Annotated in this window: 53 protein-coding genes and 1 riboswitch (1 of these 54 running past the window's edge); of the genes, 17 read left to right on the forward strand and 36 right to left on the reverse strand. The window is 35.8% G+C overall.

Annotation, left to right across the window (positions count from 1 at the left end; genetic code table 11):
• Window positions 1-418 precede the first annotated feature (418 nt).
• The gene (locus tag BM098_RS02970) at window positions 419-1,054 is read left to right on the forward strand and encodes a DUF4352 domain-containing protein (RefSeq protein ID WP_089830254.1); all 636 of its coding nucleotides are present in this window, start codon (window positions 419-421) and stop codon (window positions 1,052-1,054) included.
• A gap of 276 nt (window positions 1,055-1,330) precedes the next feature.
• On the opposite strand, the gene BM098_RS02975 is transcribed toward BM098_RS02970, so the two are convergent.
• The 3 genes from BM098_RS02975 to BM098_RS02985 are packed head-to-tail and all read right to left on the reverse strand — an operon-like array spanning window position 1,331 to window position 3,623.
• Window positions 1,331-2,011, reverse strand: a complete 681-nt coding sequence (locus BM098_RS02975; RefSeq protein WP_234987393.1) for a CPBP family intramembrane glutamic endopeptidase — start codon at window positions 2,009-2,011, stop codon at window positions 1,331-1,333.
• Window positions 2,011-2,280 (reverse strand): DUF3006 domain-containing protein, encoded by a 270-nt coding sequence (locus tag BM098_RS02980; RefSeq protein ID WP_159430095.1) that lies wholly within the window; start codon window positions 2,278-2,280, stop codon window positions 2,011-2,013. The genes BM098_RS02975 and BM098_RS02980 overlap by 1 nt, the downstream gene beginning before the upstream one ends.
• A gap of 5 nt (window positions 2,281-2,285) precedes the next feature.
• Complete coding sequence (locus BM098_RS02985; RefSeq protein WP_159430096.1) at window positions 2,286-3,623, reverse strand: MBL fold metallo-hydrolase; 1,338 nt, start codon at window positions 3,621-3,623, stop codon at window positions 2,286-2,288.
• A 160-nt stretch (window positions 3,624-3,783) separates the two neighbouring features.
• On the opposite strand from BM098_RS02985, the gene BM098_RS02990 reads away from it, so the two are divergent.
• The 3 genes from BM098_RS02990 to BM098_RS03000 all read left to right on the forward strand — a co-directional run bounded on the left by BM098_RS02990 (window position 3,784) and on the right by BM098_RS03000 (window position 7,234).
• Window positions 3,784-5,070, forward strand: a complete 1,287-nt coding sequence (locus BM098_RS02990) for a methyl-accepting chemotaxis protein (protein WP_089830259.1) — start codon at window positions 3,784-3,786, stop codon at window positions 5,068-5,070.
• A gap of 171 nt (window positions 5,071-5,241) precedes the next feature.
• Complete coding sequence (locus BM098_RS02995) at window positions 5,242-5,931, forward strand: potassium channel family protein (RefSeq protein ID WP_089830262.1); 690 nt, start codon at window positions 5,242-5,244, stop codon at window positions 5,929-5,931.
• On the forward strand, window positions 5,903-7,234 hold the full coding sequence (locus BM098_RS03000) for a TrkH family potassium uptake protein (RefSeq protein WP_089830264.1): 1,332 nt from the start codon (window positions 5,903-5,905) through the stop codon (window positions 7,232-7,234). The genes BM098_RS02995 and BM098_RS03000 overlap by 29 nt, the downstream gene beginning before the upstream one ends.
• 100 nt (window positions 7,235-7,334) lie before the next feature.
• On the opposite strand, the gene BM098_RS03005 is transcribed toward BM098_RS03000, so the two are convergent.
• Window positions 7,335-8,066: a YkgJ family cysteine cluster protein gene (locus tag BM098_RS03005; RefSeq protein ID WP_234987394.1), complete on the reverse strand. Its 732-nt coding sequence runs from the start codon at window positions 8,064-8,066 to the stop codon at window positions 7,335-7,337.
• Window positions 8,067-8,242: 176 nt separating this feature from the next.
• Here BM098_RS03005 and BM098_RS03010 point away from each other — a divergent pair, with 176 nt between their 5' ends.
• On the forward strand, window positions 8,243-8,962 hold the full coding sequence (locus BM098_RS03010; RefSeq protein WP_159430097.1) for a MerR family transcriptional regulator: 720 nt from the start codon (window positions 8,243-8,245) through the stop codon (window positions 8,960-8,962).
• A 102-nt stretch (window positions 8,963-9,064) separates the two neighbouring features.
• Here the strand turns inward: BM098_RS03010 and BM098_RS03015 are convergent, their stop codons facing one another.
• The 8 genes from BM098_RS03015 to BM098_RS03050 all read right to left on the reverse strand — a co-directional run bounded on the left by BM098_RS03015 (window position 9,065) and on the right by BM098_RS03050 (window position 16,350).
• Complete coding sequence (locus BM098_RS03015; protein WP_089830268.1) at window positions 9,065-9,805, reverse strand: amino acid ABC transporter ATP-binding protein; 741 nt, start codon at window positions 9,803-9,805, stop codon at window positions 9,065-9,067.
• A gap of 13 nt (window positions 9,806-9,818) precedes the next feature.
• Window positions 9,819-10,427 carry an amino acid ABC transporter permease gene (locus BM098_RS03020; RefSeq protein ID WP_089830405.1) on the reverse strand — a complete coding sequence of 203 codons (609 nt, stop codon included), beginning with the start codon at window positions 10,425-10,427 and terminating at the stop codon, window positions 9,819-9,821.
• 145 nt (window positions 10,428-10,572) lie between these two features.
• Entirely contained in the window at window positions 10,573-11,388 is an 816-nt protein-coding gene (locus BM098_RS03025) for a transporter substrate-binding domain-containing protein (RefSeq protein ID WP_089830270.1), read from the reverse strand.
• A gap of 513 nt (window positions 11,389-11,901) precedes the next feature.
• Window positions 11,902-13,218, reverse strand: coding sequence for a GTPase family protein (locus BM098_RS03030; RefSeq protein WP_089830272.1), 1,317 nt, complete (start codon window positions 13,216-13,218; stop codon window positions 11,902-11,904).
• A 28-nt stretch (window positions 13,219-13,246) separates the two neighbouring features.
• Window positions 13,247-13,828, reverse strand: coding sequence for a hypothetical protein (locus tag BM098_RS03035; protein WP_089830274.1), 582 nt, complete (start codon window positions 13,826-13,828; stop codon window positions 13,247-13,249).
• A gap of 55 nt (window positions 13,829-13,883) precedes the next feature.
• Window positions 13,884-14,786, reverse strand: coding sequence for a diacylglycerol/lipid kinase family protein (locus tag BM098_RS03040; protein ID WP_089830275.1), 903 nt, complete (start codon window positions 14,784-14,786; stop codon window positions 13,884-13,886).
• 225 nt (window positions 14,787-15,011) lie between these two features.
• On the reverse strand, window positions 15,012-16,052 hold the full coding sequence (locus tag BM098_RS03045) for a M42 family metallopeptidase (RefSeq protein WP_089830277.1): 1,041 nt from the start codon (window positions 16,050-16,052) through the stop codon (window positions 15,012-15,014).
• A gap of 91 nt (window positions 16,053-16,143) precedes the next feature.
• Complete coding sequence (locus BM098_RS03050) at window positions 16,144-16,350, reverse strand: PspC domain-containing protein (protein ID WP_089830280.1); 207 nt, start codon at window positions 16,348-16,350, stop codon at window positions 16,144-16,146.
• A gap of 62 nt (window positions 16,351-16,412) precedes the next feature.
• On the opposite strand from BM098_RS03050, the gene BM098_RS03055 reads away from it, so the two are divergent.
• A complete protein-coding gene (locus BM098_RS03055; protein ID WP_089830282.1) occupies window positions 16,413-16,793 on the forward strand; it encodes a hypothetical protein in 381 nt (126 codons plus the stop codon).
• Between the two features lie 21 nt (window positions 16,794-16,814).
• Here the strand turns inward: BM098_RS03055 and BM098_RS03060 are convergent, their stop codons facing one another.
• From BM098_RS03060 to BM098_RS03075, 4 genes are all read right to left on the reverse strand, one after another.
• Window positions 16,815-17,045 (reverse strand): excisionase family DNA-binding protein, encoded by a 231-nt coding sequence (locus tag BM098_RS03060; protein ID WP_089830284.1) that lies wholly within the window; start codon window positions 17,043-17,045, stop codon window positions 16,815-16,817.
• A 40-nt stretch (window positions 17,046-17,085) separates the two neighbouring features.
• Window positions 17,086-17,946, reverse strand: coding sequence for an RluA family pseudouridine synthase (locus BM098_RS03065; RefSeq protein WP_234987395.1), 861 nt, complete (start codon window positions 17,944-17,946; stop codon window positions 17,086-17,088).
• Window positions 17,943-18,503, reverse strand: a complete 561-nt coding sequence (locus BM098_RS03070; protein ID WP_089830286.1) for a GNAT family N-acetyltransferase — start codon at window positions 18,501-18,503, stop codon at window positions 17,943-17,945. The genes BM098_RS03065 and BM098_RS03070 overlap by 4 nt, the downstream gene beginning before the upstream one ends.
• A gap of 132 nt (window positions 18,504-18,635) precedes the next feature.
• Window positions 18,636-19,811: a cation:proton antiporter gene (locus tag BM098_RS03075; RefSeq protein ID WP_089830288.1), complete on the reverse strand. Its 1,176-nt coding sequence runs from the start codon at window positions 19,809-19,811 to the stop codon at window positions 18,636-18,638.
• 94 nt (window positions 19,812-19,905) lie between these two features.
• A riboswitch (Fluoride riboswitch) is annotated at window positions 19,906-19,984 on the reverse strand.
• Between the two features lie 227 nt (window positions 19,985-20,211).
• Here BM098_RS03075 and BM098_RS03080 point away from each other — a divergent pair.
• The gene (locus tag BM098_RS03080; protein ID WP_089830290.1) at window positions 20,212-20,709 is read left to right on the forward strand and encodes a DUF5412 family protein; all 498 of its coding nucleotides are present in this window, start codon (window positions 20,212-20,214) and stop codon (window positions 20,707-20,709) included.
• Window positions 20,710-20,771: 62 nt separating this feature from the next.
• On the opposite strand, the gene BM098_RS03085 is transcribed toward BM098_RS03080, so the two are convergent.
• From BM098_RS03085 to BM098_RS03105, 5 genes are all read right to left on the reverse strand, one after another.
• Window positions 20,772-21,017, reverse strand: coding sequence for a hypothetical protein (locus BM098_RS03085; RefSeq protein ID WP_089830292.1), 246 nt, complete (start codon window positions 21,015-21,017; stop codon window positions 20,772-20,774).
• A complete protein-coding gene (locus BM098_RS03090) occupies window positions 21,010-21,543 on the reverse strand; it encodes a TetR/AcrR family transcriptional regulator (RefSeq protein WP_089830294.1) in 534 nt (177 codons plus the stop codon). Before BM098_RS03090 ends, BM098_RS03085 begins: the two co-directional genes overlap by 8 nt.
• A 27-nt stretch (window positions 21,544-21,570) precedes the next feature.
• Window positions 21,571-22,914, reverse strand: a complete 1,344-nt coding sequence (locus tag BM098_RS13850) for an efflux RND transporter permease subunit (RefSeq protein WP_089830296.1) — start codon at window positions 22,912-22,914, stop codon at window positions 21,571-21,573.
• Window positions 22,911-24,317, reverse strand: coding sequence for an MMPL family transporter (locus BM098_RS03100; protein ID WP_089830298.1), 1,407 nt, complete (start codon window positions 24,315-24,317; stop codon window positions 22,911-22,913). Before BM098_RS03100 ends, BM098_RS13850 begins: the two co-directional genes overlap by 4 nt.
• 80 nt (window positions 24,318-24,397) lie before the next feature.
• The gene (locus BM098_RS03105) at window positions 24,398-24,892 is read right to left on the reverse strand and encodes a sigma-70 family RNA polymerase sigma factor (RefSeq protein ID WP_089830300.1); all 495 of its coding nucleotides are present in this window, start codon (window positions 24,890-24,892) and stop codon (window positions 24,398-24,400) included.
• A 323-nt stretch (window positions 24,893-25,215) separates the two neighbouring features.
• Here BM098_RS03105 and BM098_RS03110 point away from each other — a divergent pair, with 323 nt between their 5' ends.
• From BM098_RS03110 to BM098_RS03120, 3 genes are read left to right on the forward strand one after another with little or no spacing between them, the layout of a single operon-like run.
• Window positions 25,216-25,404 carry a hypothetical protein gene (locus BM098_RS03110; RefSeq protein ID WP_089830302.1) on the forward strand — a complete coding sequence of 63 codons (189 nt, stop codon included), beginning with the start codon at window positions 25,216-25,218 and terminating at the stop codon, window positions 25,402-25,404.
• A gap of 4 nt (window positions 25,405-25,408) precedes the next feature.
• A complete protein-coding gene (gene dndD / locus BM098_RS03115) occupies window positions 25,409-27,406 on the forward strand; it encodes a DNA sulfur modification protein DndD (protein ID WP_089830305.1) in 1,998 nt (665 codons plus the stop codon).
• Window positions 27,407-27,416: 10 nt separating this feature from the next.
• Entirely contained in the window at window positions 27,417-27,791 is a 375-nt protein-coding gene (locus tag BM098_RS03120; protein ID WP_089830308.1) for a hypothetical protein, read from the forward strand.
• A 393-nt stretch (window positions 27,792-28,184) separates the two neighbouring features.
• On the opposite strand, the gene dptH is transcribed toward BM098_RS03120, so the two are convergent.
• From dptH to dptF, 3 genes are read right to left on the reverse strand one after another with little or no spacing between them, the layout of a single operon-like run.
• Window positions 28,185-33,431, reverse strand: coding sequence for a DNA phosphorothioation-dependent restriction protein DptH (dptH, locus tag BM098_RS03125; protein WP_159430099.1), 5,247 nt, complete (start codon window positions 33,429-33,431; stop codon window positions 28,185-28,187).
• Window positions 33,412-34,842 (reverse strand): DNA phosphorothioation-dependent restriction protein DptG, encoded by a 1,431-nt coding sequence (gene dptG / locus BM098_RS03130; protein ID WP_089830312.1) that lies wholly within the window; start codon window positions 34,840-34,842, stop codon window positions 33,412-33,414. Before dptG ends, dptH begins: the two co-directional genes overlap by 20 nt.
• Before the next feature lie 2 nt (window positions 34,843-34,844).
• Window positions 34,845-37,076, reverse strand: a complete 2,232-nt coding sequence (gene dptF / locus BM098_RS03135) for a DNA phosphorothioation-dependent restriction protein DptF (RefSeq protein ID WP_089830314.1) — start codon at window positions 37,074-37,076, stop codon at window positions 34,845-34,847.
• 301 nt (window positions 37,077-37,377) lie between these two features.
• Between dptF and dndB the strand changes: the two genes are divergently transcribed.
• Genes dndB through BM098_RS03160 form a run of 5 tightly spaced genes read left to right on the forward strand, consistent with a single transcriptional unit; the run spans window position 37,378 to window position 43,540 of the window.
• A complete protein-coding gene (gene dndB / locus BM098_RS03140) occupies window positions 37,378-38,475 on the forward strand; it encodes a DNA sulfur modification protein DndB (protein ID WP_089830409.1) in 1,098 nt (365 codons plus the stop codon).
• Window positions 38,475-40,040, forward strand: a complete 1,566-nt coding sequence (dndC, locus tag BM098_RS03145) for a DNA phosphorothioation system sulfurtransferase DndC (protein WP_234987396.1) — start codon at window positions 38,475-38,477, stop codon at window positions 40,038-40,040. Before dndB ends, dndC begins: the two co-directional genes overlap by 1 nt.
• A gap of 19 nt (window positions 40,041-40,059) precedes the next feature.
• Complete coding sequence (gene dndD / locus BM098_RS03150; RefSeq protein ID WP_089830318.1) at window positions 40,060-42,036, forward strand: DNA sulfur modification protein DndD; 1,977 nt, start codon at window positions 40,060-40,062, stop codon at window positions 42,034-42,036.
• Window positions 42,026-42,418: a DndE family protein gene (locus BM098_RS03155; protein ID WP_089830320.1), complete on the forward strand. Its 393-nt coding sequence runs from the start codon at window positions 42,026-42,028 to the stop codon at window positions 42,416-42,418. Before dndD (BM098_RS03150) ends, BM098_RS03155 begins: the two co-directional genes overlap by 11 nt.
• Before the next feature lie 3 nt (window positions 42,419-42,421).
• Window positions 42,422-43,540, forward strand: coding sequence for a cysteine desulfurase family protein (locus tag BM098_RS03160; RefSeq protein WP_089830322.1), 1,119 nt, complete (start codon window positions 42,422-42,424; stop codon window positions 43,538-43,540).
• A 93-nt stretch (window positions 43,541-43,633) separates the two neighbouring features.
• Here BM098_RS03160 and BM098_RS03165 read toward each other — a convergent pair whose 3' ends face one another.
• From BM098_RS03165 to BM098_RS03180, 4 genes are all read right to left on the reverse strand, one after another.
• Window positions 43,634-44,002, reverse strand: a complete 369-nt coding sequence (locus BM098_RS03165) for an SHOCT domain-containing protein (RefSeq protein ID WP_089830324.1) — start codon at window positions 44,000-44,002, stop codon at window positions 43,634-43,636.
• A 257-nt stretch (window positions 44,003-44,259) separates the two neighbouring features.
• Window positions 44,260-45,192, reverse strand: coding sequence for a hypothetical protein (locus BM098_RS03170; protein ID WP_143423368.1), 933 nt, complete (start codon window positions 45,190-45,192; stop codon window positions 44,260-44,262).
• 77 nt (window positions 45,193-45,269) lie between these two features.
• The gene (locus tag BM098_RS03175) at window positions 45,270-46,460 is read right to left on the reverse strand and encodes a glycosyltransferase family 2 protein (RefSeq protein WP_234987397.1); all 1,191 of its coding nucleotides are present in this window, start codon (window positions 46,458-46,460) and stop codon (window positions 45,270-45,272) included.
• 41 nt (window positions 46,461-46,501) lie between these two features.
• The gene (locus BM098_RS03180) at window positions 46,502-47,266 is read right to left on the reverse strand and encodes a hypothetical protein (RefSeq protein WP_089830328.1); all 765 of its coding nucleotides are present in this window, start codon (window positions 47,264-47,266) and stop codon (window positions 46,502-46,504) included.
• A gap of 170 nt (window positions 47,267-47,436) precedes the next feature.
• Between BM098_RS03180 and BM098_RS03185 the strand changes: the two genes are divergently transcribed.
• Complete coding sequence (locus tag BM098_RS03185) at window positions 47,437-47,988, forward strand: Maf family protein (RefSeq protein ID WP_089830330.1); 552 nt, start codon at window positions 47,437-47,439, stop codon at window positions 47,986-47,988.
• Window positions 47,989-48,045: 57 nt separating this feature from the next.
• Window positions 48,046-48,453, forward strand: coding sequence for a (deoxy)nucleoside triphosphate pyrophosphohydrolase (locus tag BM098_RS03190; RefSeq protein WP_089830332.1), 408 nt, complete (start codon window positions 48,046-48,048; stop codon window positions 48,451-48,453).
• Between the two features lie 76 nt (window positions 48,454-48,529).
• On the opposite strand, the gene BM098_RS03195 is transcribed toward BM098_RS03190, so the two are convergent.
• The 8 genes from BM098_RS03195 to BM098_RS03230 all read right to left on the reverse strand — a co-directional run.
• Window positions 48,530-51,463, reverse strand: coding sequence for a DEAD/DEAH box helicase (locus tag BM098_RS03195; protein WP_089830334.1), 2,934 nt, complete (start codon window positions 51,461-51,463; stop codon window positions 48,530-48,532).
• Between the two features lie 330 nt (window positions 51,464-51,793).
• Window positions 51,794-53,209, reverse strand: a complete 1,416-nt coding sequence (locus BM098_RS03200; RefSeq protein WP_089830336.1) for a DEAD/DEAH box helicase — start codon at window positions 53,207-53,209, stop codon at window positions 51,794-51,796.
• A 143-nt stretch (window positions 53,210-53,352) separates the two neighbouring features.
• A complete protein-coding gene (locus tag BM098_RS03205) occupies window positions 53,353-53,715 on the reverse strand; it encodes a GntR family transcriptional regulator (RefSeq protein ID WP_089830337.1) in 363 nt (120 codons plus the stop codon).
• Window positions 53,712-55,130 (reverse strand): hypothetical protein, encoded by a 1,419-nt coding sequence (locus BM098_RS03210; RefSeq protein WP_089830339.1) that lies wholly within the window; start codon window positions 55,128-55,130, stop codon window positions 53,712-53,714. The genes BM098_RS03205 and BM098_RS03210 overlap by 4 nt, the downstream gene beginning before the upstream one ends.
• 1 nt (window position 55,131) lies before the next feature.
• Complete coding sequence (locus BM098_RS03215; protein WP_089830341.1) at window positions 55,132-55,941, reverse strand: ATP-binding cassette domain-containing protein; 810 nt, start codon at window positions 55,939-55,941, stop codon at window positions 55,132-55,134.
• Between the two features lie 141 nt (window positions 55,942-56,082).
• Entirely contained in the window at window positions 56,083-57,105 is a 1,023-nt protein-coding gene (locus BM098_RS03220; protein WP_200795827.1) for an Rpn family recombination-promoting nuclease/putative transposase, read from the reverse strand.
• A 238-nt stretch (window positions 57,106-57,343) separates the two neighbouring features.
• Window positions 57,344-57,547 (reverse strand): hypothetical protein, encoded by a 204-nt coding sequence (locus BM098_RS03225; protein WP_089830343.1) that lies wholly within the window; start codon window positions 57,545-57,547, stop codon window positions 57,344-57,346.
• On the reverse strand, window positions 57,548-57,671 hold the 3' end of the coding sequence (locus tag BM098_RS03230; protein WP_089830344.1) for a reverse transcriptase-like protein. Its footprint extends 536 nt past the window's final position; the window shows 124 of its 660 coding nt (coding positions 537-660); the start codon falls outside the window, past its right edge — the gene reads right to left on this strand; the stop codon is at window positions 57,548-57,550.

Genomic DNA, 57,671 nt, shown 5'->3' on the forward strand with positions numbered 1-57,671 from the left:
ATGTTTGGCTTGATTAAACACCCGAAGGGTGTGATCCATGGACATCACAAAATCAGGGTCGATTTTATGCTTATATAAGCGATTTGAAAAAATGGTCTTCATGCCCATGATACACACCCTCTCTTTTTTTGTGACGGTTATTGTTAGTGCTTTAATTATACCATACGGAATATATGTTTGTCACTTCAAAAATATTCAAAACAAACGATTCATCACCCACCTAGTGCTGACGCACTTGAGGAAGGTGTCTTCTCGCCTTAATGCGATAAAAACACTTTGCTTATTCGCGTTCTTTCTCTTGATTAATTAGTATATGTAAAAAGATAACAGGTTTCTCAATTAAAATATGGAAACAAAATAGTAAGTAGGTTATACTATAATTAGACCAAATAATTCAATTTTAAAGGAGGATTTTATCATGAAAAAAATAATAACAGCTGTTCTCTTCTCAACATTACTTTTATTAATCGGTTGTAGTGAAGACAATTCGACTACAGATGTAGAACCTAATGATCAAAAAAACGAGGCGAACAATGAAGAGGTTACCGAAAGTGAGTCAGATAAAAATGATGAAGAATACGAAACCCAAGAAGGCGAGGTCTCAGAAAACGAAGGAGGAACATTTACGCTTCACTCTAGACAAGATCAAATAGACACAATAAATACAGGTCCAATCGTAATGGAAATTGAACAATTAAACACGGCTTCTGGAGAATTATCAGGAGATTTAGCTGATTTTTTAGAATCTGATCATATAGAGTATATTCAAATGGATTTAGTTGTTGAAAATACATCTGATGAAGACATTACATTTTATTCATCTCAAGCTGAAATTGCTACCAGCACAGGCGAACAATTAGAATCAGACATGTGGATGTCTGATCACATCGAAGGCGATTTAATGAGCGGTACCAAACATAGTGGTAGTCTTTTCTTTATTTTAGAAAATTCAAAAGCTGAAGATGTAGAAAGTATACGCATTAAATGGAGCGCTCCTTATAATGAGGATTGGGAGGATGTTGGAGAAGCTGTCGATATCGAAATTAGTCTGTGACTATTATAAAGATTAATTTTTCAAGTAAATGCATTGTATTTTTTATTGTCTTTAAATTAACTAAGTTAACATTAAGTTGACTGTTTGTATGTGGTTTGAGGTTTATTATTTATTAAAGAGCCTTTGACAGATTCAATTGCAAATTGCTATTGATCTTCTAAAGGCTCTTTGTATTGCACGACACTTTAAGAAAGTCGAATCGATATATTTATTAAAGGTTATGATTTAGCCTTAATTTAGCTTTATTTAAATCCTCTTAATTTTTTTACTATCACATTAAATAATCCCAAATAAACTTAATCCAATCGTATTAATCGCTAAATTTGCACCTGCATGGATCACATACGACGTTAGTATTGACCCAGTTTTCTCATTGATATAATTAAAGAATAGTCCCGCGATCACTAAGCTGACTATTAACAATAAAAAAAGTAGTGGTGAAAACCAGCTCGCCATAATAGCCACGTGATACAGACTAAACACGACTGCACTTAACGTATAAGAAAGCCACCGTGGCCAGAAATGATTGAGTGTTAAAAAACCAAAGCCTCTAAAAAAACCTTCTTCAATCATCGCATTAACAAGTGGAATATAGAAAAAGACCAACAGGAAATTGTTTTTATTAATGGCCATTGATGTTGCCAATTGACTAGTGACCATTGAAAAGTCAAACATATCCTTCAGTAACAAATAGGCGCCAATAATCACTCCGTATGTACCTAGTGCTAATATAATAATGCCTTTAATCTGTTTACGACGTAAAAGAAACAAATCCTTTACTTTCACCCATTTAAAATACCGATTTAAACTGAGCGGGACAAGAATAAATAAGATAATTTTAACGATGGATTTCACCCAATAGTTCGGTGCAAGAAAAAGGTCAACGGGTGCCATTAGAACAGGCAGTGTGATAAAGAGCAACAAGGCGACGCTTCGTTTTATTTTCGCCACGCTCATCATCGTCTTCTCCGACTGACACCACTATTTTTCGCACGTAACTTTGCCATCTTATCTTGAATACTAGTCTTTCTCGACGATGTTTCCTCATGATTTATACCAATAATTCGAAGCGTTTGACCAATGATTTCAACATCTAAATAATCGTTTGGCTTTGCTTCTTGTGGTAATTCAGCTTGTTTTACGACAAATTCCTTTTGGACTGATTCTACTAATATAACCGCCGTGTCTTGATCACTGAAACGGTCAATAACAGCTACTGTTTTCATCCTTCTCACCTCACACATGCTATATTTTCAGCTTTTATATCTTTTAATCGTCCAGCGGCAATTCCATTAATTCGTGTTAATTGATCAACAGAATCGAACGGTCTCAATTGAATCAGTTGATCGGCCCGCTCATCACCTATATGGATAATCGTCATCAGTTGTTCTTTTGAGGCGGTATTAACATCCACACACGTACTATTTTCTGACGATGGGTTTGTTTCCTCTTTTGACACATCAGGTGCTGGAGTTATGACAGGTGGCGTCGTTGTTTCATCTTGTTGGTCATTCGTCGTTGTTGACTCATTTGTTGGGACAACCGGTGTGGTTGGATAGTCTTTGGCATCGATTAGCTCGATTGTAGCGCCATCAGACAGAAACACGATATCACCATGTTGACTCGTTTGATACACATCAACTTCCGCGTTCACTAACCGCTCAACCACCTCTTCATGTGGATGACCGTAACTGTTATTTTCACTTGCTGAAATAATGACAGCTTCCGGATTTACCGCATCTAAAAAAGCTTGTGAGGTTGAAGTATTCGAACCGTGATGACCTAATTTTAAAATATCACTCATAAGGCGATTACCAAATCGGTTAATTAATGACGCTTCTTCTTTAACCCCAGCATCCCCTGTTAACATAACTTCAACAGCCCCATGTGTCACTTGCGTGACAATGGAGTCCCTATTCGCATCACCTGTCTTTGAAATGGGACCTAACACATCGATTGCAACATCACCAAAATCAACGCCATCCCCTACTTCAGGTTCATAATAGACAATGTCTTTTTCTAAGATAAGCTTGATTGTATTTTCAAATGTCTTCGATGTTGACTCAATACCGTTCATCCATACCTCATCGACCGTTAAAGCTTCTAATATAAGTGGCATTTGACCGATATGATCAGCATCTGGATGAGTGGCGATCATTAAATCTATATGATTGATTCCTTGAATATTTAAATAATCAATCACCTCACGCCCATTCCAGTTTCCAGCATCAACTAAGACATTTCCTGATGTTGCTTCAATCAAGATGCTATCCCCTTGACCGACATCAATAAAATGGACGATCATGTTAGTTGGTGTTTGGACGGAATCTTTCACTTTATCTGTCTCAGTATTTCCTGTACCCGCTGTTCCTTTTTCGGCGTCAGTTTCCGGGTCATTGTCACTGGGCTCATCTCGATCTGTATTATTTGTTGATTCATCGATATCAGTCCCAATATCTTCTGTTCTGTCCTCAGCTTCTTTTTCACTATCTGTTGAATCCATTGTTGTTCCACATGCAGATATAAAAAGTAATACCATGACAAGCGGAAGTAACCATCTTTTTAACACCATAATCCCCTCACTCTCTTTATCTCCCTATAGTTTACCATAGATACCTTCGTGTCTACAGTTGAAAATATTTAACAAAAATCTATTAATAATACTTAATATTAACTAATTTTCATCCGATATTACCCATAGAGTATATTTGATTGAGGAGTGAATAATCGTGTTTAAGAAAAAAACAAAACAGCCCCTTGTAGCAGAAACAAATGATGTCAATCATGTTGTTGATGATTTGTCAGCCGAATTATCAGAAAAACGCCATGATTTAGAAACAACGCTCACATCAATTAATGCCTTATTAATTGATATGACAAGCTTAGATTACATAAAGAAAATGATTCTAAGTGTCCGTGAACAGGCAGATTTGATTGAAAATGTCGCAAGTGGCAGTGAAGAACTAGCTTCAACCACTGAAGAAATTGCGAAACAAACGCAAACCTCAGCGGAAAAAGCAGGAACAGCTAAGGTAACAACCGAACAAAGTCTAACCGAAGCTCAAGCAGCATTCAATCAAATGAATAAAGACGTCCATCGCGTCGGAGAAATTAAAACAGATATGGCCGAAGTTATCACAGAAGCCGCCCGTATTACTGAAATGGTCGATGTCATTAAAGGTGTTGCTGAGCAAACGAATTTACTCGCACTAAACTCTTCAATTGAAGCCGCGCGAGCGGGTGAGCACGGTAAAGGGTTCTCGGTCGTCGCCAATGAAATTAAAAAGTTAGCGGATTCAACAAAAGTCCAAGTGGAACATATTGAATCCATCGTGGCCGAGTTAACAAAGAAAATTGATAAAACTAATGATAAAGTCGATGATATCGTTGAACAACTGACAAAAGCAAATGAAAAAATGCGTGTTGCTTTCAAGGAACTAGATGGGATCAAAGAGGCATTTGATTACTTAAATCAATCTTTCACGGAGGTAAGCGCAAATGTCGAAGAACAATCAGCCACCACAGAACAAATGGCAGCACATCTTGAACAGATCAATGATATCAGTCGTGAGGTTGAATCTAATACAGAGCGAACAGGTGAGATACTCTACACCATCTCCGCAAAACTTAACACCATTCGTCTAGCAATGTATCAGAACCTTTATGATTTAAATGATCAGTCCAAAGCAGACGTCTCGATTGCTGACCACTTAATCTGGAAATGGGATGTCTACAACATGATCTTAGGTTATGTTACCTTAGATGAAGCACAAGTCGGCACTGAGAAAGACTGTCGTCTCGGTCAGTGGTTAAATACACTGCCTCAAACCGAGCGTTTTGAGCAATTAAAACAAGCAATTCATGCACCACATAAGCGGATTCATGACCAAGCTCAGGCAGCGATTAACAGCTACAAAAATAATCGCATCCATGATGCTGAAGAAAGTTTAAAACAAATTGATCAAGACTCACGTGCTGTTGTTGATTACATTAAGGACATAAAGGCTAGTCTCTAGGTGTTTCATGTACACATTTTTTAAATCTAGTTTGATATGTCATTATTGCTTTTGTGCCGGTCATTTTTGACCGGTTTTCTTATTGACTTTCATGTATAATTGACGTATGGTAACTTAAGTAAACATTGCTTAAAACTTTAGCTTTGATATTGAAATAAAGGAGGTCATCCTATGGCTAAGCGCCAGCTAGCAGTCATTGGTTTAGGCCAGTTTGGTCGTGGCGTTACCGATACACTAATCAAACAAGGTCACGATGTACTTGTCATTGATAAAAAAGAACGTCTTGTGAGCGATTATCAAGCCATCGCAACAGAAGCAATCGTGGCAGATACGACAGAAGAAAACCGATTAAAAAGTTTGGGATTAACCAACTTTGATTACGTCATTGTCGCGATAGGTGAAGATATTCAAGCGAGTATTTTAACCACCCTGATTTTAAAAGATATGGGCGTTAAGAATATTTGGGTGAAAGCAATTAATAGAAACCATTCAAAAATTTTAAGTCGTATTGGGGCAGATCATATCATTCAACCTGAAAAAGACATCGCCAAACGACTCGTGAACCAATTACTGCATAACCATATCATGGACTTTGTTGAGCTTTCAAATGATCACAGTATCGTTGAAATAAAAGTCTCGCAGCGACTTGTGAATCGATCGATTGAAGACATTGATTTAAGAGGGCTATATGGTTTGTCCTTAATTAGCATTCGTCATAACGGAAAAGTTGACATAAATCCAAATCCTTATTATTTAATACAACCAAAAGATGTCCTTATTATTTTAGGACATAACCGTGAGATTCAAAAATTTAAAAAGGTGGAAGTCTACGATGAAGCTACGCTTAAAGCTAAGAGATAATCCGTTAACACCGCCTCAAGTACTAGCGATTGGTTTTTTTACTATTATAACGTTAGGGACACTCTTTCTTAAATTACCTGTCAGCCGGACGATACCTCTTTCGTGGCTGGATGCTTTCTTTACCGCCACCTCAGCTGTAACAGTCACAGGTTTAATTGTCGTTGATACAGGAACCGCTTTTACTACCTTTGGGCAAACCGTGTTAATGATTCTAATTCAAATTGGTGGTCTAGGGTTTTTAACCTTTGCGGTGATGAGTATTCTATTCCTTGGGAAAAAAATCCGCTTAAAAGAACGCTTATTAATGCAAGAAGCTTTAAATCAAAATTCAATGGGCGGCATTATCCGTCTCATTCGTACTTTGTTCTATTTTGCAATCATAATGGAGCTCATTGCAACAGCTTTGTTAAGTGTACGTTGGATTCCAGAGTTGGGGATTGGTCGGGGGCTATTTGTTAGCTTATTTCATGCGATTTCATCATTTAATAACGCAGGATTTAGTCTGTTTACCGACAGCTTATCGCAATATGTTGCCGACCCACTGATTAATATCGTGATCACCCTTTTATTTGTCTCAGGTGGGATTGGGTTCACCGTTATTTTCGAACTAATGCATAAAAGAAAGTGGCGCACCTGGACCTTACATACGAAAGTTATGTTAACCGGGACTTTTCTTATTAATGCCTTTGCGGTCTTTGGCTTCTTTATTTTAGAAATGAATAACCCAAATACGATTGGTTCAATGCCACTTGATGATCAGTTATGGGGAAGCTTCTTTCAAGGCTTAACCCCTCGTACGGCTGGGTTTAACTCATTAGATTATGGTCAAATGAATCCTAGTACACTTATGTTGACAATCTTTTTAATGTTTATCGGTGGAGGAAGCGCTTCTACTGCTTCCGGGATTAAAGTCACAACACTTATAATTATTATTCTTGCGGTCGTTGCTTATCTTCGGGGTAACAGTGAAGTATTCGCTTTTAGACAACGGATTGACACAGAAGTTATTATCCGTTCGCTATCGATCATTGTTATTAGTTTCTTCATCGTGTTTATTGCCATCTTTATTTTAGCAGTAACAGAAGATTTACCGATGATGAGTGTTGTGTTTGAGGCCTTTTCAGCCTTTGGTACCGTCGGATTATCAACAGGCATAACAGATCAATTATCTGTCATTGGTAAGCCGGTGATTATGTTGTTGATGTTTGTTGGCCGAGTTGGACCACTAACGATTGCTTTCTCCCTTGCGCGCTCTCAGACACCTCGTATTTCTTATCCTAAGGGTGAGATCTTTACAGGTTGATTTACTCACAAGACAGATATAATCACTTGTTTTCATAGCGTTAGAATGATTGATTAAAATGCTAAAAGCGCCTAAGGCACTTGCCTTGGACGCTTTTTCATCATACGTTTCTTTCTAAGTTTAGCCAGTTGATTAAGTAATCCTCGCTAAATAAGTCATCCGGATAGTCCACAACACCTGTGTCACCATCTTCATATTGCCACTGGACGAATTCATTTAATGCTTCAAAATAAGGGCCATATAGAAATTCAAAGCTCACCGTTTCTTTTGGCATTCGGTTCTCTTCACAGAGCAATGGATCTAAATAGTTCACATACGTCCGGCACGGAATTGGGCGAACTTCATAGCTCATACAGCTGTTTGTCTCTAAATCTAATAACGGACATGGTAAATCAAGGGTCCGATATTTTCGTTTAAAGTCTGGATCATCCTTAAAATCAATCGCGCGTGCTTCTGTTAACTTCGCTTTATGATCCACTTGATATTGAGCTAAATGTTTTAAAATCGCTTCTTTTCGCTCTTTAGGATAGCGGTGAATAGCTTGTTTAATTAACTTTGCTTCTAACCTCGTCACAATAATCGGGAAGTAGCAACAAAAGGCACAGCCCATAAAACACGTCGGCCGTTCGTCTAAGATCTCATCCATTTTATCCATTTCAACACTCACTTGCTGTAATAACTCTTTGAAGGATTCATCTAGCTTTTTATCTACCGATAAATCTTGCTGGTCCCAATGTTCAATAATCTGGTAAAACACTTCTTCATCAATCGCATAGCGTTCACTTAATTGATTGATTTTTATCATTAAACGATCATATGTTAATTCGGTCACTATCGACACCTCAGTTTTCTATTTATTATTTTCGTCATGTTCAACTGATTAAATTTTAACATAAGCCATTCTTTTCGGCTATCACACTAGAGACATCAAAAATGAGATATTAGTTAGTTTTTACTTGACTATCACGTTACGTTATTCTTTATAGTGGACATATGGAGGTGATGATTTTGAAAATTCAAGACGTAATCGATTTAACAGGTGTAACGAAACGTACCTTGCATCATTATGATACGATTGGGCTACTGTCCCCTGCAAAAGACACATCGTCCGGTTACCGGGACTATTCCGATGATGATTTAAATCGACTACAAGCGATTCTGTTTTACAAAACCCTTGGGCTAACACTCGATGAAATTAGGGCTGTTTTAAATGAAGATTCTAACCGGCTATCGACATTAGAAAAGCAAAAACAAGCGCTCATAAAAAAACGGGCCCAACTAAACCAAATGATTAACACCATTGATCAAACCATTCAACATGAGAAAGAAGGAAAAACAATGTCTAACGAAGAGAAGTTTAAAGGATTCGATTTTAACAACACCGCATATGATGAAGAAGCCACCCAGCTATACGGTGAACACGCGGTGAAAACGGCTAAACAAAACTTAAAAAATGGACATGTCAGTCAAGAGGAGATGCATGACACGTTTGAACAACTCGCCACACTTCGTCACCACGCGCCAACAAGCGAGAAAGCTCAAACCGGGATTAAAGTATGGATCGATCAGTTAAATCGTGTCTATCCATACACAAAAGAGATGTTGATCGGTGTTGCCGAACTTTATACGATTGATGAACGTTTCACTGAAAACATCGACCGATACGGTGACGGCTTAGCAGAATTTATGCAAGCGGCAATGATTCATTACGCCAAACATCAACTTTAAGTAACAAAGATATAAAAAAGCGTAAGGACAATAGATACGTCCTTACGCTTTTCATATTTTTCATCCAAAATAACCTGTTAATTAATCTTTTATAACGACCTTCTAAAGAATTGAATCTAAGAAAGCTTTAGTACGTTCTTCTTTAGGGTGATCAAAGATTTGATCAGGCTTACCTTCTTCAACAATGCGGCCTTCGTTCATATAAACGACCCAGTCTCCGACTTCACGAGCAAAGCCCATCTCGTGGGTGACGACCACCATCGTCATACCCTCGTTACCTAACTCCTTCATTGTTTCAAGTACTTCCCCGACAAGCTCAGGGTCAAGGGCTGACGTTGGTTCATCAAATAACATAATATCTGGCTGCATCGCAAGCGCCCGTGCGATAGCTACCCGCTGCTTTTGCCCGCCTGAAAGTCGAGAAGGATAAACATCATATTTATCGCCCAGCCCAACTTTATCAAGGAGTCGCTTTCCTTCTTTCGTCGCTTCTTTTTTTGACATACCTTTGACTTGAATCGGAGCTTCAATCACATTTCCTAGCACCGTTTTGTGCGGAAACAGATTAAAGTGTTGAAACACCATCCCGACTTTTTGTCTCACTTTATTTAAGTCATGCGTATCAGCTTCGACTTGTTCACCTTCAATTATAATGTTGCCATCATCTTTAAACTCTAAAAAATTCAAACAACGGAGTAACGTACTTTTACCAGACCCACTCGCACCGATTAGCACAACGACATCACTTTCATTTACTTTTAAATCAATATCAAATAAGACATGTAAATCTCCAAATGATTTATTTAATTTTTCTACTCGAATCATTTCTCTTGGTTCTGTCATCTGTTATTCCTCCTTAATCACTCACTGCTAATTTTTTCTCTAACTGATTAACCGCAATCGTTAAAATCAAGACAATGAGTAAGTAATAAATCGCGACGGTAAAGAAATAGGGTAAGTAATCAAATGAATTTGAACCCATCGTATTGGATACACCAAATAACTCTTGTAAACCAATAAATGATGCCAGTGATGAATCTTTAATTCCAATTATAAATTGATTACCTAATGAGGGTACCGCGCGCCGAAAGGCTTGTGGTAACACTACCCGGCGCATCGTGAGTGAACGACTCATCCCAAGCGAACGGGCTGCTTCTGTTTGACCTTTTGTGATTGATTGAATCGCCCCACGAATAATCTCGGCAATATAGGCACCAGAGTGAAACGCTAAACCAATACTCGCTGCCCAGAACTCAGGGATTAACCAAATCTCAGCTAAACCGTAAAACAGAATAAAGATTTGAACAATGAGCGGGGTCCCGCGCACAATCCAAATGTATAAATCCGCAATAATTTCTAAAACTTTCACACGTGAAATCTTCAGCATGGCAAAGAATAACCCAATCACAATCGCAATCAGTAATGACACAACCGATAATCTAAGCGTCAGCCACATTCCTTCCATAAATACATCAAAACTATCTATGAATATAGAAAAAAACTCTCCCAACTTGACCACTCCTTCTCTTTATTGAAAGCTTTATTCAGCACTATGTAACGTATGTGTACCGTGAAGAGATGAGGTCACGCCAAAAGCGTGACCTACTCATTTATTCAGCCGCACCTTCTGGTTCAACGGTAATATCGACGCCAATCCACTCTTCAGCTAATTCTTTTAATTCACCCGATTCCTTCATTTCTTGTAGAATCGCATTAATTTCTGCTGTTAACTCTGGATTGTCTTTATTCACGGCAACCCCTTGTTCGCTGACACCTAAATAAAAACCTTCTTCAATTTCAAGACCATTATCGATCGCCGCGTTACCGGTCACGTCGTCGGTAATAACTGCATCATAATTGCCATTTGAAAGTGTTTGTAACGCAACAACATCACTATCTAGTTGCGGGATATCATCAGTATACTGTTCAGCAATGCTAATATAGGTCGTCCCACGTGCAACCGCAATCTTTTTACCTTCTAAGTCTGCTTCTGTTTCAATATCACTACCGGGTTGTAACCAAACAACTGGACCTGAGTAGTAATAAGGTTCACTAAAGTCGACTTGTTCTAACCGTTCTTCTGTGATCGTATGACTGGCGACGGCAATATCATAACGGCCTTCACTAACACCTGTCACAATACCTGAGAATTTCGCGCGTTTTGGATTAGGTTCTAAACCTAACTTATCCGCAATCGCCTTCCCAACCGCAACATCGTATCCGACCATGTCTGTTCCTTCCATATAACTGAAAGGTTTAAACTCCCCTGATGCTGCGAAAGTTAACTTCCCTGATTCAACTAAATCAAAACTTGTTTCACTATCACCTGCACCGTCAGCCCCCGAATCAGATGCTGTATCATCTTCTCCACAAGCAACGAGCGTAAGCATTAGACCTAACAATAAAAACCCTATTAATTTTTTCATGAATAATCTTCTCCCTTGTACTTTTTTTATCTCGTTTAATCCGAAATAAGTATAGGTGATTCCTTTAATCATGGCTAAAAAGCTAAAATCTGCTTAACCTGTGCACGCATCCTCCTCTCTATCTATTACTTATTACTGCTCCGATCGACCCGCAGCAGTTCACCCTATCTTACCCTTACCCGCTATAAATTAACCTCAAACATTGTTTAATGCTTTTTCGGTATGAATCAATCTAGTTTCATATCACAAACACTTACAAACAAACTATGAAGGCGGTTACATTTTCTGACTAAAAAAATAAAAGTTTTTTTCACATATTAAAAAACCTCCGACTCAATAAAGAATCGGAGGTTTTATGGTTAATAAATTAACCAAAGATTATTTGCGGCGCAACACACGTTGCCACATACAACGTTATAAACGTGTGCGTCTTATGCAAATCAGCTCATCGCTCTACTACTATAGCATGGTTAACGTTAAAATGCTAGCTTTTTATTTTTAAATATATAACGATCATTCAGCTGCTTTTTTATCCTTCTTCGCCTCTTCTTTTCCTTCTTGCTCTGCTTGTTTCAAAATGGTTTGGACAGTTTTTTTACTGACATGATCGATAAAGTAAGCTTCAGCCGCTTTTCCCATCGCGTATGTCCCAGAATAGGCAATGGTACTTGAAATAACACTTCCTGAACCAGGTAGGACGACATTTAAGAATTTACTTCCTTGTTGAGCGATGAGTTTAAAACTATAGCCAAGTGATCCAACACCACCTAAACTCACTAAGAAGTCCCTTAGCATTTTCTTATCGACCATACGTCCACTGACATAGCCAATAAAGCTGACCATGAGTAGCTGCAGTGGGACAAGTACTGACATATCACTCACTGGGATTGGTGTTAAGGCAACTGTTGACGCTGCACCTGAGAAGACTTTTATAATTTTTTGGGTCAGTTGCTTCACCGCTCGGTCAATGCGTGTCGATAGCATGAGGTGAATCGCCGATTGAAAGGCCATATTAGATTCTAAATAATCAAGTAATGTATCAATCTGGAAACGCCCATCAAATGTGATGCTTAGTTCTGATCGTTCTTGTTCTGATAAGAATTCTGGTGCCTCATGACTCCACTCAATATAACTTGAGACGGGTATCACTGTTTGAATGGTGATATCCAGTTGATCAATCAACCTTAACACTTGTTGTTTTTTCTCTTTGATTCTTGTTTCTTTTACTTCAGGGTAGTGATGAGGCTCTTTCATTCGAGCAGGTTCAACATGATCGGCATGAGTTAGGACACAAATAACCGGCACATGCTCTGAGACGTAAGGGGTCAATTTTTTAATCTGTGCAAGCTCCTCGTCCATTCCAGCCCGGTCTGTCGCATTCATAACCAAGAGGACGGCGTCTGGCTCAAATTGTTGAACTGCTTCGAGTAAACTTTTCTCAGCACTTTCTCCTGCTGAAAATGATTCATTTAACCCGCGGGTATCAATGACGTCAAACAACACACGATCATTGTCACGATATTGATAGCTACTAACCGCATGCGTACCAATTTCAACAGCCGATGTCTTAGCTAAGTACCGGCCAAACATGGCGTTAATGAGACTGCTTTTACCTACACCTGTCTTACCCACAACAATCAAACGTGGTGGACGGCGCTCTTTTAAGTCTTCAAGTAACTGATTCAGTTCATCATTTTTCAACAAGATATCTTTAATATGGGTTCTAGCTTGTTTAGGTACTTTCATTGGTAGCGTATCGATGACTTGGTCGAGACTGGACCGAATATTGACTAAACGGTCTAGTCGTTCATCTATCTTGGGTCGTTCCATTAGCCTCACGCCTTTCTTTCTATCATGACTAACTTGTCAAAAACCATGCATCGAATGTTTGTTCAACTTTATCGATATCCGCAAACAACAATTGTTTTAGCCTACGTTTATCTTTTCGCCATAGCTTCTGTAATGACGTATCTAAATGCTCTTTTCCTTTAATGAGCTGAGCATATAACTTAAGACGTAATAATTCTACGGACTTTTTATCAATCGACCCTTCAGGTAAATCTTCAGCAATGGGATACAGACAGTATTCCTTATAGTTGGTAACCGATCGTGCAACACCTAGCCCCACTTGAATAGCATAATCAATTCGAAGCGGTAAGTTTAATTTATAAAAATGGGTGTCATGTAAGTCCTGTTCAATCGGTGTCGAGGTAATATAGATGTCCTCATCTTTTGGGATAAGTTTAATAAGTTCATTTAGTATTTCCGTTGCGGTTTTATAAGTAATTATATCATGTAGATTGATATCAAGTAACCGACCGACGGTGTAGAACCAACCATTATGAATCCCAATAAAAGAAATGACCTCAAAATCTCTATATATTTTTAATTCACGTCCGGAATGCCAATCGATTAAATAATCATCGACCCAGTTTTTCATGATGTCACGTCCTTTCTCGGTGTTTTAGTGTCATGTTCTTACTCCTGGTAACTATTCATTTCTTTAGTAATCGAATGTGTTTTGGTAAGACGGTTAAATGAAGCGGCAAATCATCTCCTTCATCGCCATCAATATTTGTGTGTAACGATTGTGTTGACTCAATGGTTAACTCATTTGTTTTAATATAGTGCACTTTTTCATGATCCTTAAACTCACCAGCTAAGACAGATGGCAGAACCGTCATTATATCAAAACCTGCTAACTTTTTAACGATAAAGACGTGCATATGACCATCATCTAATTTTGCATCAGTGGCAATTCTTTCAAAACCAGCAATGGAATTTGTCATGCCAATGATAACAAGGAAAGCTTCTTCCTCGATCGTCTCCCCCCCCACTTTAAAGGTCAGAGGATAAATTTTATTCTCAGCTAGTGTCTTCGCTCCCTCAATATAATAAGCCAGTGGACCTAGTCGGGTTTTTTGTTCCACCCCGACGTCATATGTTGCTTCCGCTACCGCACCTAAAGCCACGACATTAACAAAATAACGATCATTCACTTTCCCTATATCCACCCGTTGTTCGGTATCCGCTTCTTTTAACCAGGCGATTGCCGCTTTTGGTTTTAAGGGAATTCCAATTGCCCGCGCAAAATCATTCACCGTACCAAAAGGGACAAAACTAAATAACGGTTGGTTATCATATTTCGCCAGCCCGGTAATCACTTCATTAATCGTACCATCGCCACCAGCACCAACCACATAATCATATCCTTCATTGACAGCTTCTTCGGCAAATGCTGTCGCATCATCTTGTTTTTTTGTTTCTTTCACTGTCACGTTATAACCTTTGTCACTAACTACTTCAACAATTTCTGCTTTATAGTCGTTTGCCGCTTCATTACCTGAAGACGGGTTTAAGATCACCATCGCTTGTTTCATCTCATTCACTCTTTTCATTCGTTAATTAATTTCACATACAAGCAGTATACTAAAGTATACCCAAATGTTAGGGCGTTCTAACATATGAGATGAAAACACCTTTGACTATGATCATAGTCAAAGGCGCTGACATAATCTTAAGACTATCACCACAAGCATAAAAATACCCGCAACAGCTAGTATCTACTCTAACTGTTGCGGGTAAGTCTCTTCATATAATTAATGATTCATTGGCTGATCATACTAATGCGAAACAATGGCTGACTGTAAGTAATGATAAATCAACTGTTCCGTCGCTTTAATCGAATCAATATGGGTACGTTCAAACGCATGCGAGCTATCAATACCCGCCCCAATCAGGCCATGAATAATATCATATCCTGCTCGAATAGCAGCTGAAGCATCAGAGCCATAATACGGATAAATATCAACTTTATAGCCAATGTTATGATCGTTTGCTAACTGAACTAAATGTTGACGTAAACCATGGTGATACGGACCACTAGAATCTTTCGCGCAGATTGAGACAGTGAATTCATCAGTCGTTTGACCATCACCAATCGCGCCCATATCAACGGCTAAATATTCGATGACCGATGTTGGTATATTTGAATTCCCGCCGTAACCAATCTCTTCGTTATTAGAGATTAAGATATAGGTCGTGTAAGGTAACTCAATTGCTTCTGTCACGATCTGTTCTGATAGTGACATTAACATGGCCACACTCGCCTTATCATCTAAGTGACGTGACTTAATAAAGCCGGTCGCTGTTTCTTCAACCCGCGGGTCAAATGACACAAAGTCACCGACACCAATACCTAAATCATTGACATCAGCTTCATTTTTAACAACAGCATCAATTCTCACTTCCATATTGTCTTGGTTGCGTTCTTTTGTACCAGCATCTTTATAGACGTGGACAGAAGTTTGGTGCATCAAGATCGTGCCAGTATACGTGTTACCACTTGCGGTATGAATCGTACAATATTCCCCTTCAATCGAGTTGAATTTAAAACCGCCAATTAAATCAAGCTTCAGCCTACCACTCGGCTTTACTTCTTTTACCATCGCACCAAGGGTATCGACATGAGCGGTTAACATCCGGGTTTCTGTTGCTGATTTCCCAGGTAAGGTAACAATCAATCCACCTTTATTATTGCGCATTGTTTCTAACTTTAAGTGTTGAAAGAAGTCTTCCACATAAGTGATTACTTCATCCGTATAGCCCGACGGGCTAGGAATGTTCACTAAGTTCTTTAAATAAGTCATCGTATTACTTGTCATATAATCCCTACTTTCGTGTCGTTGTTCATTTTTAAAGTTCTATTAATATCTTTTATCTCGTTTGTATTACTTAAGTCTGACACCTTCTGCTTTACCGCTTGTTCAGTTCAATATAACCATCTGATAAGTCTTCTGGCAACGTATTGGCAAGGATGATGTAGAAAAAGAAACTACCTGGCAAGGTAAAGATAAACAATAATCGCACCAAAAATGGTGGAACATCAAAATGTTTAGCCAACCCACCGCATACACCGTGAATTGACTTTTCTGTTCTTGAGCGTTTAAGTTGCTTCGACATTGAGCCACCTCTTTTATGTTATGATAGACAAATACTAAAATGGCGAAAGGATATCATCCGACATGACACTGATCTTACAAGACAAATGGCAAAAACAATTGGCAGCTATTGATTATCATCACTATAAAAAACTCTACTGGGCGTATCTTAATAATCAATTAACTGACTTAGAAGATATCGGTCTCATCGCCACAACAGGTAAACTGACCGCGTTAAGACAAGCTAAAAATCACGCAGGTCACCGGCTGATCATCTGTTTCTATCACAATACCACATTAGAAATACTCATTCCTTCGTTTACTGCGACATTACCAACATCCGAATCTGTCACTATCACGATTCCAAACTTGACATTAGCACCAGGTGAGGCGACACTTTGGACGGTGATTTTCACTGCCCCAATGACCGATTTTACAGATGGTTGGTTAGTGTCCAGCGATTAATACCCCAAAAATATTAACAGATTAGTCTTCATCTTTCACGTATGAACTCTCTGGAACAGGTTCGGCTAAATAGGCTTGAATCTCGGCGCGAATTCGTTCCATTTCTTTTAAATGCGTATCAAATTGGGCGGTGTTAACTAGATACTGTTCCCCGTCATGAAAGGCTTTGATCTTCTTCTCGAAAATCAATTTACGTAAATCCGTCTCGCTGATTTCTAAATAGTCCGCCGCTTCTTTAATTGACACAAACATACCCTCTCCCCTTTCACTCTTATCCACACACTATTCATAATTACATCACCATAAATGACTTGGGCACAGGTGCTTGAAATGATAAAACTTTTTCTGTCGTTGGATGCAAAAATGTAATTGTCTCAGCATGTAACCCTAACCGTTTGATTGGATTTGTTTTAGCCCCGTATTTTTTATCTCCGACAATCGGATGACCTGCCGCACTCAGTTGAACTCTGATTTGGTTCTTTCGGCCTGTCTCTAATTGTACGTGTAAAATACTCATATTTTTTCCGCGCTGTTTCACTTGATAATGAAGCGTGGCATAAATGCCTTCGGCTTTATTTTTAGTTGTAAACATCCGGTGTGTTTTTGACTCGCCGAGATAGTTCTCTAGCCGAGCCTCGTCTTGTTTAACGACGCCTTCGACAAGTGCGACATAGCGACGTTCTGATACGCGTTCTTTCCAATTTGATTGTAAGATTTTTTTTGCTCGTTCATGTTTTGCAAACACCAATACACCTGATGTGTCACGGTCCAGCCGGTGGACGATAAAAATTCTTGCCCGTGGATCTTTCTGTTGGAGATACTCACTTAATTGCCGGTGAGCGGTTAGTTCTTTTAACTGTTTATTCGTTTGAATAGTCAGTAAGCCACTGGCTTTATTAACGACAAGGCAGTCATCATCTTCATAAAGAATCGTTAAACCTTTTAACTTAGCTAGTTTGATTTGTTCTTTTGAGATAGCGACAACTTGACCAGCTGTTAGTGGGTGATTAAATTGCGAGATTGACTGTCCGTCGACATAGACTTGCCCCCGCTTTAATAAACCTTTTATTTTACTACGACTATAATCAAATGCCTCAAGTAAAAAATCCATTAAGATGGTATTGGCTTTCACCGTATGTTCAATCTTTTTCACGAGACACCCCACTCACTTTTTTCATAGTCACGCTTTATTAAACCACAGTGGACATGATCGAGATAGCGGTCATGCATCCACTCGGCTTCTTTTATAATGCCTTCTTCAGTGAAGCCTAACCGTTTAGCAATATTGCGCGACTTATGATTTGTCGTGGCCGCTTTTAAATCAATCCGATTAAGTCCTAATGCTTCAAAGCCATATGTTACGATGGCTTTTGCGGCTTTTGTCATCACGCCTTGGCCAGTATACGCTTCACCAAGCCAGTAGCCTATTTCTGCGCGTTTATTTTGGTGGTCAATTGAATTAAAACCGACGAGCCCCGCGACAGATTCATTCACATAGATGACCGAAACAAAAGATTCAAGCTTAGCATTAGTCACCACGGTTTCTTCGACAAACTTTCTCGTATGGTCCTCTTTCGTCGTGTATTCAACAAAAATCAAAAAATCACGCAAGTGATGGCGTGAGTCTTGAATTAATCGGTACAATGGTTCCGTGTGGAATACGGTCAGTGGTCTTAATTCAATCTGATCATCTAAAACATGCGTATACATGTAGTTCCCCCTTTAAACATCATCATTTATGACATCAGTATTTGTCCCTATCTGTTATAAGTTGGTTAAGGGACAACTCAGCGATATGTTTATCGCTATTATAACGCTGAATGCTTCAAAAAGCGAGACACCCTAGCCTTTATTTAACAATTTTGGTGCGCTCCACTTAATTAAGATTGCGCCGATTGGGGCCGTTAATAGAATCGACAACACCGCAATGGCTAAAATTTCCGGACCCTTATCTGCCCCACTTGCGAGCGGCAGTGCGCCGATTGCTGCTTGTACGGTGGCTTTCGGTAGGTAACTAAGCACGCAGAATAATCGTTCTTTCATATTTAGGTTACTACCGATGGTAGCGATAAATACACCGATGGTTCGAAACAAAAGACCAATCACTATAATGACCAGTCCCATAAGGCCGGCCTTGAGTGCGACTGTGATATTGACCTCCGCGCCAACTAAACTAAACAATAGAATCTGGGCAAAGAACCAGATTGATAGAAGCGTATCAGACAAGGCTGCCCCCATCTGTTCACGTTGGTCGGTAATAAGAAAACCAATCGCCATAATGCCAAGTAGACTCGCAATCCCAACAACTTCACCAAACGCATAAAATCCTATCGCGCCGGTCAGAAGTAATAATAGCCGTTCATTATTTGATTGGAATAACCGCTTAAAGTCAAACAACTTAATAAACAAGTATCCTATAATCAGTCCTCCCAAGACCCCGAGGATAATACTCACAGGAATCTTTAAGACGGATTCAACAATCGAAACGTCACCTGTTGTACCAAGACTTAAGAAAAAGCTAAAGATGGTAATTGCAAACACATCATCGATCGATGTCCCAGCCAGTAACAGTGTCGGAATTTGCTTATCTTCTCCGTAGCATTCACTTTTTAATTCAAGCATACTTGGGACAACGACAGCTGGTGAGACCGCCGCGATAATAAATCCAAGCATTCCAGCTTCTGCGAAGCTAAAGTCAAACAAATAATAGCTCACTAACAGAATACTGAACCCTTCTAATAAACCTGGTAAACTACTCATTTTAACGGCAAGACTGCCAACGGCTTGTATTTCATGACGCTTAATTCCGAGCCCAGCACGAATTAAAATGATCATCAAACTAAAGGTTCGGATCTCACTCGAAATATGGAGTAAATCAATATGAAGCCAGTCGAGCACATACGGACCAAAAATAATACCAACAAACAACATACCTAGTAATGGCGGTAATCGAAAACCCTTCATCACCATGCCTAAAATAAAACCACTGACTAATAATAATGCAATACTTTCTAACATTGTTTTCTCCTCCTGCGGTGACCCCTTACCGTTTTTTAATGAGTGCTTTTTACCATATAAAAATAGCCACTACAAAGAACAGGTCACCTGCCTGTTTTTTGTAGAAGCTATTGGTCTTTGTAGACAGTTTCTCGAGTTGTCTCGAAGAGGCGAGCTTCACCGCCTAATACTATTTTTAGTTTAGCATACCTTAAGCAATCAAACAATTTGATTTCACCTCTTTTTTGTTTATCACACTTTTAGTTTGTAACTTGTGAGAACTTTCATTCGTCATATCAAGCATAGCAGTTAGACGTACCTAGATGACTTATCACTAAAATATACCAAAAGTCATCTTGTAAATGGTATGTAAATTCTATATGATGGAAATGAATCATTTCATAGATTGTGAGGGTTAATAATGAATAAACGCACACGCATTGTCTCTTGGTCATTAAGCGCTATAGTATTAATCTGGATTATTGAGTTTTATTTCGCCTCTTTATTTGCTTATTGGCGCGTGCTTCCCTCTGTTTTATTTGCTTGGCCAATTATAATTTTTAATATTTATTGCGCTTTAAAAATACCCGTAGATAAATCGAAATTTTACCGTTGGTTGTCACTCACTACTCCTATTTTACTGGCAGTCATTTTAATTATTCCAACGATTCAAGTCTTATTAGCAAAAGAAGAAAAGGTAATGACAACCTCTTCACCCGATGCGTCTTATACAGTTGATATTTATGAAAAATCTAATCCTAAAGTGCTCGTTGCCGAGCGCAAAGGGCCTTTATGGTTTAAGCAACATTTATATGTTGAACGAAATTTTGATCATGTGACTGTAGAATGGGTGACCAGTCACCAGCTTCAAATTAACCAACATATTATCGATTTAAGAAAAGCCGGCCACATCCAGTGACCGGCTTTTAAAGTATTCGCTTTTATCTTTTTATTTCCAGTAAACTTTCACAGCATTTTCTCTTACTCATCATCAGCGGATGAAGGCTCTTCATCAGGCACTGATACATTTTCTTTAGCCTTATTTGGTTTCACGTAATGGATGTAATAGCGCATCGATTCGCGAACAATCAATAAGATAAAAAGACCTAAAATGACTTTATTCATCGTTGTCGTTAAATCACCTACAATCAAAAAGGCAATTAGACCTAATAGATAAAATCCTAACATTAGCTGTTGAACGATTTTCATGCCATCTGTCTTACGCATCAGCTTCCCCCCTTACAAATGGTGTGATAAAGATACGTGCGATATCGATATCTTTAGTTGGTGTGCCTAATACAACTGTCGAAATAAAATACCCTACCCAACTACGGGCCATATTTTCAATGTCAACCTGGCGTTCAAACGGTTTTAATTGTTCTAACAGTTGTTGATAAAAGATGACGGGGAAGTTAATATGTTCCGGCAAATTCCCCATTAAACTCTCGCTTAACAACATCTTTACAAGCGCTCTTTTCTTGATTAACATCTGTGATCGTTCTGTAAACCATAACGTTAATGTTTTTTCAAGTGGTTCATCCGTCTGTTGTTGGCGTTCTTTCATGCTGAAGTGTTCATCAATCGTAGATTGAATGGCTGTTAAAAACAAGTTCTGTTTGTTGGTAAACTTTCTAAACAACGTAACTTCAGCTACTTGTGCTTTTGACGCAATGTCTTGAGTGGTCGCATTGTAACCTTTTTCGATAAAGACATCAACGGCGGCTTTAATAATCTGGTTCGTTTTGTCTGCCATAACTAAACTCCTCGTGTGGATTGTTGTTTAGCTTTGCTTTTTAATGAACAACGGATCAAACAGTAACAATATTACTGGCATCACAATAACGGTACTTAAAAAGGCAAAACTAATATTCACTACTGTCATCATACCAAAATTATTTAAAATGACAAAGTCTGAAAAAAGTAACGCACTAAATCCAGCTAACGTTGTCACTACAGAAACAAAAATCGCTCGTCCGATCTTTTCATTGGCGATAATAATTGCTACTTCGGGAAGATGGTCTTTTTTTCGTTCTTCCACGTAGCGTTCCATTATTAAAATTGTAAATTCGGTACCGATCCCGATAACTAGTGCGCCGAGGGTTGCGGTAATCGGGGTATAGCTCATATCAAACAAATACATCACAAGCCCAGACCAACCGACAATTAATACAATCGGAATCAGTGGAATTAAGGCTTTAATCACGTGACGATAAAGGATCAGTAACGCTAAGAATACTAACACCATACCCACTAATGTCATCATAAAACGGCCACTCGTTAAACCGTCAACCATTTCATTATCAAGGACGGAACGTCCGGTAATCGTTGTGTCGATACCTTCGGTATCTAATGCTGATAGTGTCTCCGCTAATTCCGCCAGAAAAACTTCCTTTTCTTCTGATTCCATATAGCGAATTCCTAAGGTCATCGTGCCAATATTATTTTCTTCGTCAATAAACATATTAATTTGACTCACTGGTAACAAACTGGCGTTTGTCGCTATGTCTGACTCATTATTCATCTCGCTCATCATCCCTAACATACTGGCAAGATGATTCACTTTAACAATATCTTCACTAAATTCCGTCATTAAAACCTGTTCAGTTTCATTTAACCATGCCATAGTGTCATCAGACCATACATCAGCTGTTTCATAAAGTATCGAAATTTGATCGGTCGTACCAACGACATCTCTTAAGGTGCGCAAATCTTCTAGTGCAGGTAAGTCCTGTGGCATAAAGGTTTCAATATCTGTTTCAGCTGGAGCATCTAAGTCATAGTAAAGACCAAGCGCACTTAAAACTAGAGCGACAGCTAAAATGATAAACCGCGATTTAATGATCCACCGTGTTAAGACGCGAAACGGTGACCGTTTATTTTGTTTTGGTTTTTCTTTCTTTTCATAGGGGACAATCTTATCTCTAATGTACAGTGCGGGAATTAAAATGAGCACGGCGACAATAAAACTAATCACCACACCAATCGAAAGCATTGTCCCAAAATCTTTGATCATTGGTACAGGTGATGTATATAAACTAAAGAATCCAAGTGCCGTCGCAATCATCGCAACGGCTACCGCGGGGATCATCTTTTTTACGGTTGTTTTTAATGCTTTTTTGTTCATTCTTCTTCCTCCAAACTTTCGTGGTAACGGTTTTGGAACTGAATGGCATAATCAATCCCTAACCCAATAAGGATTGGGAAGACAGCCATTGATACCATTGTGATTGGGACATTAACCCATCCCATAAAGCCAATAGTCGCAACTGTCGCAAGTAAGACAACGAGTAAGGGAAAGACGCGCCATTTCACTTTAAAAATCAGCAACAAGACGACAACCATTAGACCAACAGCCATTATAATCATCAGCTGCATGCTTTCTTGCATCGACTCGCGCATGCTTAAATCAAGTACGGGTTTTCCCGTTACCGTGACATCAAATTGATCTGTTTCATAGTCATCAACATAAGTTGTTACCCGGTCGATAACAGTACTTTTTTCTTCATTTGTCGTTTGACCATTAAACACTATTTGCATCATCATCGTGTTATTATCAATCACGACACTGTCAAAAACAGGTTTAATCAAGCCATCTTCAAATGTTAGATAGTCTAACGTTTCTGCTTCTGTTGGTAGACCTGGATGAAGGGTATTGTTGTGTTCTTGCATGTTTTTCATGTTGTCGCTGATGTTAATAAGTTCTGAACCGAGCCCTTGAATTTTTTCCATTTGAATAGATAAATCAGTTGTCGGTGATTGGTTCATCATTTCTACAAGTTGATCAAGTTGTTGACTAAACTGGGAAAATCCTGTTTCTGTTTCTGATAACCCTTCACTTAATGGGGTTAATTGATCAAGTACTTGACTTAACTTTGTTAATCCTTGATTGAGCTGTTCCAATGACAGTTGATTCTCGTTTGATTCCGGGAATTGATCTTTGATACTGTTTAACTCCGTAAGGAGTTGTTCTGTTGTCGTATCAACACCATCGACACCTGATTGGAGCTTTCCAACCCCGTCAATGATTTGATTAAACTGCGTTGTTAATTGACTTGGGTCCATTTGAGCGGTCGGTGTCAATGTTTGTTCACCAGACATACCGTTTGATAGCTCGGTTCCCATTTTGTTTAATCCAGCTGCAATCTGCATAAAACCAGCTTGTGCTTTTACTTGTTGCATCGTAGTCATTTGTTCGACGATTGTTACCGGACTCATTGTATGACTGACAACCGGGTCATGTTCAACAATCTGTGCAACATCTTTCATATGATTCAATGTTTCGATAGTAAAGACTTGTTCATCACTTTGATATAACAGAATCATCGGATCGGTGCCAAAAGTATTCTCAAGTAAGGTGTAGTCTTTATAAACATCAGAGTCTGTCGAAACAAGTGTGTCATTTCCTGTTGATAATTCCACTCTCATCGCCCCTGCAGTCATAGCGATAATGCCGATGATTGTTATAAAGATTGTCTTGATTGGGTAATGTTCAAGCATATCGCTCAAACGCTTAAAGCCTTGCTTCATATTATCTCCCTCATTCCTAATGTAAGTAATTACTTACATACATTCTAGTGGGTGATAAATATAAATGCAAGGCTTTTTGATTATTTTTCTTCTTCTTTTTTTAGCCGGTCTTTTAATTTACGTGCCGCACTGCGTTTGTAATGCCTTACGGCATTAGCACTTACACCTAAATCCTTGCCAATTTCAACAAGTGTTTTTCCTTTTAACACGTGGCCTTCAAACCAAGCCCACTCATTCTCTGTTAATACGTGTCTTAATTGATTGATAAAGTACCCATCAGCAATCTGATCTTCGGTTTGAAACTGTCCGTTCGCCTCAACATGTAACTTGTACTTCTCTTCTCGATTGCGTTTACGCTCATCTTTTCTGAACAAATCAATCAAGCGGAACTGCATTTTATTATAGACATACGTAGAAAACTTCATCTTCTCATCATCATAATCAAGCGTTGCTTGCCATAGACAAATCGCTAGCTCTTGATAAAACTCACCTTCAGGGTCTCTGACATGATACTTCTTTAGTAAGTGGTACATCATTGGTTCATAGTCATTCAGCAATCGGTTAAACTCATCCATCTTAATACGTCCTCTTGGAGGATCCTCATTGTATTCCGCGGTAAGTTCAGCATAATCGGTTGGTGTTGTTTTGGCACCTTGCCAAAAAGAGTATTGTAGTCTTTAAACAAGTACTTTAGCAACTGATTCGCTAATTCTAAGTATATTTAGTTACCAAATTATATGTTTTAGTAAAATGTAAACCCAATAATATTTAATCATCAATAGTTTATTGGATTCGATTGGGATTTTCATAGAGAAAATAAGTAAAATGTCTTTGCATTCATACTAAATTATGGGTTATAGTATATATAAATACCTAATTATTGAAAGGGATGACCAATATGAAGAAGATGGAAATCAAAGAAATTAATATACTTGCTGAAGCATTATATGAGAAAGAAGTTCCTTTAAAACTAGGAAAAGATATTTTAAAGTTAGCTAAAGATTTTACATATACAAATGACACCCGTGGTAAGCGCTTAAATGAATACAGTGGTCTAATGAAATATCATACAAAGGAAAATAGGTGAGGTTATGCATTTTAATAAACTCATATTTGAAAATTATAAAACCTTTTATGGCACTCAAGAATTGACATTAACTCCTCCCATAAATGATGAATGTCATAAAAATATATTGTTAGTTGGTGGTTTAAATGGAGCAGGAAAAACAACAATTTTAAAAGCCATCTTATACGCATTATTCGGAAAAAGAGGGTTTAGTCAAGACGAACATAGAAGAGTTTTTTCAAATGTAATTAATAATACTTTCTTTAACGAAGGTGGTAGAAAATGTTCAATAACACTGGTAATTGAGACCGATTCTAATGAAATTTGGAAATTAATAGTTACGTGGCATTTTTCAAAACATAAATCATTATCTCATGAAGAACGTGAAATTCATGTAACCAAAGCAAATGGTTCTATTCCAAAGGTTGTTAAATTACCTGATATGGCAGCATTTAATAAGCAAATCGATCGAATCATTCCTTATCATGCAGCACCCTTTTTCATCTTTGATGGCGAGGAGATTAAAGAACTAATATTACGTCAGGATTCAGAGGAAATGAAAAATGCCATAAAAAAAATAACTGGTATGGAGTCATATGATCAATTAATCAAAGACTTGAACGAACTGAAAGATGATTATTTAAAACAATTAGCAAAAGCTTCTAATGCCGACGACTATAAGACTGAATATAAGAAATTAGAAAAACTAAAGGAAGAGCAAATTGAGTTAGACAAGCGAATTAGACGCCTTGAACATTTAAAAACAGACGTAGCTGAGAAGCTTGATATGTTAAAAACGACGAGAGCTGAAAAACTTAGAAATAATAATAACTCAAAATCAAAATTAGCAACTAAACTTGGTGGACTTGAGGTAAAAAAAGCCACACTCACTGATGAATTTAGAACTTTCTTTAATGAAAACGCATTAAATATTATTATGAGAAAACAAATAAGTAAACTGCAAAAGCAAATTAAATTAGAACAAGAATTTAAAAAGAAACACATATTGAGAGAGCAATCTTTAAGTCCATATCACGAATTTATAAATCAATTATTAAATAGAAATATTGATCCACCTTTAAGTAATTCTCAACTGAAGCAATTAAAAAATTTAGGAGAAGAAATATGGTCTAAAGAACATAACCTAGACTGTGATACTGATGAAAAAATTTTACACGATCTGAACTCAAAAGATTTTAACATGTTGAATAACATAATGATCAGAGATCCCTACCATCTTGCTAAAATTCTAAAAGACATAAATTACTACACAGAGGAAATCAACAAAATTGAGAATGTTCTAACAAACGCACCCGAGGAAGAAGATATAACTAAAGAAAATAACCAGATTGATGTTTACACAAAAAAAGTTGGCGAGTATGAGGCGAAGTATAGAGCAGTTTACAAAAAACGAAAAAGTGTCTTAGATGACATAACAAGTCTGAGAAATAAAGTTACACGAACAAATAACAGTAATATCGATACAGAACAAATTAAACAAGAAATAGATCTTTTAAATCGCACAACTGATGCACTGCGACTTTACATTAAGAGAATAACAAATTATAAAGCTAATTTTATCAAAGAATCTTTCAAAGAAATATTAATAGATATTTTCAGAAAGAATAATGAGTTTGGAAAAATTGAATTCGATGTTAATGATTATTCCATTAAGCTCTATAACGACAAACTACAAGAAGTAAGTATAAGGGATCGATCTGCGGGTGAAATGCAGATGATCTCATCAGCTCTTATCTGGGCACTAACAAAGGTTTCAGATTTAGATTTACCAATCATAGTTGATACTCCTCTAGGCAGATTAGATAGCGAGCATAGAAGTAGATTAATTAATCACTATTATAAAAATCTAAGTCACCAAGTAATAATTTTATCAACAGATACCGAGATTTCTAAAGATTATGTAGCCACAATGAAAGATCATTCATATAAACAATATATGCTCGATTACGATGAAAATAAAAAGTATACCATCATAAGAGACGGTTACTTTGAATTTAATTAGGAGTTGGAAAATGATAAAACAAATGTACTTATCTAAAGATAAAAAAGAAATATTAGATAAAATTCTTGATGAATTAGAAATTGAACGTGCATTTTGTATAAAGCTATCACTTGCAAAGGGAATAGAGCATTTTAGAGGGTTTGATTTAGTTTCGTATAAAAGCGGTCGAAAAAATCATTGGGAAATTCCGAAGAGCATTATATCAAACGAAGAGTTATTATTATTCCAACACTTAATCTTTAACGAGTTAAATAAATCTATCCCTGATGAAGAACTAACTATTTACCTAAATGGATTGATAGATCATGGTCTATCTATTTTACAGAATAAATCCACCGAAAAAAATTCATTAGAGGACTTTCGTATAAGTGTATTAAGTGACTAAATTGATTACAGCTTGACTACTGAATATTGCATTGAAAATGTACCAGGCTTGTCAAGTTTATGGCCAGTGATTGCCAACAATTGTACCGCTTTTTTACAATCTATTTACCATTACTTAAGTGAGATTAGGTAATATGTTTAGCGAAGTTCATAAGAGCACACCAGCTCGTATTCATTCAGTCGATCCTCTGACGCAACTATTATGACTATATAAACATATACAATATGCTCACATTGGCACTGATTCTCACCCTGGTTGGCTCTATTTTTCGCTTAAGTAGCTCTATTTAAATGCCGTATTCACTAGTGGTACATTCCTTTGGCAGTAGTCAACCGTATTCATAGCAATAGTTATAAATAATAGACAGACTGCATTTTGGCAGTCTGTCTATTATTAGATTCTCTCCGATAATGGAGAGATATTTACTATTATACTTTGAGTTGTCGATAAGTCACCATTTTCTGTTCTAATCGGCCCATTTACAATACACTGGCCTTTTTTCAATCTCCTCAATTTTTGCTCCCACTCATATCTCTCGGAGCGGTCATTGGCCAAACTAGCGGCAATATTTGAGATTTCTTGATCTGGTGCCGCAAAATATATTTTTTCTCCAGAATTCTGTAATCTTGATAATTCAGCTGAATCAAGCTGTGATTTTAAGAATTGAGTTGCATACCAACCAGACCAACCAAATTTCCTACCTTCTGTTAGTATACGTCCAGATGGTGAGTTTTCTCGATGATCTAAGTTTTGCGCTTCATCCAAAATAACTGGTAGAGGCTTATTCTTTTCACCATGTTTAAGCGAGTAATTCCATAAATCCCAGAGAATAAATTCTGTAATAATCAATTGAACTTGTCTAGTAAAGTTCGTTAATTGAATTATATATACCTCTCCGCGATCATTAAATATATCCGACCAGTTAATAGTTTCTTTACTCTGGAAAGGGTCACGGTCTATCAGTGGTTTGATTTGTGATAAAGCAGTTTTTGCGTATGTTGAACCTTGTTCTTCTAAACAAACTTCCAAATACTTTAAGCTCATGTTCTCTTCATATCGATCAAGCCCATCCATAGTTGCTTGATAAATAGCATTAAGTTGTTGAATGCCCAGAGAACTATAGACAGATTCAAAAACGGATTTCACTCTTTCTGCCACATCTACATTCATTTCTGGTAATTTAATTCCTTCAAGATCTCTAACGTTTTTCGCGAATGGATTTATAGGGAATTTCTCATTGTATACTATTCGATTTGTAATCTTACCACCAAGATATGAAGTGAATTCAGATTCCAGTTGATTAGGTAAAAAGCCCTCTGTATAATCAATAATTACGCTAGATATACCTCGTTTAGCCTTTTCTAACAATAGACACTGCATAAAATATGTTTTTCCTTGACCACTTTTACCTGATATTAATAAATGTCGATTTGACAATTGGTGATGTCCAAATTCCCAATAAATCTTTTGATTAGTATTTTCTACAGTACCAATTAGTAGTCTTGTTTGCTCCAGGTCTCTGTGGTCTTCCTCTTGAATAGGTTCAGGTGAGACTACTTTTTCAATCGTTTCAATATTATTTTCTTTCGTAATATCAGATTCTTCAGCATTAATTATTGAATCAATATGCTGCTCTCCAATGTCAAAGGACGAATCATTTGAATGTACTTCCCCTTCAGCATGATCATCTATTATCTGCTCTTCAGCAAGAACATCTATTTTATAGTTATAGTATAGTAACTCTTCCTTAACAAAATCAGATCTACCTTGTCTTAGATTCTTAGATAGCACTTTAATTGATTGAATCAATCCATAATACCCATCATCTTCTAATAACGTTAAATACAATACGTTGTTTGTTAACTCCTTTTCTTTAATGTAACTCTTTTTCTTAAATGATAAAACTGCGCCCTTTCCTATTATGGGCTCTAATTTTCTACTAATATCGTAATTTTCGTTGATTAGTGAATTTAGCACATGATCGCTTAATTGATAATTTTTCTCTGGCCAGAAATTTGCTTTCTTTAGTTTATTAGCTGTTGAAATTAATAATCTAGCAAAGAAGTTTCTGTAGAAGCGATTCGTAAAGGTTCCGTTATTAGATAAATTATCATGAAGTAACTCAGTAACTTTATCTATTTGTTCCTTCGCTTTACTTATGACTGCAGTTGGATTAAATCCGATCTTAACTTCTATTGGATAATAGTGTAGTTTAAGGTTCTCTTCTCCCTCTTCAATACCAATAAAAAGGATGTCATCTGAAATCTTACCGGTTGAACCTAAGTTTTTTGCTGAAAAGACGCCGTTATTTTTACTGAGATTTGAAGAGCCAGCAACACGTAGAATCTCTTCTAAAGATATTGGAATCCAAGTTATATTCTTATGATCTAAATGTGCCAATGCATATTTAATTCCGGAAATAATACTTAACTTTTCTCTATCCTTATGTCCTGCACTTCCGATTATCTCTAGTAACCATTCTCCGTTAAAAACATTAAAAGAAGTCACTACATCTTTAAGCAGCTCTTCCGTAGCCTGAACATTTTTACTTTCAAGAAATTCTTTAACCACTTCTAGATATTGTTTAGTTTTGTTTGTAATTGTTATTGCATCATATCTACTCCCTGTTGAGTATTGATCACTATAATGAATAACATAAAATTTTTCTCGGTTATTACTAAAATAAGATAAATCAATGGTCGGATCAACTAAAGTTGTCCAAAATGAATTTTCAGTAATTATCTCAAGTAATTTTTCATTTACTTCAGAGGTTCTAGAATAAATAGATTCGTTTGCTCTATATGAATTATTCCCTCCATTAATAATATTAGCAGCCATCTCATTAACTTTAGATGTTATTTTAAATAAGCTATTTCCAGTATCTTTATCAATATACTTTGAACCAAATCCTGTTTCATAACAATCATTTGTATCTTTAACAGATAATGAAGATACTAGCCCCTCAATACTCAAACCAGTAGATAAATTATTCATTTCATGCAAGGCATCCGATTCTATATTATCCATTTTATAGAAGGATATATGTGCATACTTTATATCTTCATCTTTATTAACAAGATTTAAATTGTTTTTATAATACAAAATATTTTTTTGCAGCTCATTAAAGATGACTTCCGCATCTACAGTCCTTTTTTCAATATTCAATGGATACCTCTCTACAAATTCATTTACAGAGCCCATTTTGATAAAGTGATCAAACTCACTAACAGTCTTATGGTAAGAATATAATGAGATTTCTATAGGGAATAATTTATTTACACCATTTTTTTCAATGTATTGAATCATCCATTCAAGTAAACCTTTAAAAACTTCTTGATCATTCGTAATATTAATCACATTAATTTTAATTGGTGCTTTGATGTGCGAATTAAATAAATATTCAAAGTGAGCATTAAACTGTTTCAGTTTATCTTTAATAACTTTAGCCAAATATTGATTTGCATCGGAAATTGTCACTTCTGTCACAGGTTTATACTCAATCCACTCGAAAGCATCCATTCTATAATCTGGTTTAAGTATCATGTTTTGACCACTATCGGCATCATAAAAATCATAAATGAATGGAACTAAACTTTCGGGAATTAACTGTTCTAAAATAATCATATCAATACTCTCTTGTTTGACTATTTCAAAATATTTCAATTTATAAGCAACGATCAACGGATGAAAAGGCGTTAAATAGAGGCCCGTGTGTGTTCTAACTGTTCCTAACTTAAAAAGATCCACACGTGGCTTTCCTGTAATATTTTTCTCTTTAACTTCATCAATTGCTGCTAAATACTCCGTTATATATTCATTCGCTCTGCTCTTCCAATCTGAATTTACCGTTGATAAACTTGGAATTGTTTTATTCACTATAAAATGATTTATAAATCGGCTAAAAGCTTCTCTTAAGTTAACAGATAACTCAATGTCTTCTGGTATTAATTGTTCAGCTTTAATAACAGCTGCTTTATAGTTATAATTGATGAACTGATTTTCAAATTCAAAGAAATTTTTATATTCGCTATTAAGACTGTACGTTTGATTGCTGATATAAAGCTCATCTTGTTCAATATTCCATATAATATCTTCTTGATTCTCTCGTATTTTTCTCCATAACCTCTTACCATCTATTGGAGTTTTAACAGATTCATTAGCATCAAGCATAATTTTGACTATAGCTTCTCGAATTTTCAATGAAAAAATAATATCATCAGCCTGCATTATTTCTTCACCAAGATTAATATTTATTACTTCTAATGAATTAAGTTCAATCATTTGATTTTGTTGTTCTAACAAAACTTCTTTGTTGTTATTACCGCTTCCGAAACTACCTATTTTAATATCACTAAGTGATTTAGGTAATAATTTCAAAAGTTTTCGCTTTGGGTTCACTAAAAATTTTGAAGTATACCTTTGAAGGTATTCCTTTTCAAAAGGTAGAACGGCAATAAAGTATTTACCTCCTAATGTTTTCGAAGTTTCGTGGTAATACTCAAAACTGAAGTAATCTTCAGCTTCTGGGTCTACACAGCTCAGGGTAACGACCAACTGTTTGCCTTTAATAGACACTTCCATATGTTCTTTGTTATTTGTCACTTTAATATATTCTTTTTTTAGATGTTCTACATTTTTACTCGTATCAACATTAACTTTAAATTGGATTTTCTCACTTTTATTTTCATTAAAAAATAACATGTGATTTTTTCTTTTACCAGCAGCAGTTGAACTTTCACTACGTTCAATAAATTCGATGCCTTCTTGATCATTAACCGTATTTAAAGAAACTTTTTTACGTTTCTTCTGATTCTCATACTCACTTCTGAATCTCTCAACTTCAGCATAAGTTAATGATTCCCACTCGTCGCTTGAAAGTTTTTTTACACCCTGTTCAGTAAACTTATTTGATAACTCTTCGTTTACATCACCATATCCATGCGCTTTTTTTACTAATTCAAAGTATTCACTGTTATTATTTAACCTTTGCTCATGTTTATTGTAAGTAGTACTAAGCTCATAATCTCTAAAAAGTCCTAACTTTTTATAATCACTATCTTCTAACTCTTCTTTCATTAAAATTGTAAAAATCTGCTCAAAATCAAAAAATGTTAACTGATTCATTTGAAATTCATCAAGTATTTTACTCAATTTATATTTCAAAACTATTTTATCATTCTTAGATAAAATGGATTTATCTATCTTCATCTCTAGTTTGTTGGCAATGTACGTTGCATTTAACGGCATTCCTTGCTTTTGAAGATCACTACTCCCCCCGATTATAGAATCTAAATCTTTAGAAATGATCATTAATAAAGCAGAGTTGGTAAATACCCCCTCTTGTTCACTGACACCATTCCTTAAAGTAACTAAAAAGTCTGAACTTACATATTCAGATGTGTTAGAACAGATTAAATCAATTTCATTAATTGAAATAATAGGAGTTTTGTATTCCTTTCCATTTAAAACATCATATTTAAATTCCTTGTCATTAGAATACTCTTTGATTGCATTAGCAAAGGCATCGATGTCATCTTGTGAATCAAACGCTAAATAGAAGCGCTCTCCAATATTTAATTGTTCAGTTTCAAAAAAATCAACGAGTAAATTAACTATATACTTATAGAATTGGTTTAACATATTGAGCATCACCACTATCACTTTTTTTGTCGATCACATTTATTTTTTCTAACAATCTTAAGACCTCCACCTTAGAGTGTCGATCAAATTTAATTCCTCTTTTTTCAAATCCATCAAATAATTCATTTAAAGGAATACGTTTATCCTTTATTACTATCGCCGCTATTAAATAAAAACTTTCATGTGTTAAATTAAATACATTCCCTAAACTACCACGTTGCTTAACAAATGTTTTCTTTCCAATAGCCAAAGCATTTTTTCCAAATTCCTTCTGATTCTTATCTGCCATTCCTTTACGCACTTGACTAATCAGAATAGAAATAAGTTCATCATAGTTTTTATCTTTTAATTCCATTGAATTTATTGATAGGTTTTGTAGCCTACTATACTGTTCAATCCATTCTTTCAAGTCTTTCTCGTACATGCTTTGGTTGATGGTTTTAACTTCTATTAAGTCACGTATATCTTTATACGTCAATGCTTGAACAGCCTTTTGATCTTTTGCTTTTTCTAATTCTAAATAGTTCTGATGTTGTTCTGGATAAATAATGTGACTTAACTGCGCTAGCACATGCATATGTGCGAATAACTTTTCTGATTTAGAGTTAACATAATTATAACTTTCATAATCACCAGATGCTTTTCGCTTTTTACTTAACTGTTCTGTTTCTATAGAAAAATACAAACCATCTAAGCTATGGTATTGTGCTTTTTCTTGCTTTTCAAATTTAACAATTAATTGGCAAGAGTACATAAATAAATAAAAAGTTGTCAGTAATTCTAATTTATCTGTGAAGTATTCTTTGTGATTCTTTAAAAAATTTAGATCTTGTTGGTAAAATCTCTTAATAACTGACAAGTGATTCTTGTAATCTAGTTCTCTTTCAGTACTTTTCTCTAAATCAGGCAAACCATTCACTATCACTTTCAACAATAGATTGTCAGTACTCTTTTCTAAAAACAATGAATTAAATTCTTCTGGTTCATCCACTAAAATCTCTCTCATAAAATCAGCTATTTTATCTAAATTAAAATTTTTCCCATCTCCGAAATTAACATAGTTAAACAAATAAGGATGAACTATTCTCAATTGTTTGCTATCAAACAAATACTCTGCTAAAAATTTCTCGAAAAGCACTCTATTATCTTCATCATTATTAAACTCAATTTGATTGGCAATTAATTCGATTAATCGAACGTTTGGTTCAACTAAAGTATCTTCTGATCTTTTAATATCGATCTTCACTTTCCCACTTTTAGTAATAAACCTTCCAATAGTTTGATGAATCCCTTTTTCTAAATCTTTTAGTAATTTAGTTGTGTAAGGAAGGATATCTTCACAAAGTCCTGTTGTATGTCTAGTATCTTTTTCGAATTTACTTACTAAATATGGCACATCTAAAACTCTCATGCTTAGCTCTCCTTAATAAATTCAATCTCATCATCAAATCCTGTTGTCCTTAAAATGAATTTCGATTGATCCAATTGATTCACAATAAATATTTCCTCTTTCTTTTCTCCATAACTCATTACTTGATCAACAAAATCATTAAATTTTACTAAAGAGTCTTCGTCACGTTTATTTGGTTGATAACCATCAACTACACGATTTAAAAATCTATACAATTGATAATCTACTTCTAAGGATTTAATATCATTGCCCTTACCAAAACCCAGACGGAAAATATTGTTACTTAAATTCTTATTTTCTCTGACAGTTTTAGGCTTAAGTGAAAGTGATTGTGCAATTTTATATTTATTATTAGAATTTTCCAAATAATAAACACCATCTGTATCTGTACCATTAATTTTCTTTATTGCATCTTGCAATAATTTATTGAGGTTCTTTTCGGTATCTCGATCATTTTTATTGTATAGATACATTTCTTTAGTAAATTGATCAAAGCAAGCATCTTCTTCAACCTTCACCTTTCCAAATAAATACATCACCCGAAGCACAGTCTTAATGTATAACGCTGCGGTGTAATCCGTTAAATTAACTGGATCAATTTCAAAAGGCTCGATTAGTAAATTTATTGATGAGTTATTTAGAGTGTTTTTCCTTACTTCTTGCCAATTTTCTCTTGTGTTAAACTTCAGTAAGAGTTGATCCGTTTCATTTGAACGCTGTCCCACAGGATCGAATTTACATATAGCATTTAATAGAATAGAGCGATCATTACTGCTAAATAAAATGTTAGGTAATAATTTTTCTAGGTTGTTAATTTCATTATTATTATCCATAGTTGCTTCAGTTAATAACATATCCGAAATAAAGTTAAGGAAGCTTCTTGCTGATATTACCACTTTATATTTTATAATAGCCCTCAGCACTAAGTTCACTATTTTATTCTTCACTTCTTTGTTTTTAAGAATTGCAAAGTTATAGTGTACAACCCTATTAGCGTTGTTATTTTTTTGGTCAAGTAAATTCGCTTGATTAAATGGATTACTGGGCACGCTATCTGTTATTTTATCCAGTAAATCAGTATAAAATGACGATTCTATACCGTTTTTGTTAAAATCATAAGGTAAGTGATTACCAAAATTTACAAGAGATAAATACTGATCCTCAATAACATCAATAATACCCTCCTCAAATAATTTGGATCTTTCTATAAAGTCAACAAGTTCAGAGAAATCTACTTGTACACTTTCATCTGATATAAAGTTATGCAGTAACCCTAGATTTATTGCTAAAACTACTTTACGGTTCTCATTAGTCTCGCCCTTATTTGAAAATGCACTAAGTTTTTCTTTTAATGTATCAATTGCGTTTAATTCGGGATCCATACTTTCAGTCGCATCATTAATAATGACATACTCTGATAATAAATTTGTATTATTATTCAAGTAGGCAATAAGGTGTGACTTACCATCACCGACACTACCTCCCAAGATTACTAAATGTTTATTTTTGTTTTGATCTTGTTCCAATATACCTCTTAACTTTGCTTCTATTTCTCGTTGAACGTGTAAATATCTTTTAAAATCATTAAAATGTTTTGCGTTTTCAACAGCCTCTTTAGAAGACTCCTTTAATTTATTTATTTCTCTAATTAAATAACTTTGGCCCTCGCCAAGGTTTTCGGTAATTTTATATGTAGATTCCTCTGGTTCAATATTTTTGATTTCAGTTTTATCAATTGTATTCGCACGCTCATTATTCGATGCATTCATTCGTTCAATTTCTTTTTTTATTAGCTCTTTAATGTCACTTTCACTATTATTATTTGGCTCATTATACTCCGGAAACACTTTTGTGTGATCTAAATAACTTTCAAAATACCATCTAGTTACCACATAGATAGAAGCATGTGATGCTAAAGCATCGTGAATCCTAATTATATTGTCGGAATCATGTGATGCCCTATTACCTTTCAGCCTGATTTGATCTAAATCCCTAGCAATTTTCTTATCAAATATACCATCACTATCAAAAGCTCTAATTTTCTCATTTAAATTTTTATAAATATAGAGTTCTAACCTCTCAATCTCAATGACACTGTTTAAAACCATTTCGATTAGCTTCCGCGCTTTAACACATGCCATTGCTGGTTCATTATAAATTAATCGCTCCATACCTATAATTTCATTACCTAAATCATGTGATTCCTGCTTTAAGAAATCAGCAAATATACTCATTGTTATCACTCCACATTTTACTGTTATTAGTAATATTTTAGCATCTAATATAAGGAAATTTAAGATGTTTAAGCAGATTATCACTTAATTTAACACCTTTTGTCTTAGTTTTTTGTAAAATACCTAAAATGCTAATATACAAATTAGATCTTACGTACGTAGTATTTAGAAACTAGTAAATTAAGGATAAAGAAGGAGCATGGAGATTTATTTCCTGCATACCTATTTAACTTTTTCATTAGAAATGGTAATATGTACTAAGAAAGAACAACTAGCTACGTACGTAAAAGGAGTGAGTGACGTGGATATTGGTTTCAGTTATAATTTCCCTGCAATAAAAGGCATTCAAGCTGATAAGGAATTTTTCATAGCGATGTGCCCTTTACGCGTTATACCAAAAATTTTCTTATTTGATGAAGAAGAGATCCCACCAGAGTTTCGTGCTCAGAGAATCATAAACAAAAACCGAGTGCCCGAGATCACAAATTATATTTTAGATAATCGTAAAGACTATGTTTTTTCATCATTGACCGCTTCTATTGATGGAGATATTACATTTACACCCTCATCTAATCAACCGGGGCTTAAGGAGACGGGCGTTCTAACTATATCCCTTGATTCGCGCTTTTTAATTAACGATGGTCAACATAGAAGAGCAGCTATTGAAGAAGCTCTTCGGGTAAACCCTGAGCTAGGTAATGAAACCATCTCCGTTGTATTCTTTATAGATAAAGGTCTGAAACGGGCTCAACAGATGTTTGCGGATTTAAATAGACACTCTGTCAATACAACTTCGTCTATTGGCATTTTATATGATCACAGAGATCAACTCGCTATCACTACCAAAGATATCATTGACTCTAATATGTTCTTAAAAAGATATACTGATAAAGAAAAGGTGTCACTTTCAAAAAACTCTCCTAAATTATTATCTTTAAATCACATATTTAATACAAATTTAAAGATATTAGATATTGCAAAAGGTGATCCAATTAATACTGATCAGATAGATTTTTTATATGATTTCTGGCCCGAGCTCATAAAATCTATTGATGAGTGGGTACAGATATTGAACAAAGACTTAACACCTAAACAATTACGTGCTAACTATATAGTAGGACATGGTGTGTTTCTAGAAGCGCTAGGTTTAGTCGGACACCAGCTCTATACCGAGTACCGTAAAAACTGGAAAACTCATATTAATAAATTAAATAAAATTGATTGGTCTCGAACCAGAACTGATTTATGGCAAAATCGAGCGATCGGGAAAAACGGAAGAGTAACTAAGAATAATACAACGATTAAATTAACTGCTATTCAAATTAAAAAAATAATTAATTTACCGCTAACTCAATCAGAACAAATAGCAGAATCAGAGTTTATGGAGGAAATGACATAATGACAGGAATAATATCAAACCTCTTTGAAGAACAATCAAACTTGGTAAAAGAAGCACGAGAAGAAATAAGAAGAGTATATTTAAGTGATGATCGACCCTGGGTAATTGGATACAGTGGCGGGAAAGATTCCACTGTAGTAGTTCAGCTTATCTTTGATACATTAAGTAAAATGCCTGAAAATGAATTACACAAGAAAGTGTACATTATTTCATCTGATACGTTGGTCGAAACGCCCTTAATAATACAATCTATTAATACTACACTTAATAGAGTTGAGAATAAGGCGCTGAAATTAGGACTCCCAATTGAAACTCATAAAGTCCAACCCGTAATTGAACAATCTTTTTGGGTTAACATTATCGGTAGAGGTTATCCATCCCCAAATCAGACATTTAGGTGGTGTACAGATCGCCTTAAAATTGACCCTGCTAACAGATTTGTAAAAGACAAAGTTGATACATTTGGTGAAGTTATTATGGTGCTCGGTGTTCGTGAAAAAGAAAGTAGGACTCGTGCTAATGTCATTAAATCTCACAGCGTAACAGGAAAAGAATTAATGCGACATTCCACTCTGTCCAATGCATTTGTTTATGCTCCTATCAAAAAGTTCGACTTAGATGATGTATGGAATTATTTACTAAACAATGAGTCGCCTTGGGGTGATGATAACTATGAACTTTATCAATTATATAGTGAGTCAAACAGTGGTGAATGCCCTCTCGTTATTGATAAAACTGTTAAAGAGTCAGCTGGTTCATGTGGAAATTCACGTTTCGGATGCTGGGTTTGTACAGTAGTTAATGAGGATAAGGCACTAACTGGTTTTATTCAAAATGGACATGACTGGATGAAACCACTACTAGTTTTTAGAAATTGGTTAACAAATATCCGTGATGATCGCACAATGAGAATGAAACATCGAACCAACGGACAAACTTACTTCCTCCCCGTAAAGACTAAGGTAATTGACGGAATAGAAAAGATTATTATTGATAAAAAAGGTAGTCGCGAAAAAGATTATATTCCTTTAGACAATTTTAGTATCATTGAAAAAAAAGAATTAAAGAGCTATATTAAAGAGCACAATATTAATTTAAGCGAGGGGTATGATCCCCTTATCTTAATTAGAGATGAAGATGGAAACTTAAATCGTTTTGGCTTAGGTGGATACACACTCGAAGCAAGGAAAGAAATATTAACAAGATTATTAAAACTTCAAAAACAATTGAAACATCCAGATATTGAAAACTACCAATTAATCAGTGAACTTGAATTAAAGGAAATTCGTAAACACTGGTTTAAAGCCGGAGATTTCGAGGATGGATTGCCAGAAATTACAAGTAAAATACTTGACTATAGTATTGATTTTGAACAAGATGATCGTTTAGTTTTTTCTCAAGAAGAATTGAATCAACTTGAATTAACATGCCAACAAGAAGGGCTAGATTTCAATCTTGTAAAAAAACTATTGATGATAGAAAAAGATTATTCTGGGCTTAAAGTTAAAAGAGGATTACTCGAAGACTTAGGATCGGCATTAAAACAAGATTACTTACATCTTTAAATAGCGAGGATTTATACACATGAAATTTATAGAACTACAACTAACAAACATTGGTCCCTTCTACGGGACCAATTCATTTAATTTTGATTCAGAAAAAAAACTTACTTTAATAGGAGGGCAAAATGGAGCTGGGAAAACTACATTTCTGAAAAGTGTTCGATTAGCTTTGTATGGCCCTCTAGCTTTTGGTTTAAAAACAACTACACCAAAGTACTTTAACAGAGTTATAAACATGATTAATAATCAGGCTAGAGCTGAGAAATCAGAAAATTACTCAATCTCAATAACCTTCTCATTAGTCTCTAATATGGAACGGACAACTTTTAAAATTATTCGCAATTGGAAAATTAGTCACTCTATGCGAGAAGATGTTATGGTGCTTAAAAATGATAAAATACTCGGTCCGAAATCTCAAACCTTGTTTTTTGAAAACTTAAGAACCAGTTTTCCACCATCATTGCTCGAACTATGTTTATTTGATGGGGAAGACATAGCTACATTAACTAAGAATGATTTCCTATCATCATACTTAAAGGATCTTTCGAATAAACTGTTTAATTTGGACTTATTTGAAAGCTTACAAACCAACTTAAAAAAATATTTATCTTCCGTGGACAAGACAAGTGAACAAGCCGCTTATGAAGATGAATTAACAGCATTAAAAAAAGAACAAGTGAAAAATCAGCAATTAGTTCATGATTTAAATCATGAACAAGAAACCTTACAAAATGATTTAGATGAATTGATTATCAGACAAAAGCAATTAAAAGAAACATTCCAAACTCATGGTGGATTAGTTAAAGAACAAAGAGAGAAATTATTACTTAGAATAAATACAATTGAACACGAACGCAAGAACAATAGTGACTCAATAAAAAATTTCATTTCTAGAGATCTACCGTTTTTTATCATGGCTCAACAGGTCAATAATTTAACCAATCAACTGGAGTCAGAAGAAGACTATTTCATGTCAAAAGTTATGCATTCTAAAATTCAAGAAATTAATTTTTCAAACATACTTTCTGATGTTGATTTATCCAGTGACATAGCCGAAAAAATCAAATCTAAAATTGGAGAGCAATTTAAAGGCGATCAAGAAGTTGACCTTATCCATAACGCTTCTAATAGTGAAGCGCAAAGTATTTATTCCCTTAACCAGCAACTTAAACAAGAACAATTTAAATCCTTTGTTAGCTTAATAAAACAAAATAAAGAACTGTTAGTTGAATTAAAAGAAGCTCGAGATAGTTTAAAAATAAATGCTGAATCTACTGAGTTCAATGATATGGTCAATGAAATCGAAAGTTTGTCTAATCAAATATCTCTATCTGAAAACAAATTGCACATAATTGATTCTGACAAAGAAGAGCTTAGTTCTGAGTTGACTGAAATAGAAAATAAGGTGAATAAGGTGAATTTGAAATTAAGAAATATTTATAAAACAAAGGAATCTTATGGAGAATCAGAAAAAGTTATTAGAGTGACTGAATTATTCCAAAACAAGCAACTTAGAAGTAAATTAAGAGATGCAGAATACTTATCCTTAAAAATGATTAAATCTTTAATGCACAAACACGCATTCATTCAGTATATATCAATAGATCCAATCACTTTTGAAATTAAATTGTATAATAATAAAAACGAGTTGATTAATCAACAGGTTCTTTCCGCAGGTGAAAAAGAGATAATTGTTTTATCAATAATTTATGGAACTATAGCTTCTTCCAAAAAGGAACTCCCCTTTATTTTAGATACCCTTTTAGGCAGATTAGATGAAGAACATAAATTAGCAATTGTTTCAACGTTATTACCAAGTCTTGGTTCTCAAGCTATAGTACTTTCAACAAACTCTGAAATCAATGAGGGACTCTATCGTTCTGTTAAAAATCAAATCGCCTTTGAATACACGTTAAATTATATTGATACTGAACAAAGAAGTGTTATTGAGCATCACTTTTTTGACTTTGACAAAGTAGGTGGAAAATATGAATTTTAGATTAAAAACAACCGAAGAAGTAGCAGAAATTTTGAAAGAGTTACAATCCACTACAAACTTAAGACCGAATTTATTGTCCAGGATAGCTATATCATTATCTGTATTAGAAAAATCAATTCCCAATTACGTTGAAAGTGATCTTAATGGGCTTGACTTTAATAGAGCGACTTTAACAGGCGATCAAGATTACTTTTATAAAGCTATAATTACTCAACACTTTGGTAAGCCTTTGACTGAAGAGGAGTACTTTCCGGATCTGTTTAATGCACATCTTACCAGAGGAATTGAAATATTAAGTAATGAGTATAAACACTTAGGGAATTATGAGAAGTTATTAAATTATCTTGTCAATATTTCAATTACTCAATTAGGGGAGGTTTAATGAATGCTGTACCTAGATAATAGCGCGACAACACAAGTTCATTCTGATGTCTATAATGAGATGTTGCCTTATTTATCTCAAGAATATGGCAACCCATCTAGTAAGTATTATTCTTTAGCTATTAACTCAAAAAAAGCTATAGAACAATCGAGACAACATGTGGCTAACTTAGTTAATTCAAAAAAGATGGAAGTTGTCTTTACAAGTGGTGCTTCAGAAAGTAATAACACAGTTTTAAAAGGGGTGACAGAATACTACTCAGAAAAAGGAAAGCATATTATAACAACGAAAACTGAACATAAAGCCATTTTAGATGTTTGTTCATATCTAGAAAAAAAGAGATTTAATATTACTTATCTTGATGTGGACTCTTATGGTCGAGTGGACCCTGAAGATATTCGAAAGAATATCACCAGTGAAACAATTTTAGTGAGTGTCATTTGGGGCAATAATGAATTAGGTTCTTTAAATGATATTCGTTCAATTTCCACTATATGCGAAGAACGCGGCGTATTGTTCCATTCTGATGCAACACAAGTGGCTGGAAAGTTGAAGATTAACTTTGATGAAATCAGTGGACTATCATTTCTCTCCTTATCCGCTCATAAACTACATGGTCCAAAAGGTATTGGTGCATTAATCGTTCGTAGTGATGAGTACGGTAAATTAACACCTTTTACCCCTCTTATTCACGGTGGTGGACAAGAAAATGATTTAAGGAGTGGCACACATTCTGTGCATAACATTGTTGGTTTCGGTAAAGCTGCTGAAATTGCTAGTAATAACTTAAAAGAAAACATCATTAGTCTTGAGAAACTTGAAGAAAAATTGATTGCACTCTTAACAACCAAGTTTAAAAATAACATTTCTTTCAATTCTGATAATAATAATAAAATCCCAGGCATTGTTAATGTTAGATTTCATGGATTAAATAATGAAATATTACTAAAAAAATTATCACCTTTAATTGCAGCTTCTACTGGATCAGCTTGTAGCAGTACTAACCCTTCTTATGTTTTACTGGCTATAGGGCTCTCATTAAACGAAGTTCGAGAATCTGTTAGATTTTCATTTTCACCATATACACAACTAAAAGATTTAGATATTTTTCAAGATTTATAAATAAAACTAAAAATGTTTAGTAATTATCACCTGAAATTTCTGATGATATTGCTAAACATTTTTCATTTAAATTGAAATACTATTCAATTTGGGTTACCATTTTTCATTCAACATCTGTTTTTTCTTCTCTTCATATTCCTCATCAGTTAAAATACCTTCTTGCTTCAACTGATGCAGTTTACGTAATTTTTCATCAAAACTATCATTGGATTGCTTGATTGCTTCTGAGGAAGTATTCGCTTCCGTCGTTACATCTACACGATGCGTGGCAACACCTTTTTGTGTGAAGGCATTAATCCCGTGCATAACCGTGATACCAATTGCGAATAGCACCCAAACGATACCAAAGGTACCGAACGTCGGCAGTACAAAGATAAAACCAATCAAGACAAAAATTATGCCCGCAATAAAACCAAACATTGATTGACCCTTACCTGGTCTTACATTATAACGCTGATTCATCGTTACACCTCACTTGGTTTTTTATCTATCTCATCATAATCATACCATACTCAAATATTACCAACAAGAAAGTTAAGCGTTATCAAAAAAAGCTGATTAAAGCGAACTTTTCAGTTCGTCTAATCAGCAAACTCTCTCAGTTACACTTATTGGTAACTCCCTTAATTATATAAAAATTTAAAAGAGATCGAAACCGTCATTTCCTATCTCCTTTTGAACATTTAGAAAAATATTCATCAAATGTTTCTTTTAAAACCCTATTTTTTCTCGTAATCAACAACAGCTTGAACAGCCATCAAATAATCGAAAATATGCACACCTTCATAATTTTCTTCATGAACTTCTTTGATTTGGCTGTTGAGTTTCTGATAGACATCCTTGGCAAGACCGTTTTCGTTAGTCAGTAAAAGATAGTCTAAAAACAAACCATTTACAGCCATTGATTCATAGTTTACAACAGGTTTTTTTGTTTGGCGGTCATACTGACCGCTTAACTGATCGCTATTATTATACTCAGCTATTATCCAGCGGTGAAAGGCATCAGGCGGTTGATTAGTTAATTTCACGTAATTTTGCGCAATCAATAATTGATCAACCAGATGCGCAGTATCTTTTTGTTCGAAAGTCTTAGTTTCGACATTATATACCTCATTAAAGAATGGTTCGTTTTCAGCCTCACTAAATAGTTGTCTGTAGTCGGTTAAATTAACACCCATATCAGTTAGAATAGAAATATCTTGATAACTCAAGTGCATTGTAGATGGTATATCGTCATAATACCAATCATAGAAATCAACGTAAAAACCATTCTGATAATGAGCCTCTTTTAACGCATCTTGATAGTTATACGCCTCTTCAAGATACATCGGTTGATCAAATGTAATAGCAGCACGTTTTAATGCTTCAATAACTCTGAAGGTATCCACAATGGCATCTACTGTTGTGTCCGTTGTGCGCCATTTTATAAACGATTGTTCAACAAAATGACTTTTCATAACTTGATACGTCTGTTTAAATAACGCTTGATTTTCTACCGCTTCAAGATAGATCAAGTATTGTCCCATCGATTCAGACAAAAACTCATCTCTCTCTGGGTACATCCGTAAGACACCTTCTTTTGTTTCATAATACGTTTGTATAGTGGTAATAGGATCAGGGTGCTCACTTTGACGTAACTTATTAGCTGTCATCATTAGGACCACCCCGACTAAAATTAATATTAACCACACCCACCAGCGAATACTGATCTTCTTTTTCGTAGCTTTCATCATTGTGCTGATTCTTTTTTGTAGCGCTTTGTTTTATCCCACTTCGTTTGTTTCTTAAAAATACGACCTGAGATATATTGAATAAGACTTTTGAACAACATAATTAAAAACAATTGAGCATAAGTGAAATACATAATCATCCCTATACCGACGTTTTTAGGACTAAGTAGGTCTTCAAGTACCATTGCACTTGCAATTTGTGCGCTGTATACCACATAACTGAGAAACCATAATAACAACAGTGGGGTATCAACCGTCGGGAGTGGATAGCCAATTAACCCTAAAATAAACCACACATTACTAAATGCTAAAAAAATGATAAACACAAGATAAGTTAAGATATGTTGCATTGAATGAACAAAAGTTCTTCCTTTCCAAAACTTAAACGTGTATAATGACTTTTCTAGTAAATACAAATTACCCGTTAGCCAACGTGTCCGTTGTTTAATTAGAGCTTTGAGTTGTTCAGGCTCTTGTTCCCACGTTCTCGCATGGTGCACCACGGGTAATATATAACCTAAGCTAGCAACTCTTACAGTTAATTCAGCATCTTCTGCTAATGCTTTTGGATCGTAACCACCCGCCTCTTCAATGACATCACGTCGAAGTAACATATTCGTGCCCGCAAGGGCACCTGCTTTAAACAATTGATAACGACCACTTTGCATCAACAACTGAAAAACTTGAAATTCTAAGGCGATCATCCGCGTTAACATATTTGTTTCAGCATTGATTGTTTTTACATAACCAACAGCACCTCCAGCTTTTTTCGTTCGCTCAGCTGCGTGTACAAGTCTGAGTACACTTTCTGGTTCTGGTTGATTATCACCATCAAAGACACAGAAGTAATCAGATGTTGTTGACTGTAAGCCGTAATTTAATACCGACGACTTACCTTTAATCTCCATTTCGGGCACGTACAAATAATGAATGTTACTAAACTGCATTTGAAAAGCACGCGCAATTTGTCCTGTATTATCTGTCGATTGATCATCTAAAATATAAATATTCAATTCTCCTGGATACTTTAATTGACTCATGGCTTCTAATGTCTGTTTAATCACAAGTCCTTCGTTATAACACGGTACGAGTACTGCGACAGATGGATACTCTTCAAGCGGTGAATCGTCTAGTTTTTTAAGTCGTCGATATACCCCCGCAATTGTTAATATAGAATAGTAAGTTAACATTAACCAAAAGAATATCATTATAATGACTAACACATAAACCATCATGACTCGTCACCTTCCTTAGGGGCGAATCGTTCAAAATCATAGTCTTCGGCATGGTAATAGCAATAACTAACTGGCAACTCAATTTCATTTAAATGATGCCGAATCGTATTAAAAAATCGCTCTGTTACCTTTTCAACACCAATATCTGATGTATCTTGTAAAAAGACTAAATAGTGTTTATTGTCTAGCTTTGTCACTAAGTCAAATTCATTTCGAATGGAATCGAGTAACGTTTCCGCAATATAGGCGTGCATTGCTTTCTCAGTAGTCTTGACCGCCGTTAAACTAAACTCAACCACCATATTTGTTTCTTTTCGTCGATCTGTCCCACGGGTAATAAGATGCACCCGTGATTTAAACTCATCCAAACTTAAAATTTCAGTTGAGCCTTGGTATTTTTCTAACGTTTTAATCTTGGCTTCTTGGTCAATTAAACGTTGTTCTAGAAACTTAACCACGCCGGTAATGACCCAAATGAGCAATAAGCTAGCCGATAGTAGGATATGTTCCCAAATTAAATCAAATTGATTTTGAATGGACGCTTCGGTAATAAAAATCAAACTAAAGCCAACAATGAGAATAATCGACAGCACAACTAAAAACAATTGGCGCCAAGTTAAAATCAAACTGATTAAAATCACACCAATAATGAGCCACATGTTAATGGCAACTAAATAACCCGTACTAAAATAAAAGACACCAACAATCGTAATGATAAATAGAATTGATAAAAATGAAATAGAGCGTTGATAGCGTATCATCCCTTCCTTACCCCGCTTTCTATATTTTATTTAATATCTATTTATTTTCCCTTTTTTCAGAATAAAAAACCATTTTGAGTATGGAACTGAGAAAATATGTTATGCTAAAATTAGAAAAGACACAATATAGGATGAAGATTGTCGTATTAAACAAAATAAAGGAGAAATTTATGCCACTTATATTAGGATCTAGCTCCCCTCGACGCCAAGACATTTTAAAACAAGTAAAGCTTGACTTTACTGTTCGCACACCAAACGTCGATGAGTCACAAATCAAAACAACTAAACCAATTGAAAAAGTATCTGCCCTTTGTAAACTAAAGGCGGCGAGTATACTCTTTGAATCTGATGACGACGTCATTGTAACAGCTGACACGGTCGTGAGCTTTAACAATATGATCTTTGAAAAACCGAAAACAAAACAAGAAGCTTATACGATGATGCGAGCATTAAGTGACCAAACACATGACGTACATACCGGGGTATTAGTCCGCTCGAAACACAAACAGAAATTATTTGTTGAGACGACAAAAGTTATGTTTTATCCTCTTACAGATGAAGACATTAATGAGTATATCGATACGGATGAACCTTATGATAAAGCTGGTGCTTACGGTATACAAGGCCTTGCGGCCCCATTCATTAAAAAAATTGATGGGGATTATTATAATGTTGTCGGGTTACCGATTGGTCAATTGATGCAAGTATTAAAACAGTTTTAACGACCTTGTTGATTCAACTAACTGAACTAAAGGTGAAAGAAAAGGAGAGAAGCAATGATGAAGAAAAAGCTACGTGTTGTTGCTGCCATTATTGAAAATAATGAACAAGAGATTTTCTGCGCTTTACGATCCCAACAGATGTCACTACCAAACTTGTGGGAGTTCCCCGGAGGAAAGGTAGAACAAAATGAAGATATCTTTGTTGCTCTTGAGCGTGAAATCAAAGAAGAATTTAATTGCCGAATTGTAACTGATGACGTAATCTTTGCCAAAACAACGCATGATTACGACTCTTTTATTATTGATCTGATTGCAATAAAAGCAACATTAATAGACAAAGAACCCGTTTTAACTGAGCACGCACAATATATTTGGCTGAAGCGCGACAACTTGTTAAGTTTAAACTGGGCTCCTGCAGATATACCAATTGTAGAGAAACTTCGAACAGAAAAGAACAGACACTGATTGCTGGTGTCTGTTCTTTTCCTTGTATTCATAAAAATGTGGGTCAATGCTTTTTTTATATCTGTCAGTCTAATAATCAATCACTTGCCTTTGTCCTATTTGTTAAATAATCATATAAACTTTTTTCGACTGGTGTTAACATTTTGAGTATCATTTTGACGATTGACACAGGTTTTTTTGTCGTTTCCATTCGCATCTCTTGGAATGATTCGGGGATCGGTTCAACATCGCCCATGTAATAGAAAGACAAACCTTCATCATTATGTTTTTTAACAAACAGCGGCAGACGCATGTTGTGATCCTTGTAATGTTGAATCGCATGAACATCTGGTGAGTTCAACGTTCGTTTAGATTTAGACATCCACTGAAACAGTTGTGGCGATAAAAATTGATCATCATATTTCGTCGTTTCGCTAATACTATCTTCTTTATGATAATTAATGAAAATCGCACAGTTTGATTTATCTTGACTTATAATATAGCCCCCAACATTTTGTGCCAGCGGATTTTCCTCCCATAATAATAACCTGAACACATCTTGACGCGTATACTTCTCATACAACATAAAGCCATTATGTGCTTCATGTGTAAGCCGCTTCTCTTTATAAGAATGTAAAGCGTACGCTACTTGGTCAGATAAAGTTGTCTTAAAATCAGGCTCTAATAAGAGTTTAGTGAAAATTGGGTGTCGCTTAAATGTTTGTGTCGTTTCATCATAGTCAACAAAGCGTAACGGTAAAAAGTCATGAGGTGCCTGGCGTTTCTTTTCATAATTTTCTTGATAGTACTGTAAATTCACATTGCGTAAAACCGATGTTCTAATAATCGCATTATAATCATCGTAGACGTCATGTATAAGCTTGTTAATAAACTCTTGTTCCGATAATTCTTCGTCTTCAATGAGTTGTTGTAATAACAATGCTTCATGAGGACGGACGCCATTTAAGACATGTAGTGAGAGATAGACCAAACTTTTATCGGCTTGTTCTGATAAAGTGTTCTTTAATTTCTCAACTTTTACAATATAACGATAGAAAGATTTACTGTAGCGGACATAGCTCATCGGATCGCGTGAACCATGGGTGACAAAATCCATCATTGTTGGAATCTTGCCTACTTTATACTTTAGTGTTAAGTAATCTTGGTCTAAGTCTTTTTTTAACAACATGTTCTTTTGATCGATTGCTTCAAAAATACGTTCTTCAGCAATGCGCTCAAAATTAATTGTTGATTCCCCAGGGATACCACGACTTCGCTCAACGAGTTGTCGGCGTAATTGGTCTTTATTATAACTTTGATCGCCATACAGTGCGATTGGGATCAAATAGTTATTCTCATGATTACCAATGAAATCAATTACCGTTAAAAAGTCTTTTGATTCATGTTTTCTAAGCCCTCTACCTAGTTGTTGGACAAAAATAATACTTGATTCTGTTTGCCTCAACATAACGACTTGATTTATCTTCGGGATATCGATGCCTTCGTTAAAAATATCTACCGTTAAAATATAATCTAGTAAACCACCTTCTAACTCTTTTACCCGTTGTTCGCGTTCTTCTTGGCTATTATCCCCTGTTAAACTAACCGTTTTTAATCCGGTATTATTTAAAGCGCACGATAAATTCTTCGCTTCTTGTTTTGTCCCACAAAAAATGAGGCCGTGTGGGCTCTCACCAGAAAAACTATAATAAGCTAATTTCTCACGAATGTGTTGCACACGATCATTTATTGATAAATCTCGAAATGATAGATTTTCACTTACGTGACCATCAATTTCGTAATCACTGACGCCAAAGTAATGAAACGGGACCAGTAGATCTTCGGCTAAAGCCTCCTGAAGACGAATTTCATAAGCAATGTTGTAATCGAATAACTTAAATAAGTCATAGCCATCGGTTCTTTCTGGAGTGGCAGTCATCCCCAACATAAAGGTAGGTTTGAAGTGATCAATAATCTTCTGATAACTCGTTGCCCCTGCCCGGTGCGTTTCATCAATTAGAATATAATCAAACCAATCTGGTTTAAATTGTGTCAATGTCTGTGCTTTTGATAACGACTGAACGGTCGCAAATAAATAACGTGCGCCAACATCTTTACTTGTACCAGAAAGAATCCCATAATCATCATCGTTACCACCAATAACACGTCTAAAATCAGCCATTGCTTTTTTAAGAATTTGTTCTCGGTGAACGATAAATAATAGCCGTTTAGGACTGACGCGTCTCACGTCAAAGGCAGCTAAGTAAGTCTTTCCCGTACCGGTCGCAGAAACAACAAGCGCACGTGATTCACCACGTGAGCGGACCGCTTCAATTCCTTTTAAAGCTTGGACTTGCATTTTATTCGGCTCAATCTGTAACGCATCGGACCAGTTATTATGATAACTTGCCGGAAATTCCGCTACCTTTGGGATCTCTTGCTTTTGATAGGCTTTACGGTAGTGATTAATCCATTCCGGTGTTAACGGCGTGCTTTCTTGCCACATTTCTTGAAACTGTGCGGTAAAGTGTTCGATGATCGCCCCATGTTCATGTGAGGTTAATTTGATGTTCCATTCATAATTCACTTTTAACGCACTTGCCGTTAAGTTGGTGCTTCCTACAATTAATGAATGGTAGCCACCTTGGTCAAATATATAACCTTTTGAGTGAAAACCATCAACATCTGAAATTCTTACTTCTAGGTTTTTTAATTTCAACAATTGTTGAAACATTTTAGGCTGATTAAAGTAATTGTATGTTGATGTGATCAGTTTTCCCGTTACACCTTTTCTGTGTAGATCTAGTAAGTGAGCCTTCAATGTTTGAATACCTGACTCTGTTATAAACGCCACCGCAAACTTAAAAGATTGGGATTGTCTTAATTCATCGATCAAAGTGGTTAAGACATCTTGCTTTTTCTGTTGATGGTTCATTAATAACTGTGGTTCAAATGGCCCTGAATAGGGAGTCGTTTTATCAATTAACCCTTTATGTATACCTAACTCTAATGCATTAAACCATGCTTCCATATCGATCACCTGCTTTTCTTTGGTGTTAGGTTCATTTTACCAAAGATTGCCGCTTTTCTGTATCCCTTTTCTTATTTTCTTATCATTTAGTTATCTCAACTTCAACATGTTTAGCCTCATAGTAGAAAGCATACGAAAAGCGTCTGCTCTAAACTAGTTATCTCCTGTCTACTTCTATGCGTTTTACGGCCTTATCTATTAAATTTATAGTTGTTTTCTAAGTGACATTTGTTTAATCATTTAAAACCTTAAGAAAAAAGGCAAGACCGCTACCAGTGCTAATTGCCCTGATGACAGTCTTACCTCGATTCATTTATACATTTTTAAGTCTTACAAATGCGTCTCACGATCAATATGAACCTTTAGTTGTTTTTTCTTTACTTTCGTCTGTTTCATTTGCTTTAAGACCGCTTCAGCTTTACCATTTAAGATCTCTACTGTCGTATGTCTCGGATAAACGGTTACTGCACCAATATCATTAAAATCCATTCCAGCCAGTGAACTAATCGTACCAACAAAATCAAAGGCACGCAATTTCTTTTCTTTCCCGCCATTAAAGTACAGTGTCTTGACTGAATCATTGATCTCGACTTTCTTTTGTCGGCCAAGCATCTTGACGTACTGCTTCATATCATCTTGTTCTCGTTGTGGATACGTACGTTCACGGTCATCAAATCCGAGGTTTTCTTTCATTGTTTCATAACTTGCCTGTTCATCCATAGCTAAGAGATGAACAACCTTGCCTTTCTTACCCATCCGACCCGTACGTCCCATCCGGTGTGTAAAGACATCTTCTGTGTAAGCTAAATCAAAGTTAATCACAAGGGGTAAGTCGATTAAATCCATCCCTCTTGCCATTAAGTTTGTTGTCACAAGAATCGAACGATGTTTTTCTTTAAATTGTTTCAGCGCTTTAATTCTAACCGGTTGTTTTAAATCACCGTGAAGACGAACGACAGGGAGCCCTAAGTCACTCAGTTCATCCACCACTTCATCAACTGTCCGCTTCTCCTCACAGAAAATAATTGCTTCAGGGACATGTTCTTCAACTAAGACATCAATGACCGTTTCGATTTTATCGTAAGTGTCAACATCAACGCGAATTTGATCAAACACTTGTTGATTTTTAGGCGCAATCGTCACGCGGACAGGTTCGACTAATGTCTCGTTAATAAACGGTTCCAGCTCATCACTCATTGTTGCTGAAGTATAAATATTTTGCCGTTTTCCAGGTAATAAACTGATGATTTCTTCAATTGTCTCCGCAAATCCACGGTCAAATAAATGATCAACTTCATCGATAATCAACGTATCAATAAGCGCACGTTTAATCGTACCTTTACTCATTAAATCTAAGACACGTCCCGGTGTGCCAATGACGATATGACTTTTTTGTTTTAGTTGAACTTCTTGAGCTTCATAAGACATATCTCCGATTACTGTCACCGGCTTTAACCGTTTATACACGGCAATATCTTTCACAACGTCCTCAATCTGTAAAGCCAGCTCACGCGTTGGTGTCAAAATAAGCACCGATGGATCATTCGCATCAAAACTCAACCGATCTAATACGGGAAGTAGAAAAGCCAATGTCTTACCACTACCTGTCTCAGCTTGACTGAGCACATCTTTCCCGTCCACAATCAGCGGTAAAAGTCGCGTTTGAATCGGTGTAGGTGTCGTGAAATTCTTCTCATCTAAGCGACGCAATAACGCCTGGTCTTTCAACATCATAAAATCTTGCATGTATTTTTCCCCTTTTTAAATAGAGAAAACTGTCCACTAAAAAAATGAACAGTTTCTCCACGTTTTATTGTTTCATCGCACATCAATCAAATGATGATTTATCATTTATCACTTAACATAGCTTGGTATAGTATAACCTTGAGTTAGTCTATTTCTTTTAAGAGTTGTAATAACGCTTGGTCTGACAAGTTCAACAAGCGCAGCTCTTGTTTCAACTTTGGCAACGTTTGTTGTTGAAAGAATTGTTTTCGCTCTGATAATGAGCGCGCGTGTGCATCTTCTGTCACAAAGAAACCTAAGCCGCGTTGTTTCTCAATCATACCATCATTCTCTAATATATTATACCCTTTTGTGATCGTATTTATATTTACTTCGAGTTCTGCCGCTTGTTCTCTGAGCGACGGTAATTTATCCCCTTGTTTTAAATCACCGTTTAAAATCTGATCTTTTATTTTATCTGCGATTTGACGATAGATACTTTGATGCTCGTTAAAAAGTTCGCTCATGACGTCACCACTTCCAGTTTGCGGTATGCATAGTAATCGATTAAGAGTGACACAATAACAATCAGAAAGACATACATTAAATCAATGGTATTCGTTAAAAATCGTACATTTGAGATATAGTCATACAAAAAGACTGGAAAGACGATGATATAAGTGATACCCAATTGACTTTTTTTATTAAATGTCATTTTAAGATAGAGCTTCACATTACGGGTTAATAATAGAAACAGATGATATAACGTCAACGTTACATGATACAAACCTAAAACATAGATTAAGGCAACAAAATATGACTCGAAACCTGTCATTAAAAAGTGTGTATAGGTAACGTTCACTTCATATATTAGATGTGAATTAAATAGATAGAATAGTCGAAAACCAACATGTGTGACGGTTAACACAACAAATACCGCAACGGCAGACAACAAAACAATTTTTAGATGGCGGTACCCTGTAAGAAGTGACCATCGTTCAAATGGTTTAAATGGTAACAGTGCCACATCAGTCGCTTTTATGTGTGATAAATTCAAAATAATGAAAAAAAACGCAAAGACAGTGATCCACCATGTGATGACTTGAGGATTTATTGATAAATAATTAGTCGGCAACGCTTCCTGAAACATCACGATCATAATGAGACCCATGATGACAATCAACTGCCCTGTAAATGCGGCTACTTCACGAACCGGATGAAGGAAGAATTGCCGGTCATAGTGAATAACTAGATTAACCTTTCGGTACTGCTTCTTGATCAATCGGACCAGCCAAGTTGATTCATTCCTATTTTTCACCGGTCGGTGAGTCTTCTTTTTAGCTAAAAAAATGACGTTAGCATAATGGTATATGCCGATACTGATACAGGCTAAACTAACCAATACGAGCCAGTCATTCAGATAAAAGGCAGCTGAAACAATAAAAATAAGGCCTGTATCATTGACCCAACGAATGCCTGCTTGCTTCATTGATTGGGTTGGTCTTGACAACGACTTCAAGGTGAAAAACGTACCTAGTGTGAGTGCGCCCAAAACATATAACCCATCCGTTGTTAGAATTGTGGGATGTTTAAATTGAATGAGAAAAATCATGGCAATGATCGGTAGCACGACGTGATAAAAACTTAACAAACTAACCTTTACGATGATTCGTTGTGGCAACAGTTTGATTGTGGTCACCTTAGCATCTTTTCTCATTTGTTGGATATTATAATCCGTTAATCCCGCCAACAATAATAACACAATGAAAAAATACAACGGTAAAGCCAATTGGTTAGGAATCGCATATATGTCTTTAAAAAACAGTTCACTTAACGAATTGTTTACTAACACACTGGTAACAAGTAAAATTGTAAAGGCACTCAGCGTATTCGCAAAAGGACGCGAACCGTAAAGGCTGCTTGTATGAATAAAACGCTCCATATTATTTACCTCCTACAAAGCCTTGATAGACAAGCTCCAACGGTATATCGGTTGGTTCACTTGACGGTGTGTGACAAAGTAACCGATAGCCAAAGGGTAAACGTTGATACGTTAAGTACAGCGTCTCGTCAGGCAACGTTGTTACGTCTTTTAATGACAAAACTTGATCTAAATCATTGGTCGCGTGATTAATCACAACGTGTCCTCTTCGGTCCATAATTAAGACTTGATCAAGTAATTGTTCCAATGCTCTTAAGTGGTGGGTCGCAATCACAATCATCCGACCGTCAGACTGGGCATCAATCAACAGCTGTCTAAAAATACGTTGCCCTTCTAAATCCATTTCTTTAGTTTGCTCATCGAGAAATACCATCGGTGTACCAAGACTTAACATAATCGACACAAACGCTTTTCGTTTCATTCCAGCACTGAGGTCCATCAAGTTTAAATCCGCTTCTAAATCGAACGCGGTTAAATAAGCTACTAGCTTCTTGCGATTAAAATTCGGATACATCGGACCAATCAAGTCGCCATATGCCTCAATCGATAGCTCAATATTTGGTAAGTTCTCTGGCAAATAACTGATTTTCTCTAAATACTGTTTGTTTCTTAGTCTCGGTTCATAACCTAAAACAGAAACCTTTCCACTACTCGGATAATATAAGCCCGTCAGTAGTTGAAATAACGTCGTCTTACCGACACCGTTTGGTCCTAATATTCCAATAACTGATCCTGTAGTAACCTCTAAATTCATCCGATCAAAAACACGTTGATCGCTATAGTCAAATGACACTTTTTCTAATTGAAACATTTGCTCACCTCATTTTGTTATAGTGTTATGCTTAACTATAACACTATAACGAAAATTGTAAACATGATGTTATCATTTTCTTATAAAATTCTATACAAAAAGACAGGTTTTCACCTGCCTTTCATGTCTTACCTCAATTGCTTACAAATAGCGACTTAAATCTTTTAAGGTATTGATCTGATCATAGTTAGTTAAGATTGATTTAAGTGTCTGTTCATCTAACTGGTAAATTGATTTTTGCATATCTTCTGGTATATGACCGACCTTATCGTCTAACATCATTAATAAGGACTCCGCAATGCCTTGTTGTTTTCCTTGTGCTATGCCCTGTTCTATACCTTGTTCCATACCTTGCTCTATGCCTTCTTCTCGTAACACATCAGCAATTGTCTTCATGACATCACTCCCCTTAGGATAGGCTTGTTCTAATGTTTTTACTATATCATTGAAATCATTTTTTGTGAATGCCTCACTCGTACTAAAAACGTACCGCAACAAGGTTTCAAAGTAAGTAAGACCAGACGCTTTTTCCTCTAGCGCATTTAACGCTTCTGCCGCCTGATAGATACTCGTCTTTAAATCGGCTGGATTTTTTGTATAAAGGTCACGCCAGATCGTAAAAAGAATCTTTAACTGGGCAACGCCTTTTATTTCTGCATCTTGATACGTCGATACATCAAATAATAAATAATCAAAATCAGGTACGTAACGTGTCATATCAGCTGTGAATGTATCAAATCCCTTAATCACGTCACCTAAAGACTGGCCCATGTGCCAAGTTTGTTTGCCGTGATAGATGACGAGTGGCAAAATGATTGGCAACTTATCCGCTTTTTTTCGGAGCGACTGTCTATTCCAAATCCTTAACATATATTCAAGTAACTGAACGGCAATATTTCGACTTTGATAGCTTTTATGTTCAAATAATAAATACAGGTACCCCCATTCGTGATTAATATCAACTTTAAACAACAAATCAGAAAAGACTTCTTCTAGTTCCTTGTTAATAAAGCTGTCTTTTTGCGGCTCTATTGTGTTCACATCAATCTGTTTAACAATAGAGGGTGGTAAATAATACGTGACGAAATCTTTTGTCACCTGGGGATTATTAAACGTTTCTTTAAAGAATTTATCGTGCGGATTTTGAACTTGAATGTTAGCCACCTGCTTTTGCTATCGTTTACTGTTAACAGTGATGCCTCATGAGATAGTTACAGCATATAGCGATCTAACCGTGCCATCAAGTTCATCAACATGGTTCATTTTTAAATGCTCATCTGTTTCTACAATCTAATCAGCACAACACTCATATTTTTTAAAAGTTTAGCAAAAATAGGCAGCTGTTTTTATTTTTCCTACGCGAAAAAGAGTACCCTTACTTAACAAGTAAAGGCACTCTTCATTATTTAAAAATTTTTTTGATCAGCTTAAATAGATCAAAACTCGTTTTGTTGTAAACTTTGTTGTAGGCGTATTTTTTAGGGTTTCTAACCCAGCCATAGCCCTTAGGCATTTTAACTTTGCCACGATGAACGATTTGTCGCTTAATCGATGTCCGAGCACTGAGTCGTTTTTTTAAGCTTGGTTTTCTGATGCCAAACTTCATTTACTCATCTCCTTGTATGTCACGCGTCGCATCGACAAGTGTTCCTCTCTGCGCTTGTGAGGCAAGACGATCGGCTTGTTTATTGTCTTTTCTGTCGATATGATGATACAAAGGGGTGAGTCTT

The sequence above is a fragment of the Halolactibacillus halophilus genome, from assembly GCF_900115605.1.
In the GTDB taxonomy this organism is placed as follows: Bacteria; Bacillota; Bacilli; order Bacillales; family Amphibacillaceae; genus Halolactibacillus; species Halolactibacillus halophilus.

What these genes read in the sequence shown, in the direction of transcription:
- BM098_RS03040 (WP_089830275.1), bottom strand. Translation starts at nt 14,786, where the DNA reads ATGAAAAGAGTGAATGAGATGAAACAAGCGATGGTGATCTTAAACCCG.
- BM098_RS03020 (WP_089830405.1), bottom strand. Translation starts at nt 10,427, where the DNA reads ATGGAAGGAATGTGGCTGACGCTTAGATTATCGGTTGTGTCATTACTG.
- BM098_RS03035 (WP_089830274.1), bottom strand. Translation starts at nt 13,828, where the DNA reads ATGAAAAACTGGGTCGATGATTATTTAATCGATTGGCATTCCGGACGT.
- BM098_RS03075 (WP_089830288.1), bottom strand. Translation starts at nt 19,811, where the DNA reads ATGTTAGAAAGTATTGCATTATTATTAGTCAGTGGTTTTATTTTAGGC.
- BM098_RS03085 (WP_089830292.1), bottom strand. Translation starts at nt 21,017, where the DNA reads ATGCGTAAGACAGATGGCATGAAAATCGTTCAACAGCTAATGTTAGGA.
- dptH (WP_159430099.1), bottom strand. Translation starts at nt 33,431, where the DNA reads ATGTTAAACCAATTCTATAAGTATATAGTTAATTTACTCGTTGATTTT.
- BM098_RS03155 (WP_089830320.1), top strand. Translation starts at nt 42,026, where the DNA reads ATGAATTTTAGATTAAAAACAACCGAAGAAGTAGCAGAAATTTTGAAA.
- dptG (WP_089830312.1), bottom strand. Translation starts at nt 34,842, where the DNA reads ATGAGAGTTTTAGATGTGCCATATTTAGTAAGTAAATTCGAAAAAGAT.
- BM098_RS03105 (WP_089830300.1), bottom strand. Translation starts at nt 24,892, where the DNA reads ATGGATGAGTTTAACCGATTGCTGAATGACTATGAACCAATGATGTAC.
- BM098_RS03000 (WP_089830264.1), top strand. Translation starts at nt 5,903, where the DNA reads ATGAAGCTACGCTTAAAGCTAAGAGATAATCCGTTAACACCGCCTCAA.
- BM098_RS03170 (WP_143423368.1), bottom strand. Translation starts at nt 45,192, where the DNA reads ATGACAGCTAATAAGTTACGTCAAAGTGAGCACCCTGATCCTATTACC.
- BM098_RS03180 (WP_089830328.1), bottom strand. Translation starts at nt 47,266, where the DNA reads ATGATACGCTATCAACGCTCTATTTCATTTTTATCAATTCTATTTATC.
- BM098_RS03050 (WP_089830280.1), bottom strand. Translation starts at nt 16,350, where the DNA reads ATGTCGAAGCAACTTAAACGCTCAAGAACAGAAAAGTCAATTCACGGT.
- BM098_RS03195 (WP_089830334.1), bottom strand. Translation starts at nt 51,463, where the DNA reads ATGGAAGCATGGTTTAATGCATTAGAGTTAGGTATACATAAAGGGTTA.
- BM098_RS03045 (WP_089830277.1), bottom strand. Translation starts at nt 16,052, where the DNA reads ATGACAAGTAATACGATGACTTATTTAAAGAACTTAGTGAACATTCCT.
- BM098_RS03185 (WP_089830330.1), top strand. Translation starts at nt 47,437, where the DNA reads ATGCCACTTATATTAGGATCTAGCTCCCCTCGACGCCAAGACATTTTA.
- BM098_RS02970 (WP_089830254.1), top strand. Translation starts at nt 419, where the DNA reads ATGAAAAAAATAATAACAGCTGTTCTCTTCTCAACATTACTTTTATTA.
- BM098_RS03055 (WP_089830282.1), top strand. Translation starts at nt 16,413, where the DNA reads ATGACACTGATCTTACAAGACAAATGGCAAAAACAATTGGCAGCTATT.
- BM098_RS03015 (WP_089830268.1), bottom strand. Translation starts at nt 9,805, where the DNA reads ATGACAGAACCAAGAGAAATGATTCGAGTAGAAAAATTAAATAAATCA.
- BM098_RS03120 (WP_089830308.1), top strand. Translation starts at nt 27,417, where the DNA reads ATGATAAAACAAATGTACTTATCTAAAGATAAAAAAGAAATATTAGAT.
- BM098_RS03165 (WP_089830324.1), bottom strand. Translation starts at nt 44,002, where the DNA reads ATGAATCAGCGTTATAATGTAAGACCAGGTAAGGGTCAATCAATGTTT.
- BM098_RS03080 (WP_089830290.1), top strand. Translation starts at nt 20,212, where the DNA reads ATGAATAAACGCACACGCATTGTCTCTTGGTCATTAAGCGCTATAGTA.
- dndD (WP_089830305.1), top strand. Translation starts at nt 25,409, where the DNA reads ATGCATTTTAATAAACTCATATTTGAAAATTATAAAACCTTTTATGGC.
- dptF (WP_089830314.1), bottom strand. Translation starts at nt 37,076, where the DNA reads ATGAGTATATTTGCTGATTTCTTAAAGCAGGAATCACATGATTTAGGT.
- BM098_RS03070 (WP_089830286.1), bottom strand. Translation starts at nt 18,503, where the DNA reads ATGTATACGCATGTTTTAGATGATCAGATTGAATTAAGACCACTGACC.
- BM098_RS03205 (WP_089830337.1), bottom strand. Translation starts at nt 53,715, where the DNA reads ATGAGCGAACTTTTTAACGAGCATCAAAGTATCTATCGTCAAATCGCA.
- BM098_RS03225 (WP_089830343.1), bottom strand. Translation starts at nt 57,547, where the DNA reads ATGAAGTTTGGCATCAGAAAACCAAGCTTAAAAAAACGACTCAGTGCT.
- BM098_RS02995 (WP_089830262.1), top strand. Translation starts at nt 5,242, where the DNA reads ATGGCTAAGCGCCAGCTAGCAGTCATTGGTTTAGGCCAGTTTGGTCGT.
- BM098_RS03030 (WP_089830272.1), bottom strand. Translation starts at nt 13,218, where the DNA reads ATGGAACGACCCAAGATAGATGAACGACTAGACCGTTTAGTCAATATT.
- BM098_RS03160 (WP_089830322.1), top strand. Translation starts at nt 42,422, where the DNA reads ATGCTGTACCTAGATAATAGCGCGACAACACAAGTTCATTCTGATGTC.
- BM098_RS03090 (WP_089830294.1), bottom strand. Translation starts at nt 21,543, where the DNA reads ATGGCAGACAAAACGAACCAGATTATTAAAGCCGCCGTTGATGTCTTT.
- BM098_RS03190 (WP_089830332.1), top strand. Translation starts at nt 48,046, where the DNA reads ATGAAGAAAAAGCTACGTGTTGTTGCTGCCATTATTGAAAATAATGAA.
- BM098_RS03110 (WP_089830302.1), top strand. Translation starts at nt 25,216, where the DNA reads ATGAAGAAGATGGAAATCAAAGAAATTAATATACTTGCTGAAGCATTA.
- BM098_RS03100 (WP_089830298.1), bottom strand. Translation starts at nt 24,317, where the DNA reads ATGAAGCAAGGCTTTAAGCGTTTGAGCGATATGCTTGAACATTACCCA.
- BM098_RS02980 (WP_159430095.1), bottom strand. Translation starts at nt 2,280, where the DNA reads ATGAAAACAGTAGCTGTTATTGACCGTTTCAGTGATCAAGACACGGCG.
- BM098_RS03060 (WP_089830284.1), bottom strand. Translation starts at nt 17,045, where the DNA reads ATGTTTGTGTCAATTAAAGAAGCGGCGGACTATTTAGAAATCAGCGAG.
- BM098_RS03215 (WP_089830341.1), bottom strand. Translation starts at nt 55,941, where the DNA reads ATGTTTCAATTAGAAAAAGTGTCATTTGACTATAGCGATCAACGTGTT.
- dndC (WP_234987396.1), top strand. Translation starts at nt 38,475, where the DNA reads ATGACAGGAATAATATCAAACCTCTTTGAAGAACAATCAAACTTGGTA.
- BM098_RS03200 (WP_089830336.1), bottom strand. Translation starts at nt 53,209, where the DNA reads ATGCAAGATTTTATGATGTTGAAAGACCAGGCGTTATTGCGTCGCTTA.
- BM098_RS13850 (WP_089830296.1), bottom strand. Translation starts at nt 22,914, where the DNA reads ATGAACAAAAAAGCATTAAAAACAACCGTAAAAAAGATGATCCCCGCG.
- BM098_RS03175 (WP_234987397.1), bottom strand. Translation starts at nt 46,460, where the DNA reads ATGTTAACTTACTATTCTATATTAACAATTGCGGGGGTATATCGACGA.
- dndD (WP_089830318.1), top strand. Translation starts at nt 40,060, where the DNA reads ATGAAATTTATAGAACTACAACTAACAAACATTGGTCCCTTCTACGGG.
- BM098_RS02975 (WP_234987393.1), bottom strand. Translation starts at nt 2,011, where the DNA reads ATGAGCGTGGCGAAAATAAAACGAAGCGTCGCCTTGTTGCTCTTTATC.
- BM098_RS03210 (WP_089830339.1), bottom strand. Translation starts at nt 55,130, where the DNA reads ATGGAGCGTTTTATTCATACAAGCAGCCTTTACGGTTCGCGTCCTTTT.
- BM098_RS03025 (WP_089830270.1), bottom strand. Translation starts at nt 11,388, where the DNA reads ATGAAAAAATTAATAGGGTTTTTATTGTTAGGTCTAATGCTTACGCTC.